General features: G+C 70.5%; 57 protein-coding genes and 1 pseudogene (2 of these 58 only partly in view). 28 read left to right on the top strand and 30 right to left on the bottom strand.

What is annotated here, in order from left to right:
• Positions 1-890 carry the 3' portion of an alpha/beta hydrolase gene (locus AB0P41_RS22635; protein ID WP_365933773.1) on the top strand. It extends 310 nt beyond the left edge of the window, so 890 of the gene's 1,200 nt are visible here — the last part of the coding sequence; the start codon falls outside the window, past its left edge; its stop codon occupies positions 888-890.
• Between the two features lie 61 nt (positions 891-951).
• Here AB0P41_RS22635 and AB0P41_RS22640 read toward each other — a convergent pair whose 3' ends face one another.
• The 5 genes from AB0P41_RS22640 to AB0P41_RS22660 form a co-directional block, all read right to left on the bottom strand.
• The gene (locus AB0P41_RS22640; protein ID WP_356709904.1) at positions 952-2,307 is read right to left on the bottom strand and encodes a dicarboxylate/amino acid:cation symporter; all 1,356 of its coding nucleotides are present in this window, start codon (positions 2,305-2,307) and stop codon (positions 952-954) included.
• Positions 2,308-2,705: 398 nt separating this feature from the next.
• Entirely contained in the window at positions 2,706-3,002 is a 297-nt protein-coding gene (locus tag AB0P41_RS22645; protein WP_356709906.1) for a DUF4229 domain-containing protein, read from the bottom strand.
• 119 nt (positions 3,003-3,121) lie between these two features.
• Entirely contained in the window at positions 3,122-3,649 is a 528-nt protein-coding gene (locus tag AB0P41_RS22650; RefSeq protein WP_365933775.1) for a GNAT family N-acetyltransferase, read from the bottom strand.
• 151 nt (positions 3,650-3,800) lie between these two features.
• On the bottom strand, positions 3,801-4,964 hold the full coding sequence (mqnE, locus tag AB0P41_RS22655) for an aminofutalosine synthase MqnE (protein WP_267075106.1): 1,164 nt from the start codon (positions 4,962-4,964) through the stop codon (positions 3,801-3,803).
• A gap of 86 nt (positions 4,965-5,050) precedes the next feature.
• Positions 5,051-5,506, bottom strand: coding sequence for an Lrp/AsnC family transcriptional regulator (locus tag AB0P41_RS22660; RefSeq protein ID WP_104786757.1), 456 nt, complete (start codon positions 5,504-5,506; stop codon positions 5,051-5,053).
• A gap of 121 nt (positions 5,507-5,627) precedes the next feature.
• Between AB0P41_RS22660 and AB0P41_RS22665 the strand changes: the two genes are divergently transcribed.
• Entirely contained in the window at positions 5,628-5,777 is a 150-nt protein-coding gene (locus tag AB0P41_RS22665; RefSeq protein WP_356710105.1) for a hypothetical protein, read from the top strand.
• 31 nt (positions 5,778-5,808) lie between these two features.
• Here AB0P41_RS22665 and AB0P41_RS22670 read toward each other — a convergent pair whose 3' ends face one another.
• A complete protein-coding gene (locus tag AB0P41_RS22670) occupies positions 5,809-6,474 on the bottom strand; it encodes a UbiX family flavin prenyltransferase (RefSeq protein WP_356710101.1) in 666 nt (221 codons plus the stop codon).
• A 113-nt stretch (positions 6,475-6,587) separates the two neighbouring features.
• Here AB0P41_RS22670 and AB0P41_RS22675 point away from each other — a divergent pair, with 113 nt between their 5' ends.
• On the top strand, positions 6,588-7,193 hold the full coding sequence (locus tag AB0P41_RS22675; protein ID WP_356709910.1) for a rhomboid family intramembrane serine protease: 606 nt from the start codon (positions 6,588-6,590) through the stop codon (positions 7,191-7,193).
• Between the two features lie 25 nt (positions 7,194-7,218).
• On the opposite strand, the gene mqnP is transcribed toward AB0P41_RS22675, so the two are convergent.
• Together mqnP and AB0P41_RS22685 are read right to left on the bottom strand one after the other, a co-directional pair.
• The gene (gene mqnP, locus AB0P41_RS22680; protein ID WP_356709912.1) at positions 7,219-8,124 is read right to left on the bottom strand and encodes a menaquinone biosynthesis prenyltransferase MqnP; all 906 of its coding nucleotides are present in this window, start codon (positions 8,122-8,124) and stop codon (positions 7,219-7,221) included.
• Complete coding sequence (locus tag AB0P41_RS22685) at positions 8,121-9,578, bottom strand: menaquinone biosynthesis decarboxylase (protein ID WP_356709914.1); 1,458 nt, start codon at positions 9,576-9,578, stop codon at positions 8,121-8,123. Before AB0P41_RS22685 ends, mqnP begins: the two co-directional genes overlap by 4 nt.
• Before the next feature lie 88 nt (positions 9,579-9,666).
• Here AB0P41_RS22685 and AB0P41_RS22690 point away from each other — a divergent pair, with 88 nt between their 5' ends.
• Complete coding sequence (locus tag AB0P41_RS22690) at positions 9,667-10,077, top strand: PLD nuclease N-terminal domain-containing protein (RefSeq protein WP_365933779.1); 411 nt, start codon at positions 9,667-9,669, stop codon at positions 10,075-10,077.
• 28 nt (positions 10,078-10,105) lie between these two features.
• Here the strand turns inward: AB0P41_RS22690 and AB0P41_RS22695 are convergent, their stop codons facing one another.
• Positions 10,106-10,546 (bottom strand): MarR family transcriptional regulator, encoded by a 441-nt coding sequence (locus AB0P41_RS22695; protein WP_356709918.1) that lies wholly within the window; start codon positions 10,544-10,546, stop codon positions 10,106-10,108.
• Positions 10,547-10,713: 167 nt separating this feature from the next.
• Between AB0P41_RS22695 and AB0P41_RS22700 the strand changes: the two genes are divergently transcribed.
• Both AB0P41_RS22700 and AB0P41_RS22705 read left to right on the top strand, forming a co-directional pair.
• Entirely contained in the window at positions 10,714-11,409 is a 696-nt protein-coding gene (locus AB0P41_RS22700) for a type 1 glutamine amidotransferase domain-containing protein (RefSeq protein WP_365933781.1), read from the top strand.
• On the top strand, positions 11,406-12,731 hold the full coding sequence (locus tag AB0P41_RS22705) for an aldehyde dehydrogenase family protein (protein WP_365933783.1): 1,326 nt from the start codon (positions 11,406-11,408) through the stop codon (positions 12,729-12,731). Before AB0P41_RS22700 ends, AB0P41_RS22705 begins: the two co-directional genes overlap by 4 nt.
• Positions 12,732-12,795: 64 nt before the next feature.
• Here AB0P41_RS22705 and ccsB read toward each other — a convergent pair whose 3' ends face one another.
• The 7 genes from ccsB to hemL all read right to left on the bottom strand — a co-directional run bounded on the left by ccsB (position 12,796) and on the right by hemL (position 20,441).
• Positions 12,796-13,878 (bottom strand): c-type cytochrome biogenesis protein CcsB, encoded by a 1,083-nt coding sequence (gene ccsB, locus AB0P41_RS22710; RefSeq protein WP_356709925.1) that lies wholly within the window; start codon positions 13,876-13,878, stop codon positions 12,796-12,798.
• Positions 13,875-15,563 (bottom strand): cytochrome c biogenesis protein ResB, encoded by a 1,689-nt coding sequence (locus tag AB0P41_RS22715; protein ID WP_365933785.1) that lies wholly within the window; start codon positions 15,561-15,563, stop codon positions 13,875-13,877. Before AB0P41_RS22715 ends, ccsB begins: the two co-directional genes overlap by 4 nt.
• Before the next feature lie 4 nt (positions 15,564-15,567).
• Positions 15,568-16,341: a cytochrome c biogenesis protein CcdA gene (locus tag AB0P41_RS22720; protein WP_356709929.1), complete on the bottom strand. Its 774-nt coding sequence runs from the start codon at positions 16,339-16,341 to the stop codon at positions 15,568-15,570.
• Positions 16,338-16,943 (bottom strand): TlpA disulfide reductase family protein, encoded by a 606-nt coding sequence (locus tag AB0P41_RS22725; protein WP_356709931.1) that lies wholly within the window; start codon positions 16,941-16,943, stop codon positions 16,338-16,340. Before AB0P41_RS22725 ends, AB0P41_RS22720 begins: the two co-directional genes overlap by 4 nt.
• A gap of 67 nt (positions 16,944-17,010) precedes the next feature.
• Positions 17,011-18,264 carry a hypothetical protein gene (locus AB0P41_RS22730; protein ID WP_365933787.1) on the bottom strand — a complete coding sequence of 418 codons (1,254 nt, stop codon included), beginning with the start codon at positions 18,262-18,264 and terminating at the stop codon, positions 17,011-17,013.
• A gap of 186 nt (positions 18,265-18,450) precedes the next feature.
• Entirely contained in the window at positions 18,451-19,137 is a 687-nt protein-coding gene (locus AB0P41_RS22735; RefSeq protein WP_356709936.1) for a histidine phosphatase family protein, read from the bottom strand.
• Positions 19,134-20,441: a glutamate-1-semialdehyde 2,1-aminomutase gene (gene hemL / locus AB0P41_RS22740; protein WP_356709938.1), complete on the bottom strand. Its 1,308-nt coding sequence runs from the start codon at positions 20,439-20,441 to the stop codon at positions 19,134-19,136. The genes AB0P41_RS22735 and hemL overlap by 4 nt, the downstream gene beginning before the upstream one ends.
• Before the next feature lie 292 nt (positions 20,442-20,733).
• Between hemL and AB0P41_RS22745 the strand changes: the two genes are divergently transcribed.
• The 4 genes from AB0P41_RS22745 to AB0P41_RS22760 all read left to right on the top strand — a co-directional run bounded on the left by AB0P41_RS22745 (position 20,734) and on the right by AB0P41_RS22760 (position 22,731).
• Positions 20,734-21,330, top strand: coding sequence for a hypothetical protein (locus AB0P41_RS22745; RefSeq protein ID WP_356709940.1), 597 nt, complete (start codon positions 20,734-20,736; stop codon positions 21,328-21,330).
• Positions 21,331-21,368: 38 nt separating this feature from the next.
• On the top strand, positions 21,369-21,722 hold the full coding sequence (locus tag AB0P41_RS22750) for an STAS domain-containing protein (protein ID WP_356709942.1): 354 nt from the start codon (positions 21,369-21,371) through the stop codon (positions 21,720-21,722).
• A gap of 70 nt (positions 21,723-21,792) precedes the next feature.
• On the top strand, positions 21,793-22,278 hold the full coding sequence (locus AB0P41_RS22755; protein ID WP_356709944.1) for an ATP-binding protein: 486 nt from the start codon (positions 21,793-21,795) through the stop codon (positions 22,276-22,278).
• Between the two features lie 81 nt (positions 22,279-22,359).
• A complete protein-coding gene (locus AB0P41_RS22760) occupies positions 22,360-22,731 on the top strand; it encodes an STAS domain-containing protein (RefSeq protein ID WP_365933790.1) in 372 nt (123 codons plus the stop codon).
• A 24-nt stretch (positions 22,732-22,755) separates the two neighbouring features.
• Here the strand turns inward: AB0P41_RS22760 and AB0P41_RS22765 are convergent, their stop codons facing one another.
• Genes AB0P41_RS22765 through AB0P41_RS22775 form a run of 3 tightly spaced genes read right to left on the bottom strand, consistent with a single transcriptional unit; the run spans position 22,756 to position 25,915 of the window.
• Entirely contained in the window at positions 22,756-23,142 is a 387-nt protein-coding gene (locus AB0P41_RS22765; protein ID WP_356709948.1) for an STAS domain-containing protein, read from the bottom strand.
• The gene (locus AB0P41_RS22770) at positions 23,139-24,227 is read right to left on the bottom strand and encodes a cobalamin-dependent protein (RefSeq protein ID WP_365933792.1); all 1,089 of its coding nucleotides are present in this window, start codon (positions 24,225-24,227) and stop codon (positions 23,139-23,141) included. The genes AB0P41_RS22765 and AB0P41_RS22770 overlap by 4 nt, the downstream gene beginning before the upstream one ends.
• Positions 24,224-25,915, bottom strand: coding sequence for a SpoIIE family protein phosphatase (locus AB0P41_RS22775; protein WP_365933794.1), 1,692 nt, complete (start codon positions 25,913-25,915; stop codon positions 24,224-24,226). Before AB0P41_RS22775 ends, AB0P41_RS22770 begins: the two co-directional genes overlap by 4 nt.
• 461 nt (positions 25,916-26,376) lie before the next feature.
• Between AB0P41_RS22775 and AB0P41_RS22780 the strand changes: the two genes are divergently transcribed.
• The gene (locus tag AB0P41_RS22780) at positions 26,377-26,688 is read left to right on the top strand and encodes a hypothetical protein (RefSeq protein ID WP_365933797.1); all 312 of its coding nucleotides are present in this window, start codon (positions 26,377-26,379) and stop codon (positions 26,686-26,688) included.
• On the opposite strand, the gene AB0P41_RS22785 is transcribed toward AB0P41_RS22780, so the two are convergent.
• Positions 26,621-27,193 (bottom strand): TIGR03086 family metal-binding protein, encoded by a 573-nt coding sequence (locus tag AB0P41_RS22785; RefSeq protein WP_356709955.1) that lies wholly within the window; start codon positions 27,191-27,193, stop codon positions 26,621-26,623. The two genes, AB0P41_RS22780 and AB0P41_RS22785, sit on opposite strands and share 68 nt — an antisense overlap.
• A 73-nt stretch (positions 27,194-27,266) precedes the next feature.
• On the opposite strand from AB0P41_RS22785, the gene AB0P41_RS22790 reads away from it, so the two are divergent.
• Positions 27,267-28,085: a helix-turn-helix domain-containing protein gene (locus AB0P41_RS22790; RefSeq protein ID WP_356709956.1), complete on the top strand. Its 819-nt coding sequence runs from the start codon at positions 27,267-27,269 to the stop codon at positions 28,083-28,085.
• Positions 28,086-28,148: 63 nt separating this feature from the next.
• Positions 28,149-28,898: a Mut7-C RNAse domain-containing protein gene (locus tag AB0P41_RS22795; protein ID WP_365933798.1), complete on the top strand. Its 750-nt coding sequence runs from the start codon at positions 28,149-28,151 to the stop codon at positions 28,896-28,898.
• Between the two features lie 19 nt (positions 28,899-28,917).
• Here AB0P41_RS22795 and AB0P41_RS22800 read toward each other — a convergent pair whose 3' ends face one another.
• Complete coding sequence (locus tag AB0P41_RS22800; protein ID WP_356709960.1) at positions 28,918-29,490, bottom strand: TetR family transcriptional regulator; 573 nt, start codon at positions 29,488-29,490, stop codon at positions 28,918-28,920.
• A 107-nt stretch (positions 29,491-29,597) separates the two neighbouring features.
• Here AB0P41_RS22800 and AB0P41_RS22805 point away from each other — a divergent pair, with 107 nt between their 5' ends.
• From AB0P41_RS22805 to AB0P41_RS22815, 3 genes are all read left to right on the top strand, one after another.
• Positions 29,598-31,073 carry an FAD-dependent oxidoreductase gene (locus AB0P41_RS22805; RefSeq protein ID WP_365933799.1) on the top strand — a complete coding sequence of 492 codons (1,476 nt, stop codon included), beginning with the start codon at positions 29,598-29,600 and terminating at the stop codon, positions 31,071-31,073.
• A 357-nt stretch (positions 31,074-31,430) separates the two neighbouring features.
• Positions 31,431-31,766 (top strand): YnfA family protein, encoded by a 336-nt coding sequence (locus tag AB0P41_RS22810; RefSeq protein WP_103760135.1) that lies wholly within the window; start codon positions 31,431-31,433, stop codon positions 31,764-31,766.
• Positions 31,767-31,828: 62 nt separating this feature from the next.
• Positions 31,829-32,587: an SDR family oxidoreductase gene (locus tag AB0P41_RS22815; protein ID WP_365933800.1), complete on the top strand. Its 759-nt coding sequence runs from the start codon at positions 31,829-31,831 to the stop codon at positions 32,585-32,587.
• 42 nt (positions 32,588-32,629) lie between these two features.
• Here AB0P41_RS22815 and AB0P41_RS22820 read toward each other — a convergent pair whose 3' ends face one another.
• Positions 32,630-33,823 (bottom strand): RtcB family protein, encoded by a 1,194-nt coding sequence (locus tag AB0P41_RS22820; protein WP_356709966.1) that lies wholly within the window; start codon positions 33,821-33,823, stop codon positions 32,630-32,632.
• A 171-nt stretch (positions 33,824-33,994) separates the two neighbouring features.
• Between AB0P41_RS22820 and AB0P41_RS22825 the strand changes: the two genes are divergently transcribed.
• The 3 genes from AB0P41_RS22825 (at position 33,995) to AB0P41_RS22835 (ending at position 37,353) form a co-directional block, all read left to right on the top strand.
• Positions 33,995-34,816 (top strand): DUF3558 domain-containing protein, encoded by an 822-nt coding sequence (locus AB0P41_RS22825; protein ID WP_365933802.1) that lies wholly within the window; start codon positions 33,995-33,997, stop codon positions 34,814-34,816.
• Positions 34,817-34,987: 171 nt separating this feature from the next.
• Positions 34,988-35,839 (top strand): DUF3558 domain-containing protein, encoded by an 852-nt coding sequence (locus AB0P41_RS22830; protein WP_356709969.1) that lies wholly within the window; start codon positions 34,988-34,990, stop codon positions 35,837-35,839.
• Positions 35,840-36,021: 182 nt separating this feature from the next.
• The gene (locus tag AB0P41_RS22835; protein WP_365933804.1) at positions 36,022-37,353 is read left to right on the top strand and encodes a DUF2637 domain-containing protein; all 1,332 of its coding nucleotides are present in this window, start codon (positions 36,022-36,024) and stop codon (positions 37,351-37,353) included.
• Positions 37,354-37,419: 66 nt separating this feature from the next.
• Here the strand turns inward: AB0P41_RS22835 and lysS are convergent, their stop codons facing one another.
• Positions 37,420-39,177 carry a lysine--tRNA ligase gene (gene lysS, locus AB0P41_RS22840; RefSeq protein WP_356709973.1) on the bottom strand — a complete coding sequence of 586 codons (1,758 nt, stop codon included), beginning with the start codon at positions 39,175-39,177 and terminating at the stop codon, positions 37,420-37,422.
• Positions 39,178-39,324: 147 nt separating this feature from the next.
• Between lysS and argS the strand changes: the two genes are divergently transcribed.
• Positions 39,325-41,094: an arginine--tRNA ligase gene (gene argS / locus AB0P41_RS22845; protein WP_365933806.1), complete on the top strand. Its 1,770-nt coding sequence runs from the start codon at positions 39,325-39,327 to the stop codon at positions 41,092-41,094.
• Positions 41,095-41,165: 71 nt separating this feature from the next.
• Here argS and AB0P41_RS22850 read toward each other — a convergent pair whose 3' ends face one another.
• Positions 41,166-41,651 (bottom strand): carboxymuconolactone decarboxylase family protein, encoded by a 486-nt coding sequence (locus AB0P41_RS22850; protein ID WP_356709977.1) that lies wholly within the window; start codon positions 41,649-41,651, stop codon positions 41,166-41,168.
• Between the two features lie 175 nt (positions 41,652-41,826).
• On the opposite strand from AB0P41_RS22850, the gene AB0P41_RS22855 reads away from it, so the two are divergent.
• The gene (locus AB0P41_RS22855) at positions 41,827-42,762 is read left to right on the top strand and encodes an RNA polymerase sigma-70 factor (RefSeq protein WP_365933807.1); all 936 of its coding nucleotides are present in this window, start codon (positions 41,827-41,829) and stop codon (positions 42,760-42,762) included.
• A gap of 45 nt (positions 42,763-42,807) precedes the next feature.
• On the opposite strand, the gene AB0P41_RS22860 is transcribed toward AB0P41_RS22855, so the two are convergent.
• Entirely contained in the window at positions 42,808-44,271 is a 1,464-nt protein-coding gene (locus AB0P41_RS22860) for a helix-turn-helix domain-containing protein (RefSeq protein ID WP_365933809.1), read from the bottom strand.
• A gap of 393 nt (positions 44,272-44,664) precedes the next feature.
• Here AB0P41_RS22860 and AB0P41_RS22865 point away from each other — a divergent pair, with 393 nt between their 5' ends.
• On the top strand, positions 44,665-45,396 hold the full coding sequence (locus tag AB0P41_RS22865; protein WP_365933812.1) for a DUF4232 domain-containing protein: 732 nt from the start codon (positions 44,665-44,667) through the stop codon (positions 45,394-45,396).
• Positions 45,397-45,526: 130 nt separating this feature from the next.
• The gene (locus tag AB0P41_RS22870; protein WP_365933814.1) at positions 45,527-46,183 is read left to right on the top strand and encodes a Type 1 glutamine amidotransferase-like domain-containing protein; all 657 of its coding nucleotides are present in this window, start codon (positions 45,527-45,529) and stop codon (positions 46,181-46,183) included.
• Here AB0P41_RS22870 and AB0P41_RS22875 read toward each other — a convergent pair.
• The gene (locus AB0P41_RS22875) at positions 46,177-46,902 is read right to left on the bottom strand and encodes a helix-turn-helix domain-containing protein (protein WP_356709988.1); all 726 of its coding nucleotides are present in this window, start codon (positions 46,900-46,902) and stop codon (positions 46,177-46,179) included. The two genes, AB0P41_RS22870 and AB0P41_RS22875, sit on opposite strands and share 7 nt — an antisense overlap.
• Before the next feature lie 223 nt (positions 46,903-47,125).
• On the opposite strand from AB0P41_RS22875, the gene AB0P41_RS22880 reads away from it, so the two are divergent.
• Genes AB0P41_RS22880 through AB0P41_RS22890 form a run of 3 tightly spaced genes read left to right on the top strand, consistent with a single transcriptional unit; the run spans position 47,126 to position 49,592 of the window.
• Positions 47,126-47,797 carry a DUF4097 family beta strand repeat-containing protein gene (locus AB0P41_RS22880; RefSeq protein ID WP_365933816.1) on the top strand — a complete coding sequence of 224 codons (672 nt, stop codon included), beginning with the start codon at positions 47,126-47,128 and terminating at the stop codon, positions 47,795-47,797.
• 11 nt (positions 47,798-47,808) lie between these two features.
• Complete coding sequence (locus AB0P41_RS22885) at positions 47,809-48,810, top strand: ATP-binding cassette domain-containing protein (RefSeq protein WP_356709992.1); 1,002 nt, start codon at positions 47,809-47,811, stop codon at positions 48,808-48,810.
• Entirely contained in the window at positions 48,807-49,592 is a 786-nt protein-coding gene (locus tag AB0P41_RS22890; protein ID WP_356709994.1) for an ABC transporter permease, read from the top strand. The genes AB0P41_RS22885 and AB0P41_RS22890 overlap by 4 nt, the downstream gene beginning before the upstream one ends.
• 92 nt (positions 49,593-49,684) lie before the next feature.
• Here AB0P41_RS22890 and AB0P41_RS22895 read toward each other — a convergent pair whose 3' ends face one another.
• From AB0P41_RS22895 to AB0P41_RS22905, 3 genes and pseudogenes are all read right to left on the bottom strand, one after another.
• Complete coding sequence (locus AB0P41_RS22895; protein ID WP_365933818.1) at positions 49,685-50,125, bottom strand: glutaredoxin domain-containing protein; 441 nt, start codon at positions 50,123-50,125, stop codon at positions 49,685-49,687.
• Between the two features lie 45 nt (positions 50,126-50,170).
• Positions 50,171-50,610, bottom strand: a pseudogene (locus AB0P41_RS22900) (crosslink repair DNA glycosylase YcaQ family protein); the annotation flags it as partial.
• A 106-nt stretch (positions 50,611-50,716) separates the two neighbouring features.
• The gene (locus tag AB0P41_RS22905) at positions 50,717-52,000 is read right to left on the bottom strand and encodes a lipase (RefSeq protein WP_365933820.1); all 1,284 of its coding nucleotides are present in this window, start codon (positions 51,998-52,000) and stop codon (positions 50,717-50,719) included.
• A gap of 170 nt (positions 52,001-52,170) precedes the next feature.
• Here AB0P41_RS22905 and AB0P41_RS22910 point away from each other — a divergent pair, with 170 nt between their 5' ends.
• A complete protein-coding gene (locus AB0P41_RS22910; RefSeq protein ID WP_356710002.1) occupies positions 52,171-52,521 on the top strand; it encodes a hypothetical protein in 351 nt (116 codons plus the stop codon).
• A 92-nt stretch (positions 52,522-52,613) separates the two neighbouring features.
• Here the strand turns inward: AB0P41_RS22910 and AB0P41_RS22915 are convergent, their stop codons facing one another.
• A complete protein-coding gene (locus AB0P41_RS22915; RefSeq protein WP_356710004.1) occupies positions 52,614-53,318 on the bottom strand; it encodes a hypothetical protein in 705 nt (234 codons plus the stop codon).
• Positions 53,319-53,599: 281 nt separating this feature from the next.
• On the opposite strand from AB0P41_RS22915, the gene AB0P41_RS22920 reads away from it, so the two are divergent.
• Positions 53,600-54,405: the 5' portion of a type II CAAX endopeptidase family protein gene (locus tag AB0P41_RS22920; RefSeq protein ID WP_365933823.1), read on the top strand. 28 nt of this gene lie beyond the right edge of the window; only the first 806 of its 834 coding nucleotides appear in the window; it begins with the start codon at positions 53,600-53,602; the stop codon falls past the right edge of the window.

Raw genomic sequence — 54,405 nt, forward strand, 5'->3', positions numbered from 1 at the left:
AGGCCGAGGCCGCGCTCGCGGGCATCGGGCTGGACGAGGACGCTCCGGCCCTGGTGAGCTCGCTCGGCACCCACGCCCGCACGGCTGCGGTCACCGCCAGGGGCCGATTCCCCCTGGTGCTGCTCTCCCCCGGCTTCGGCAACCCCCGGGCGACGGTGACCTCGCTCGCGGAGGACCTGGCGAGCCGCGGTTACGTGGTGGCGAGCGTCGACCACGCCTACGAGTCCGCCGGCACCGAACTTCCCGACGGCCGGCTTCTGACCTGCGTGGCCTGCGACAAGATGGAGTCCGCGCCCAGCGAGGAAGCGCGGAAGGAGCTGGGCAGGCTCGTCTCCACCGGGCGCGCCGCGGACCTCTCCTTCGTACTGGACCGGCTGACCGGCCACCGTCCCGCCTGGAAGAGCTCCCGCGTGATCGACCCTGCGCGGGTCGCCGTGGCCGGACACTCCATCGGGGGCAGTGCGGCCGCCTCCGCGATGCTGGCCGACCCGCGCTTCGACGCGGGGATCAACATGGACGGCACGTTCCAGGAACGCGTTCCCGCGTCCGGTATCGGCGAGCGCCCCTTCATGATGCTGGGCACCGCGTCCTTCCACTCCCCCGGCGGCGAGGACGAGTCCTGGGACGAGGGCTATCAGCGCCTGGACGGCTGGAAGCGCTGGATCGGCGTCGAGGGATCCGGCCACTCCAGCTTCACGGACATACCCGTCCTGGAGGACCGGATGGGCGTGACGCTCGACCCCACGGTCACCCTTTCCACCGACCGTCAGGTCCGGATCACCCGCGACTACGTCGGCGCCTTCCTCGACCAGCACCTTCGCGGAAGGCACCAGCGCCTGCTGGACGGCCCCACACCCGGTAACCCCGAGGTCGTCTTCCAGCGCCCCTGACGCCCCCCGCCGCACACAGGAGCGCCCCCGGACACGAGTCCGGGGGCGCTCGATCTGCGGGTCACACCGTGACGGGAACGCCCTTCGTCTCCACGTCGTGCACCTCGGGCTCCTCGACCGGGGAGGCCGACGCCGAGTTGTACGCGTCGTGGTCGAGGATCTTCTCGCGGGCCGCGACGATCACCGGGACCAGAGCCTGCCCCGCGACGTTCGTGGCCGTGCGCATCATGTCCAGGATCGGGTCGATCGCGAGGAGCAGGCCCACGCCCTCCAGCGGGAGGCCCAGCGTCGACAGGGTGAGCGTCAGCATGACCGTGGCGCCGGTGAGGCCGGCGGTGGCCGCCGAGCCGATGACCGAGACGAACGCGATCAGGATGTAGTCACCGATGCCCAGCTGCACGTCGAAGATCTGCGCGATGAAGATCGCCGCCAGCGCCGGGTAGATCGCGGCGCAGCCGTCCATCTTGGTCGTGGCACCGAACGGCACGGCGAAGGAGGCGTACTCCTTCGGGACGCCGAGGCGCTCCGTGACCTGCTGGGTGACCGGCATGGTGCCGACCGAGGAGCGGGAGACGAAGGCCAGCTGGATAGCGGGCCATGCACCCTTGAAGAACTGCAGCGGGCTGACCTTGGCGACCGTGGCGAGGAGCAGCGGGTAGACGCCGAACATCACCAGGGCGCAGCCGATGTAGACGTCCGCGGTGAAGGTGGCGTACTTGCCGATCAGGTCCCAGCCGTAGTCGGCGATGGCGTAGCCGATGAGGCCGACGGTGCCGATCGGGGCGAGGCGGATGACCCACCACAGGGCCTTCTGGAGGAGCTCCAGGACCGACTCGCTGAGGGAGAGGATCGGCTTGGCCTTCTCGCCGAGCTGGAGCGCGGCGATACCGGCGACGGCGGCCATGAAGACGATCTGGAGGACGTTCAGCTCGGTGAACGGAGTGATGACGTCCGTGGGGATGATGCCGGTGAGGAAGTCCAGCCAGGAGCCGGCGTTCTCGGGCTTGGCGCCGTCCTTCGGGGTGAGGCCGGTGCCGGAGCCCGGGTTGGTGATCAGACCGATCGCGAGGCCGATGGCGACCGCGATCAGCGACGTGATCATGAACCAGAGCAGGGTGCGGGTGGCCAGCCTGGCGGCGTTGTTGACCTTGCGCAGGTTGGTGATCGACACCAGGATCGCGAAGAAGACGAGGGGCGCGACGGCCAGCTTCAGCAGCTGGACGAAGATGTGGCCGACCTGGTCGAGCGTGGTGTAGAGCCAGCTGACCTCGTAGCTGCGGGTGATCCAGCCGAGCAGGACACCGAGGACGAGGCCGGCGACTATCTGTATCCAGAACGGGATTCTGGGCAGGCGGAAGCCGGAACCGGACGGCTTGCCGGCTTCGGTCTCTGCGGTGGGCGCGGGGTTCGCGGACACGGACACACTCCAGATGTGACGCATCGGGACGTACGAGGGACAGACGTACGGTCGTGCGATCGAGCAGGGGGACGGGGGTGCGGCGCCCGCGTCAGGGGCGGCGCCGCTGCATGATGCCGGTTCAGACGTTGCGGCAACAGACCGCGGACATACAGCGGCAGAGGTCGACATGCAGGCGCGCCACGAGCGGAACGCTCGGAGCGTGGCGGAGGCGCACTGCGGTGGTCATGTCGAATACGTTAACACTGCAACTTTGAGAACCTCAAAGGTACGCTTCTTGATCATCTCGGCCGGTGCTCGCCCCCGGGCACGCGAAAGCCCCGGTACGGGAGCGGATGCTCCGGTCCGGGGCTTCGCCTGTACGGCGTGCGGTGTGAGGAACCTTACGCGGCGCCTACCTACTGGGCGACGCTGTCCTCGCGGGTGCGGTTCGCCTCGAGCCTCGCCTTGGTGCGGTCGACCGTCGAGACGAGCTGCTCGGACATCTCGTCGCGCTGCTTGCGCAGCAGGATGAAGCTCAGGGGGGCGGAGAGCAGCAGGCCGAGAAGGAGGACCCAGACGGCGTTGGAGCCTCCGACGCCGGAGGGGAGCACACCGAAGTGGACCGCGACACCGGCGACGAAGAAGCAGCCCACGAAAATCAGCAGGCGCATGGCGGTGTACCGGATCGTTGCGCTCGGCTTGGCAGCGGACACGGCTGGCCTTCTCTCTACGTCCGACGTTCCTGCGGTCGTGCAGTCTCTGCCCGACCAGTGAAGCATGCCCCGAATTCGATCAGTTCGCAGGGTTGCCCCGGCGCGGCTGCCGACCGCCCTCAGCGGAAGAGCGGGAGCAGCATGATGACGTCGTCGCGGTAGTCGTCCTCGGTGACCCGGATGGCGTTCGGGACCCGGCCCACCTCCTTGTATCCGCAGGAGGCGTAGAAGCGGTCGGCACCGGTCCCGCCTCGGCAGGTGAGCCGGATGGCGTCGATCCCGTCGAGCTCCAGGGCGGCGTCGGCCGTGGCGGTCATCAGCGCGCGCCCGAAGCCCTTGCCCTGGTGGCGGGGGTGGACCATCACGGTGTAGGCGCCGATCCAGTGCCGCATGAGCCGGTGGGTGTTGTGGGTGAGGAAGGCGGTGGCGGCCACCGTGCCGTCCTCGTCCCGCCCGACGATCAGGTGGGTCCGCCCCTCCGCCATCCCGGCGAGGTGCTTGACGAGCTCCGGCCGGACCTCCTCGTGGGTGACGGGCGGCACGAAGCCGACGGCCCCGCCCGCGTTGCTGACATCCGCCCAGAGCGCGGTGATGCCGTCCCGCAGGGTCCGGTCGAATGCGGGATCCACTTCGAATGTAAGCGCCATGTACGCAGATTAACCATTACGGCGCGGTGTCCTCAACCCGCGTCCACCACGCGGGAAAGCCCCGGCCGGGGGACGGCAGGCCGGGGCTTTCGTACAGCGGGACGCCTGGGGCACCCGCTACGGGCGCGGGGCGTCGGGCGGGCGTGGGACCTCAGACGCGCATCGGCTGGGGCGTCTCGCGCCGGTCGGCGTCCGGGCCCGGGTACTCGCGCAGGATCTCGTACCGGGTATTGCGCTCCACGGGCCGGAAGCCCGCGTCCCGGATGAGGTCGAGCAGGTCCTCGCGGCCGAGCTTGTTCGGCGTGCCGTAGTCGTCGGCGTCGTGCGTGATCTTGTACTCGACGACGGAGCCGTCCATGTCGTCCGCACCGTGCTGGAGGGCGAGCTGCGCGGTCTGCACGCCGTGCATGACCCAGAAGACCTTGACGTGCGGGACGTTGTCGAAGAGCAGCCGCGAGACCGCGAAGGTCTTGAGCGCCTCCGCGCCGGTCGCCATCGACGTCCGCGCCTGGAGGGTGTTGCGGACCTTGCCGTCCTTCATGTCCACGAAGTCGTGCTGGTAGCGCAGCGGGATGAAGACCTGGAAGCCGCCGGTCTCGTCCTGCATCTCCCGCAGCCGCAGCACGTGGTCGACGCGGTGACGGGGCTCCTCGATGTGCCCGTACAGCATCGTCGCCGGGGTCTTGAGCCCCTTCTCGTGCGCGAGACGGTGGATGCGCGACCAGTCCTCCCAGTGGGTGTTGTGGTCGACGATGTGCTGGCGGACCTCCCAGTCGAAGATCTCCGCGCCGCCGCCGGTCAGTGACTCCAGACCGGCCTCGATCAGCTCGTCGAGGATCTCGGAGGCCGAGAGCCCGGAGATCGTCTCGAAGTGGTGGATCTCCGTCGCGGTGAACGCCTTGAGCGCCACCTCCGGCAGGGCTTCCTTGAGCGCGCTGAGCGAGCGCGGGTAGTAGCGCCACGGCAGGGTGGGGTGCAGCCCGTTGACGATGTGCAGCTCGGTGAGGTTCTCGCCCTGCATCGCCTTGGCGAGACGGACGGCCTCCTCGATGCGCATCGTGTACGCGTCCTTCTCGCCCGGCTTGCGCTGGAACGAGCAGTACGCGCAGGACGCGGTGCACACGTTGGTCATGTTGAGGTGGCGGTTGACGTTGAAGTGGACGACGTCGCCGTTCTTCCTCGTACGGACCTCGTGAGCCAGCCCGCCGAGCCATGCCAGGTCGTCGGACTCGTAGAGCGCGATCCCGTCCTCGCGGGTCAGCCGCTCGCCGGCCCGGACCTTCTCCTCCAGCTCGCGCTTGAGTCCCGCGTCCACCAGTGCCCCTCTCGATTCCCAGCTGTTCCGGCAGCCCACGGTACTCCCCCGCCCTCCGGGCGGAGGCACCCCCACCACCGCTCGCGTCACTCCTCCTCGGGGAGCTCTCCGACCCGGTTCTCCCACTTGGTGGAGAGCACGACCGTCGTACGGGTCCGTGAGACCCCCCTGGTGCCGCTGAGCCGCCGGATGGTCTTCTCCAGTCCGTCCACGTCACCGACCCGCACCTTGAGCATGAACGAGTCGTCGCCCGCGATGAACCAGCAGTCCTCGATCTCGGCGAGGTCCTTCAGCCGGTGCGCGACGTCCTCGTGGTCGGCGGCGTCGGAGAGCGAGATGCCGATCAGCGCGGTGACGCCGAGACCGAGCGACGCGGCGTCGACGGTCGCGCGGTACCCGGTGATGACACCGGCGGTTTCCAGCCGGTTGATGCGGTCGGTGACGCTGGGCCCGGAGAGCCCGACGAGCCGTCCCAGCTCGGCATACGAGGCCCTGCCGTTCTCTCTGAGGGCCTGGATGAGCTGCCTGTCCACCGCGTCCATGTGACTGAAACCTTCCATTGTTCAGCAGTACCGCGAGCTTACGTGTAGAATCTAAGGCACAACAGGGTCACACCCTGCAAATCTTTCTCAGTATCCAAGAAACGCTTTCGAATCTTCAGGAGTGAACTTCACCGTGTACTCGATCGAGATGGCCTACGCCCGGATGCGCGAGCTGCAGGACCTGGCCAACCGCTCGCGTGCCCACCAGCCCGCCGCCGCCCACCGCGTCGACCGCGCCCGCGCCCCGCGCATGAGCAGGAAGAAGCGCTGACCCCAGCGGTCCGAGACCTCCCGGCCGCCCCTCAGCCACGGGAGGCGCCACCGAGCTCCCCCTCCCAACGGCGGTACAGCTGATGCGGCACGCCCGCCGCGTCCAGCACCCGCCCGGCGACGAAGTCCACCAGGTCCTGGATGTGTGTCGCCCCCGCGTAGAACGCCGGGGAGGCGGGCAGCACCACGGCGCCCGCCTCGTCGAGCGCGACCATCTGCTTGAGTGTCTGACCGCTGAGCGGCGTCTCGCGCACCGCCACGACCAGCTTCCGCCGCTCCTTGAGCGTCACGCTCGCGGCCCGCTGGAGCAGATCCTTCGAGAGCCCGAGCGCCACCCCGGCCACACACGCCGTCGACGCCGGGACGATCAGCATCCCCTTGGCCGGGTACGACCCCGAGGACGGCCCCGCCGCCAGATCGCCGGCCGCCCAGTGGCGTACGCCGTCGATGTCAGGCCGGAAGGTGTCCGGCTTCCCGTCCGCGCCCCGCGCCAGCCAGCTCCGCAGGTCCTCCTGCCAGTGGGCGTCACGGAAGGCGATCCCCGTCTCGTCCAGGAGGGTCAGCCGCGAGGCGCGGCTGACCACCAGATCGACGCTCTCCCCGGCCGCCAGCAGTCCGCGCAGCACCGAGGCCGCGAACGGCGTGCCCGATGCGCCCGACACCCCGACAATCCAAGGCGTGCGCTCCTGCTGACTCATCGAAGTCCCGGCTGTCACACCACCGAGCCTATCCGGCACCCCGCCCCAGGAACTGAGCCAGGGGCTCCGGACGTTGCAACGGATGAGGGAACAGCCATGGACAGGGGGTGACCATGACGGGAACACGCACCACCGCCACCGCACGGGCCGTCACGGCCGGCGCGGTCATGGTCGTCTGGGTCGCGCTGCTGTGGCTGCTGGAAGGCATCGACATGGCGACGGGCAATTCACTCGACAGCTACGGCGTCAGCCCGCGCGAACCCGCCGAGCTCGCCGACGTCGTCCCCTCCGCGTTCCTGCACAGCGGCTGGGAGCACGTGGCGTCCAACAGCGTTCCGCTGCTGGTCCTCGGCTTCATCGCCGCGCTCGGCGGGATACGCAGGTTCGCCGCCGTGGTGCTCGTCGTGATCGTGACGGCCGGCGTCGGAGTCTGGCTCACCGCGCCGCCGGACACGGTGACGCTCGGCGCCTCCGGCGTGGTCTTCGGCCTCTTCGGCTATCTGCTGGTCCGCGGTTTCGTTGACCGGCGCCCGCTGGACATCGTCGTCGGCGTGATCATCGCCGCGGTCTACGGCTCCCTGCTGTGGGGCGTGCTGCCGACGGACTCCGGCATCAGCTGGCAGGGCCACCTCTTCGGCCTCATGGGCGGGGTGGCGTCGGCGTTCCTCTTCCGCCGCCCCCGCCGCCCGCAGGAGCCGAAGGGCTACATCACGGTGTGAGGTCGTGAAGGCCGGGGTGCGGGGGTCAGGGCGTGAGGCCCCGCACCAGCAGATCGAGCAGCGCACAGGCGAAGAGCGCGATCCCGATGAAGCCGTTGACCGAGAAGAAGGCCCGGTTCAGCCGGGACAGGTCGTGCGGCCGCACGACCCGGTGCTCGTACACGAAGGCCACGGCGACGACCACCATGCCGATCCAGTAGAAGATCTCCGCGTCCGTCGCCAGGCCGAACCACACCAGCAGCCCGGTCGTCACCACATGGCAGACCCGTGCGCCCCAGAGGGCGGCGGGGATCCCGAAGCGTGCGGGGAAGGAGAGGACGCCGTGGGCCCGGTCCGCCTGCACGTCCTGGCAGGCGAAGATCAGGTCGAAGCCGCCGATCCAGATGCCGACGGCGAGCCCCAGGATCACCGCGTCCCACGACCAGCTCCCGGTCACCGCCAGCCAGGCGCCGATCGGCCCCATGGCCTGCGCGATCCCCAGGATCGCGTGCGGGAAGTTCGTGAACCGCTTGCCGTACGGATAGACGACCATCGGCACGACGGCGACCGGGGCCAGCACCAGACAGAGGGGGTTCAGCAGGGCGGCGGCGCCCAGGAAGACGACGAGGGCCACGAGCGCGCCGGTCCACGCGGACTTCACCGTGACGGCGCCGGTCACCAGCTCCCGGCCCTCCGTGCGCGGATTACGGGCGTCGATCTCGCGGTCGATGATCCGGTTGGCGGCCATCGCGAACGTACGCAGCCCGACCATCGCGACGGTCACGAGCAGCAGCGTGCCCCAGTGGAACTGGCCGTCCAGCTGGAACATCGCGGTCAGCGCGGCGATGTAGGCGAAGGGCAGGGCGAAGACCGAGTGCTCGATCATCACCAGCCGCAGGAACGCACGGGGCTTGCTGCGGGGCTGCGGCACGGCGGCGGCGGAGGCGCTCACAGGCCGTACTCCTTCCATCGGCGGTCGACCTTCGCCGCCGTATCCGGGTCGGACTCGACCATGGCCGGCCAGCCGCCGTCCCGGGTGTACCCCTCCTCGGGCAGCTTGCGCGTCGCGTCGATGCCCGCCTTGCCTCCCCAGAACTGCTGGTAGGAGGCGTGGTCCAGATGGTCGACCGGGCCTTCGGTGAGCAGCAGGTCACGGGCGTAGTCGGTGTTGCCGAGCGCTCGCCAGGCCACCTCGTGGAGGTCGTGGACATCACAGTCGGCGTCCACGACGACGATCAGCTTGGTCAGCGACATCATGTGCGCGCCCCAGACGGCACTCATCACCTTCTGGGCGTGCTTGGGGTACTTCTTGTCGATCGAGACGATCGCGCAGTTGTGGAAGCCGCCCGCCTCCGGCAGGTGGTAGTCCACGATGTCCGGGACGATGATCTTGAGCAGGGGCAGGAAGAACCGCTCGGTGGCCCGGCCCAGCGGACCGTCCTCGGTGGGCGGCCGGCCGACGACGATCGACTGCAGCAGCGGGCGCTTCCGCATCGTCACGCAGTCGATCTTCAGCGCGGGGAAGGGCTCCTGGGGGGTGTAGAAGCCCGTGTGGTCGCCGAAGGGCCCCTCGGGCAGCATCTCGCCCGGCTCCAGCCATCCCTCGATGACGACCTCGGCCTGCGCCGGGACCTGGAGCGGGACGGTCCTGCAGTCGACCATCTCGATCCGCTTGCCCTGGAGGAAGCCGGCGAAGAGGTACTCGTCGATGTCCCCGGGCAGCGGTGCGGTGGAGGCGTACGTGACCGCGGGGGGCGCACCGAACGCGATGGCGACGGGCAGCTTCTCACCGCGCCTGGCGGCGACCTGGTAGTGGTTGCGGCTGTCCTTGTGGATCTGCCAGTGCATTCCGATGGTGCGCTTGTCGTGGCGCTGCAGCCGGTAGAGCCCGAGGTTGCGGATCCCCGTCTCGGGGTCCTTGGTGTGGGTGAGGCCCAGGTTGAAGAAGGAGCCGCCGTCCTCGGGCCAGGTGAAGAGCGCGGGCAGCTGCTCCAGGTCCACGTCGTCGCCGGTGAGGACGACCTCCTGGACGGGGGCGCTGTCGGACTTCACCTTCTTCGGCGGCAGGTGGGTCACCGCGCCGAGCTTCCCGAAGGCCTCGCGGATCCCGACGAAGCCCTGCGGCAGTTCCGGCTTGAGGAGTCCGCCGATCTTGTCGCTGATCTCGGCGTAGGACTTCAGCCCGAGTGCTTTGAGCAGCCGCCGGTCGGTCCCGAAGACGTTCATGGCCAGGGGCATGGACGCCCCCTTGACGTTCTCGAACAGCAGCGCGGGCCCGCCCGCCTTGTTCACCCGGTCGACGATCTCGCCGACCTCCAGGTACGGGTCGACCTCGGCCTTGATGCGCTTGAGATCGCCCTCGCGCTCCAGAGCCCGGAGCAGGGAGCGAAGATCGTCGTAAGCCATAAGGACAAGTATCGGACACCCGCTACCCTGGGCCCGTCACCGGGGGCGGTCCGTGCGCCTCCCCACCTCACCTCGGGGGACCTCCACCATGCTCAGGGCCTTGATCTATCTCCTGCCGCTGGCACTGACGATCTTCGCGTTCATCGACTGCCTGAACACCCCGGAGGACGAGGCGAAGCACCTGCCGAAGGTCGCCTGGGTCTTCATCATCCTGCTGTTCTGGGTCGTCGGGCCGATCGTCTGGCTGGCCGCGGGCAGGACGCGCGCACCCGCCGGGGGCCGCGCGTACTCCCGGGGCCGCCGCTCGACGTGGGTGGCGCCCGACGACAACCCGGACTTCCTCAAGTCGCTGAAGGACGAGAAGCCGCTGAAGGACGGGGCCGGGAGCGACGAGGCGCGCCTCGACGAGCGGGAGGCCGACCTGCGCCGCCGCGAGGAGGAGCTGAAGCGCCGGGAGAGCGGTGCCGGTCCCGACGACTCGGCTCCGCCCGCCACCTGAGGGACCCCGTCCTCGTGGGTCCGTGAGGTCATGAGGACAGCAGTCGCCCCAGGCGTTCGAGCAGGGGCAGCAGCGCCGTGCGCTCCTGCGGGGTGAGGGCATCGAGCGCGCCGTGCACCACGCGCATCTCGGCGCGGATGCGGTGCGCCAGCTCGGTGCCCTCCGCCGTGCGGGAGGCCACCTTGGAGCGACGGTCGCCCGGTGCCGGGGTACGCGTCACCAGACCGCGGGTCTCCATACGGCCGATGAGACCGGTCGCGTTGGACGCGTCGCACACCAGATGACTGGCCAGCGCGCTCATGGGCATGGGCTCGTTGAGGGCGATGAGCGCCCGGGCCTGCGAGGTGCTGAGACCGTGGCGGCCGGCGACGGCGGTGAGGTCGTCGTGGTGGCCACGGACGACGACTGCGAGGGGTTCGAGCAGTTCGTCCGGAGTAGGGACGGCGCGGGGTGCGGGTTCCGTCGTCATGGTCGGTCATCCTTCGATCGGTGCGCGTGGTCCGGAGGCCCGGACGCTGTCCGCCACGCACCCACATTCATTTGACATGCTCAACTTTGACCCGTTACATGAAGGGTATTGCTTGAGCATATCAAGCTTCATCTTTCACGCGTCTCGCGTCTCGTAGGGAGCACCCCATGTCCTCCGTACTCTTCGTCCTCACCGGTGCCGACCACTGGACACTCAACGACGGCACCGCCCACCCCACCGGCTTCTGGGCGGAGGAACTCGCCGCCCCCCACCGCGTCTTCTCCCAGGCCGGCTTCGACATCACCATCGCCACCCCCGGCGGGGTCGCCCCCACGGTGGACAGCGTCAGCCTCACCGCCGAGTCCAACGGGGACCAGGACCAGGCCGACGCCGTGGCCTCGTACCTCGCCGCCATCGACGAGACGCTCCGCATCCCCGCCCGGCTCGAGGACGTCGTACCCACGTCGTACGACGTGGTCTTCTACCCCGGTGGCCACGGCCCCATGGAGGACCTGGCCGTCGACGAGACGTCCGGCCGGCTGCTGACCTCGGCGCTGGACTCCGGTACCCAGGTCGCCGTCCTGTGCCACGCCCCCGCCGCCCTGCTGCCCGCGCGCCGCGAGGACGGCAGCTGGCCCTTCGCCGGCTACCGCATGACCGGCTTCAGCAACGCCGAGGAGACCCAGGCGGGTCTGGCCGACAAGGCGCCCTGGCTGCTGGAGGACCGCCTCGTCGAGCTCGGCGCCGACTACACCGCCGCCGAGGCGTGGTCGGTGCACACCGTGCACGACCGCAACCTGCACACCGGCCAGAACCCGGCCTCCTCCGAACAGCTGGCCCGCGAAATCCTGGAGACCCTGTGAGCGCCGCCGGGACCGTCCGGGAGACGCCGGCCGATGTCGTGGCCCGGCTCCGCGGAGCCTTCCGTACCGGCCGCACCAGGGACCTCAGCTGGCGCACGGACCGGCTGACGCGACTGCGCGCCATGCTCACCGAGCGCGGTGACGACCTGGCCGACGCGCTCCGGGCCGACCTCGGCAAGAGCCGCAAGGAGGCCTACCGGACCGAGATCGACTTCACGGTCCGCGAGATCGACCACACCCTGGAGCGCCTCGCCGGCTGGCTGGAGCCCGAGCCCGCCCCCGTGCCGGCCGTCCTAGCCGGGGCCACCGCCCACACCGTGCAGGACCCGCTCGGCGTCGTCCTCGTCATCGCGCCCTGGAACTACCCGGTCCAGCTCCTGCTCGCACCGGTCGCCGGCGCGCTGGCCGCGGGCAACACCGTCGTGGCGAAGCCCAGCGAGCTGGCTCCCGCCACCTCCGCCGCGCTGGCCCGGCTGCTGCCGGAGTATCTGGACGCCGACACGCTCACCGTGGTGGAGGGCGGGGTCCCGGAGACCACCGCGCTGCTCGCCGAGCGCTTCGACCACATCTTCTACACGGGCAACGGCACGGTCGGCCGCATCGTGATGGCCGCCGCGGCCGAGCACCTCACGCCGGTGACGCTCGAACTCGGCGGCAAGTCCCCCGCGTTCGTCGACCGCGGCACGGACCTGAGGACGGTGGCCACCCGGCTGGTCTCCGGAAAGTTCCTCAACACGGGTCAGACGTGCGTCGCCCCCGACTACGTCCTGACGGACCCGGAGACCGCGCCCGCCCTCACGGACGCGCTCGCGGCGGCGGTCGAGGAACGGTTCGGTCCGGACGCCTCGGCCTCCCCGGAGTACGGCAGGATCGTCAACGAGCGCCACTTCGACCGGCTGGTGGGCCTCCTGGACTCCGGCCGCACGGTGACGGGCGGCGCCCACGACCGGGACACGAAGTACATCGCCCCGACCGTGCTGGCCGATGTCGCCCCGGACTCCCCGGTGATGCGGGAGGAGATCTTCGGCCCGGTGCTGCCGGTCCTCACCGTGGACGGCCTCGACGAGGCCATCGCGTTCATCAACGACCGGGACAAGCCCCTGGCGCTGTACGCGTTCACGGAGTCCCCGGCCGTACGGGAGCGGCTGCTGGCCGAGACCTCGTCCGGCGGGGTCGGGATGGGCCTGCCGCTGGCCCATCTGACGGTGTCGGACCTGCCGTTCGGCGGGGTCGGCGAGAGCGGGATGGGCAACTACCACGGCCGGTACTCCCTGGAGACGTTCAGCCACCGCAAGGCGGTCCTGGACACCCCGCTCGGCTGACGCCCGTACATGCCGCGAGGGCGCGACCGCACCGAAGCGGTCGCGCCCTCGCGGCTGTGCCCGGTCAGACTCCGGCGTAGGAGTGCTTGCCGGTGACGAAGATGTTCACGCCGTAGTAGTTGAAGAGCCAGCAGCCGAAGGCGACGAGCGCCAGGTAGGCGGCCTTGCGGCCCTTCCAGCCGGCTGTCGCGCGGGCGTGCAGATAGGCGGCGTACGCGACCCAGGTGATGAAGGACCAGACCTCCTTGGGGTCCCAGCCCCAGTAGCGACCCCAGGCGTCGCCCGCCCAGATCGCGCCCGCGATGATCGTGAACGTCCACAGCGGGAAGACGGCGGCGTTGATGCGGTACGAGAAGGTGTCCAGGGTCTTGGCGGCGGGGAGCCGCTCCATGACGGAGGTCGCGAACGTCCCGGGCGTGCCGCCGTTGGCGACCTTGTTCTCGTAGCTGTCGCGGAACAGGTAGAGCAGGGTGCCGACGGCGCCGAGGTAGAAGACGGCTCCGCAGATGATGGCGGTGGAGACGTGGATCCACAGCCAGTAGGAGTGCAGCGCGGGGACCAGCTGGTCGCTGTCGGTGTACAGCGTGGTGGTCGCGATCCCGAGGTCCAGCAGGACCGTGGTGACCAGCAGCAAGCCGATCCAGCGGACGTTCTTCCGCAGCGCGAGCAGGATCAGGTACGCGCCGACCGCCACGGTGGAGAAGGTGATCGAGAACTCGTACATGTTGCCCCAGGGGGCCCGCTGCACCGACAGGGCGCGCGCGACGACGCCGCCCGCCTCGACGGCGAAGGCGACGACGGTCAGGGAGACCGCGATCCGCCCCCACAGGTCGCCCTTGAAGGTGCCGCCCGCTGCCCCGGGCCCGTCCGGGACGTCACGGGTCCCCGCGGCCGAGCGTGTGACCACCTTGGGCCGTTCCAGTACGGCGGTGGAGCTGCCCTTCTGCGCGACCTGCACCTTCACCGTGGAATCGGCGGTGGCCGGTGCGCTCAGCGCGGCGGCCGTGCGGCCCACCTTGCTGCGGCTGCCGAACACCCACTCCGCGATGTGCGCGAAGAAGGCCAGGGTGTAGACGGCCATCGAGGAGTAGATCAGCGTGTTGCTGATGTTGGCCAGATTCTCGTTGGTTGCGGCGGCGAGATTCACTTCTCAGCCCCTTCGGCAGGTTCTTCGGAAGGTTGTTCGGTCTCGGCTTCGGGCGCGGTGGGCGCCACGGTGTTGAGCGCGACCGCGAGATCGGCCAGCTCCTCGGGCAGTTTCGCGGACTCGCTGCGGCCCAGGCCCGCCATCTCGACGACGGTGACACCGTCCGGTCCCTTCACGGCCCGCACCCACACGCGGCGGCGCTGGATGAAGAGCGAACCGGCGAGCCCGAGGATGGCGGCGACGGCGCCGGTGAGCGCCCAGCCGCTGGCGGGCTGGCGTGAGATCTGGAAGCTGGCCCACTCCTCGACGCTCTCGAAGGTGACCGAGCCCGCGCCGTCGGGGAGCTTCATGGTCTCGCCCGGACGCAGTCGCTTCTTGAGCTTGTCCCCGTTGCTGTCCTTGAATTCCTTCATCTTGGACGTGTCGAGCTGGTAGACGTTCTGCGGCAGCCCGGAGTCGACGCCGAGGCTGCCGTAGTAGCCGTTGAGCGCGAGGACCGGGTAGTCGAGTCCGGGGTACTGCGAGAACATCGTGCCCTGTCCGTCGCCCGCGAACGTCGGCACGAAGAATGCCTGGAAGCCCAGCTGGGTCTTCTTGCCGTCGGTTCCCTTGTAGCCGTCCATCACCTTGACCGCGCCGGTCGAGGTGACGTTGTTGTCGATGGGCAGCAGGGGCACGGCGGACCGGTAGACCTCCTTGCCCTTGCCGTCCTTGACGGAGATGACCGGCGCGTAGCCGTGGGCGTTCAGGTAGACCTTCGTACCGTCGACCTCAAGCGGTTTGTTGACCTCGATGACCTTCTTCTGCGGCTCGCCGTCGGCGCCCTCGGCGTACGTCACGCGGGCCTCGTAGGTCCTGGGCGTGCCGCGCTGCGGGCCGCTCCGCTCGTACGTGCCGACGAAGTCCTCCAGGTCGAAGCTGAAGGGGGCGAGGTCGTCCATGTCGAAGAGCGAGCCGGACTTGAAGTCGTCGTACTGGGTGATGGTGTTGGCGAAGCCGTCACCCTCGACGATCAGCTTGCCGCCCTCGGACTTGAAGAGCTGCCCGCCGGCGAACGCGACGAGCATGACGATCAGCGCGATGTGGAAGAGCAGGTTCCCGGTCTCGCGGAGGTAGCCCTTCTCCGCGGCCACCGCGTCGCCCACCGCGTGCGAGCGGAAGCGCCGCTTGCGCAGGATGCCGAGGGCGGCCTCGCGGACCTGCTCGGGTTCGGCGTCGGTGCGCCAGGTGGTGTACGCGGGCAGCCGGGTCAGCTTCTTCGGGGCGCCGGGCGGGCGGCCGCGCAGCTGGCCGACGAACTGGGCGGTGCGCGGGACGATGCAGCCGATCAGGGAGACGAACAGCAGGATGTAGATCGCGGAGAACCACACCGAGCTGTAGACGTCGAAGAACTGCAGCTTCTCGTAGACCGGCGTGACGGTGGTGTGGGCTTCCTTGAAGGTCTGCACCTTCAGTTCGTCCACGCTGTTCTGCGGGATCAGTGAGCCGGGGATCGCGCCGAGCGACAGCAGGAAGAGCAGGATCAGCGCGACCCGCATCGAGGTGAGCTGGCGCCAGAACCATCGGGCCCAGCCGATGACGCCCATCGCGGGCACGGAGGAGGCGGACTCTTCGCGCGGGGCGGTGGAGAGCTGTTCCCCGGCCGTACCGAGGTCGCGCTCGTCCGTGGTGTTCGTGTTGCTCATGGACTCAGATCCCCACAGTGAAGCCGTTGGACCAGACCTGCATCTCCTGGATGAGCGCGTCCCACGCGCCCGTCAGCAGGAGCACTCCGGTCACGATCATCATGCCGCCGCCGATCCGCATGACCCACGCGTAGTGGCGCTTGACCCAGCCGAACGCCCCGAGCGCCCGGCGGAAGGCGACCGCGGCCAGGACGAAGGGAATGCCGAGTCCGAGACAGTACGCCACGGACAGCACCGCCCCCCGGCCGGCCGTCGCCTGCGTGAAGGCGAGCGCGTTGACGGAGGCGAGTGTCGGGCCGAGGCACGGCGTCCAGCCGATCCCGAAGAGTGCGCCGAGCAGCGGTGCTCCGACCAGGCCGGTCACCGGCCGCTTGTGGATGCGGAACTCGCGCTGCGTCATCCAGGGCATGAGGCCCATGAAGAAGACGCCCATCAGGATCATCAGCACGCCGAGGACCTTGGAGAGCGTCCCGCTGTACTCCTGGAGCGTCTGGCCGAAGAAGCCGAAGAGCGCGCCGCCGGACACGAACACGACGGTGAAGCCGAGCACGAAGAGCGAGGCCCCGGCGACGGTCCTGCCGCGCCGCCGCTCGGCCAGGTCGGCGCCGCTGACCCCGGTGACGTAGCTGAGGTAGCCGGGCACCAGCGGCAGGACGCACGGCGAGAAGAACGAGACGAGACCGCCGAGCAGCGCGATGGGCAGTGCCACCACGAGGGCTCCGCTGAAGACCGTCTCGTTTCCGCCGGTGACCGCGGCCAGTCCGAGCACCGGAGTCACTTCTCCGCGACCAGCGGGTCGATCATCTCGCGCAGCTTCTCCGCGTCGAGCGCGGCGAGCGAGCGGGCCGCGAGCTTCCCGTCCCGGTCGATGACCACGGTCGACGGGATGGCCTGCGGGTTCAGCGTGCCCTTCGGGAAGCGCAGGAGCAGCTTCCCGGTCGGGTCGTAGATGCTCGGGTAGGTGACTCCGAAGTCCTTCTCGAAGCTGACCGCGAGGGACTTCTGCGGGTCCCTGGTGTTGACGCCGACGAACTGGACGCCCTGGTCCGCGGTCGCCTCCGCCACCTTCTGGAAGTGCTTGGCCTCGGCCCGGCAGGGGCCGCACCAGGATCCCCAGAAGTTCAGGACGACGACCTTGCCCTTGTAGTCGGCGACGGCGAGGTCCTTGCCGTCCAGGGTCGTGCCGTCCAGCTTCGGCGCGTCGGTGCGTTCGCCCCTGGCGACGGTGGAGATCCCTCCGCTGCCGGTGACGAAGTTCGTGTTGCCGCCGCCGCCCGCCTTGGCGCCGTCACCACTGCATGCGGACAGGGTCAGGGCACCGGCCACCGCGGTTGCGGCGAGCAGGGTGAAGCGGCGTCGGGGTACGCGGCCAGAGCTCATGTGAAAAGTTTCGCATGGCAGTTCCGGGGATCTCGGGCACCCCCCTGGATGACCGTAAAGCCCCTTGTCAAGCCTGTTTAAAGAAGGTGTTCCAGCCGCCTTCGGGGGCCTGTCCCACCTGGAGCGTACGGAGCTTCGCGAGCACCGCCGGGTCCTGTGCGTCGAGCCAGTCGACGTACTGCCGGAAGGAGACGAGGCGCACATCCGGCTTGCCCGCGATGTGTTTGAGCGCGTCCTCCACGGCGTCCATGTAGATGCCGCCGTTCCACTCCTCGAAGTGGTTTCCGATGTAGAAGGGCGCGCGGTTCGTCTCGTAGGCGCGGTCGAATCCGGCGATATACGCGTCGGTGGCCTGGGTGCGCCATCCCGGATAGCGGGAGGGCATGCCATTGGTCGAATTCTTCGACTGGTTGGCGAGGATGTTGTAGTCCATGGAGAGGACTTCGAAAGTGTGGCCGGGGAAGGGAATGCCCTGAAGCGGAAGGTCCCAGACACCCTGGCGCTTCTCGGGCCACGTCTGGGTGCCGCCCGGCGAGCTCGCGTCGTACCGCCAGCCGAGCTGCTTCGCGGTGGGGAGCAGATTGTCCTGGCCGAGCAGACAGGGGGTACGGCCCCCGACCAGTTCCTTCCGGTAGTCGAACGGCAGGGGTTCGACATCTTCCCACCCGGTGTTGGTCCGCCATTCGGTGACGAACGACACCGCCTGGTCGATCTCGCTCTGCCATTGCGCGGGCGTCCAGTTGCCCACCGATCCGGAACCGCCGCAGAAATGCCCGTTGAAATGGGTGCCGATCTCGTGTCCGTCGAGCCATGCCTGGCGGACGTACTTCAGGGTCTGCTTGACGTGGTCATCGGTGAGATAGCCGATGTCCGAGGCGCCCCGGGGGTTGTTGGGCGGGCGGTAGAGGGACTTCTTCGACTCGGGCAGCACATAGAGCCCGGAGAGGAAGAAGGTCATCGCCGCGTCGTGTTCCTTGGCGAGTTCGAGAAAGCGCGGGAAGAGTCCGTTGCCGACCTCGCCGGCTCCGTCCCAGGAGAAGATCACGAACTGCGGCGGCTTCTGGCCCGGTTCGAGCGGGACGGGGGCGGCGGGCTGATTCGGCTGCTTTCCGGTGTCCGACGTGGAGCCGTCACCGATCAGTCTCACCTGTTTTCCGGGGGCGCCTCCGCCATTCCCGTGCGTCCCTTTACCGCCGTTGGGACTCTTCTCGGGATCCGCCCGGCTGTCCGGTGATCCGGAGGAGCCGCAGCCGGCCATCGACAGTGCGGCTGCGGCTCCGAGGCCTGCCCCGAGCAGGCCCCTTCGGTTGATTTCACGCATAGCGTCCCCATCTGCGGTCGTATTACCTCAAGGCCATACAAACTGGCGATGGCTTAGATGAGGAAACCAACACGACGGTTCCACCGATAATCACAAAAGTTGTTACGTGCACAGACCCTTACAGGCACTGCACACGGCATACAGAACAGCGGGGAACGCGAGCGGCGACGCGCGCGATGCGGGCGGCTACGCCCCGAACGCCTTGGACTTCCCCTTGACCGGCTTCGCACCCGCGAGGAGGTGTGCCGGCACCAGGTCCCGGGCGGGCTCGGTGTATCCGACCGACACGATCTCGTCACCCCGGTAGGTGAAGGTCGTCAGCGAGGCCAGGGTGCACTGCCGCTTGCGCGGGTCGTGCCACAGCCTGCGCCGCTCCACGAAACTCCGCACGATCCAGATCGGCAGCTGGTGGCTCACGCAGACCGCCTCGCGCCCCCGGGCGGCGTCGCGCGCCGCGTCCAGGGCACCCATCATCCGTACGACCTGCTCGATGTACGGCTCACCCCAGGACGGCTTGAAGGGGTTCGTCAGGTGCTTCCAGTTCTCGGGCCTGCGCAGCGCACCGTCACCGACCCCGAAGGTCTTGCCCTCGAAGACGTTGGCGGCCTCGATGAGACGCCCGTCGGTCGCCAGTTCCACACCGTGCGACGTGGCGATCGGCGTGGCCGTCTCCTGGGCGCGCTCCAGCGGGGAGGCCACGACGTACGTGATGTCGCGCTTCTCCAGGTGCTCGGCCACCCGGTCGGCCATCTCGCGGCCGAGCTCGGACAGGCTGTAGCCGGCGCGGCGCCCGTAGAGAACGCCGTCCGGGTTGTGCACCTCACCGTGGCGCATCAGGTGGACGACGGTGATGTCCTTCTCGCTGCCGCTCATGCGGTGGCCTCCGATGCGGCACGGGCGGCGGCGGGCAGCGCCGCGGCGATCCGCTCGATCGCCCGCGCGTCGTGGGCGGTGGAGACGAACCAGGACTCGAAGGCGGACGGCGGCAGATAGACGCCCTGCTCCAGCATGGAGTGGAAGAACGCGGTGAAGCGGAAGGCTTCCTGCTTCTTCGCGTCCTCGTAGTCACGGACGGGCTCGTCGGTGAAGAAGACGGAGAACATGTTGCTCGCCGACGACACCGTGTGCGCGACACCCTCCTTGGTGAACGCCTCGCCGACCAGGGAGCGCAGCTCCGCCGAGACCGCGTCGACCTTCGCGTACGCCGCGTCGTCCAGCAGCCGCAGCTGGGCGAGGCCGGCGGCGGTGGCGACCGGGTTACCGGAGAGGGTGCCCGCCTGGTAGACGGGACCGGCGGGCGCCAGGTGGGCCATCACGTCGGCACGCCCGCCGAAGGCCGCGGCGGGGAAGCCGCCGCCCATGACCTTGCCGAAGGTCATCAGGTCGGGCCGCACACCGTCGATGCCGTACCACCCGGCCTTGGACGTACGGAAGCCGGTCATCACCTCGTCGGAGATGTACAGCGCGCCGTTGGCCGCGCAGATCTCCTTCAGCCCGGCGTTGAAGCCGTCGAGCGGCGGGACGACGCCCATGTTGCCCGGCGACGCCTCGGTGATCACACAGGCGATCTCACCCGGCTGCGCGGCGAACGCGGCGCGCACGGCCTCCAGGTCGTTGTACGGCAGCACGATCGTGTCGCCCGCCTGGGCGCCGGTCACGCCGGGCGTGTCGGGAAGACCGAAGGTGGCGACCCCCGAGCCGGCCGACGCCAGCAGCGCGTCGACGTGCCCGTGGTAGCACCCGGCGAACTTCACGACCTTGGCGCGCCCGGTGAATCCACGGGCGAGCCGGATCGCGGACATGGTCGCCTCGGTGCCGGACGACACCAGCCGCACCTGCTCCACGGGCTCGATCCGGGCCACGATCTCCTCGGCGAGCGCGACCTCGCCCTCCCCCGGCGTACCGAAGGAGGTACCCCGGGCCACCGCGTCCTGGACGGCCGCGATGACCTCCGGGTGCGCGTGGCCGAGGATCATCGGCCCCCATGAACACACGAGGTCGACATACTCACGGCCGTCGGCGTCGGTGAGGTACGGACCCGTACCGGACACCATGAACCGGGGCGTACCGCCCACGGCCCGGAAGGCACGCACGGGGGAGTTCACGCCGCCGGGCGTCACGAGGGACGCACGGTCGAAAAGCGTCTGTGAAACTGGGGCTTCGTATGAATACGCCACTTTGGTCCTGATCTGCGATTCGGGTTTCGGGGGGCCTGGCCGGAATTCCCGGCCGCCGGTGAGCAGGGAGCGCGCTCTCCCCGTATGAGGCTCGTACAACGAAAGGGCGTCAGTCTCCTCGCGTCTGCGAAACTGGGGCGTCATAGGGAAAGCTCACACATGCCATGGTGTCAGAGGCGTCGACGGTCTTGCGGACAGGTGTTTCACCGCACGCCCGTGGGGGAGGTCACTGACGATGATCGGGTTGCGCGGCGGGGCTGTGTCTCCTAAGAAGTAGTCGGGTGGATGAGATATGCATCGCGGTGGCGGAGTGGGCGAAGGGACCGGCGGCCTGGGGCCCGAGCCTGCCCGGCGAGGGCGGCACCGGCGTAAGGCCGAGCGCGAGGCCGAGCGCGTACGGGACGTCCAGGCGGGCGGCGTCGACGGTTCGGGGAGCAGGAGCAGTGGACGGGTGGGGGTGACCTACAAGTACTTCGGTGCCCCTGACGGGGCCACCGCCGCACGCGTGCCCATCTCCATGCGCCCCGAGGAGCTCGGCGGCGACGAGCTGGGCATGGGCGGCATGTTCAGCAAGATCAAGCCCGAGACGGTGGCGGCCATGGTCCTCACCGGCATACAGGGCATACCCCTGAACAAGGTGCCCCCGCTGGAGCTGGTCGTGCTCCACCCCGACTACGCCGTCGTCAAGCTGCCGATGACCGTGGTCGACCCGCTCCGGGACGTCGGTGAGGAGTCGGTCGGCGCGGCGGCCTTCATCTGGTCCACGGTCCCGGACCGCGGCGGCCCGCGCGACGCGTTCAACGTCTACCAGCTGCTCCACGAGTGGCAGGACTTCTCCCACCGGCTGCACGACGCGGGCCACCAGGCGTACTGCCTGGTGTGGCCCTGACGCGGCAGCCGCTTCCCCGGTGCGGGAAAATGTGACCCATGACGGCGGATGAACTGCGTGTGGTCGTGGAAGCCACGGACGACGGTGTCGTGCTGATCCGTGTCCGGGGAAAGCTGGACGGGTGGTCGGGACCTTCGGGACTGGTCGAGGCGCTGGACGAGGCGGCCGGGAGCGGAGGGCGGCTGACCGTGGCCGACCTGTCCGGGCTGGAGTTCGCGGACTCGGCGGCGCTGCACGCCTTGCTCAACGCACAGCACCGCCACTCCGCGGCCGGGGTACCGCTGGTCCTGGCCGGGCCGCTCGGGACGGGCGTACGCAGGCTCTTCGAGGTCTCGGGTACCGGCGGAGCCTTCACGTTCGCCGACACGGTGGACGCGGCGCTGACATGCTGAGCGCCTGCGGGAGGCACCGTCCCCCTGCCGGGAGTGTGACCGGAGGCCGTTCGGGCAGGCGCAGAAGGTAATGAACGGGGAACGAGAAGTGCTGGAGGACGGCGGACGCCGGGCTGAAGGGCCGGGTGAGGCCGTCGGCTCGGCTGCTCCGGAAAAGCCGGTGGCCACGGGCCGCACGTCCGGCGTGCCGCGTAACGCGGCCGCCGCCCGCGACGCCGTAGTCCGGCTCCTGCAGGAGCGGTTCTGCGGGATGGGCGGGGAAGGGCCTGTCGATGTCGTGGTGGCCGACGCGCTGCTGGTGACGTCGGAGCTGGTCACCAATGCCGTCAGGCACGGTGGCGGACTCACCGGATTCACGACGGAGATCACCGACGAAGGCCTCCTCCTCACCGTCAGCGACGCCAGCACCCGGCCGCCGGTCACGGCGGAACGCGATCCGTCCGCCGCCTCGGTCGGGGGCTACGGATGGCTCCTGGTGTGCCGTCTGGCGAAGCGGGTGTCCGTCACGTATCTCCCCGAGGGCAAGCACATCGTGGCGCTGATCGCCCTTACCTGAGCGGGCGTCACAGCGCGCACCGAACGGCGGGGCAGGGACTCCGCACACAGGGCGGTCACCGGCGGTTGGCATAATTCCCGCATGGCCCGCGAGCACCTCGGCAACTCCGCGTCGACCGGCCTTCCCGTGGTGGTGGCGGAAGGCGAGATCGACGGTCACTGGGTCGTCCGGGCTCAGGGCGATCTCGACTCCGACAGCGTCGATCCGCTGTTCATCGCCATGTGGCAGGCCGTGGCCGGGCACGACACCGTCGTACTGGAAGCGTCCGCGATCACCTTCGCGGACTCCTCGTTCCTCAGTCTCCTCATCGAGGTGCACCGGCGAACGGATCTGCGCATCGCCGCGCCGGGCGCGGCCCTGAAGCGGCTCCTGCGGACCGCGGGGGTGGACCGGGTGCTCCGGAGCTACCCGACGCTCGACGCGGCCCTCGGAGCACCGCCGACCGCTCGGTGACCGCCGCCGGCTTCGCGTGGGCCGTCAGCCGGACGGGGCGGGCGGCGTGCCTTCCTCCTGCTCGGTCTGCCGGCCGGCTCCGTCGAGGACGAAGAGCCGCGCCGTCCCGGTGACGTCCAGGATCCTGCGGAGGAAGGCGGGCGGGCTCTCCAGGTGCAGCGCCACACCGCGGGACGAGGTGCGGCGGTGGATCAGCAGGAGAGTGGAGACACCCATCGAGTCGCAGAGCCGCAGCCCGGAGCAGTCGAGGAACAGATCCTGCGGGCCTGGCTCGGCGGCGAGGCAGGCCTGCGCCTGTTCCATGAGCAGGTCGCTCGTGTCGAAGTCCAGGTCACCGACGAGACGCAGCCGTACGGCTCCCGGGCCGGCCTCGGCCCCCACGGTGAACGGCGGACAGGGAAGTTCGGTCATCCGAAGGCTCCGGGGTTGTGGACGGCGGTCGCCAGGAAGTCGTCCAGGACGCTGCGCGCCCGGCCGAGCAGCCGGGTGGACCGGGGAAAGTCCTTGAGCTCCGCCCCCAGGACGTCGAGGACCGGCTCCAAGGACACCGCCGGGACCTGCCGTGCCTCCAGAATGCCCGCGGTCCACGCCAGGAAATCGGTGAAGAGCTCGTCGTCGTCCATGTAGAGGGCGACGCCCAGGTAGTCGACGATGTGGGCGATGTCCTGCGCCGTGTGCTCGCGCTGCTGCTCCGTGTAGGCGGCCGCCGCCGGGAAGCGGGTCTCCAGCTGGGCCAGCACCTCCCGCACGAGCTGCGGCCTGCTGCGCACGACGAGCGTGTACTCCTGGTCCCCGAGGTGCGGCAGATCGTCGATCTGCTGCCTGCCGGCGGACGGCACCGCGATGCCGTCCGTGATACGCCGTGCCGCGGAGCGCGCGTCCGGCTCCCAGGCGTCGGCGCCCAGCCGGCGCGCGTGTCGTCCGTCGGGGCCGAATGCCGCCCCGCCCGCCAGCACGGGTATTCCTACGGCCTGGCAGGCGGTGATCGCCGCGTGCGCGGTGGGCAGCCGGGTGGGGATCGAGGAGGAAAGCGCGACCACGTCCGCACCGTTGGTGTGCAGGTGACCGATGAGATGGGGCGTGGGCACCTGGGCCCCGAGGAAGTCGACCCGCCATCCGCGCAGCGTGAGGACCTCGGCCAGCAGACGAGCCGGCAGCACATGCCACTCCTGGTCCACGCAGGCCACGGTGACCCGGCCCAGCCGCGGCGCGGTGCGCACGGCCGGGTGGTGGGCGAGCGCGGCGATGACCCGTTCGGCGATGGCGCTCGCCGCGTGTTCCTGCGCCACGCTGATGCGGTTGGCGGCCCATTCGGTGCCGACCCTCGCCTGTACGGGGGCGACGACGTCCAGCAGCGCCGTCTCCGCGTCCAGCCCGTCGTCCAGGGCGGTGAGGATCACCGAGGCGGCGGCGTGTTCGTCCCGGTCGGTCACCGCGGCCCACAACCGGTCCTGAAGGCCGCGCAACCGGGGAGCGGCAAGCGTGTGTGTGCTCATGCCGTGTACCTGCCCCGGGTGTGGCCGTCCACCGCGCTGAGATGGGTGGTCAGCGGGGCGGTGATCGCGACGAGGGCCATGTCGTCGTGCCGGCCGTCGTGCAGCCACTGGGACGCGAGCACCTGGACACGCTCCACCACGGCCGCGCCCGGCATGCCCCCGCACTCCGCCAGGGCCCGCATCAGCCGCTCCTCACCGAAGAGCTCGTCGCCGAGGGGCCCGCCGCGCGCCTCTGTCACACCGTCGGTGTAGAGCAGACACGTCTCGCCCGGCAGGAGATCGGTCTCCACCGTGCCGGCCTCGATATGGGGCAGCGCCCCGATCAGGGTCCCCCGGGTCTCGATCTCCTCGACGCGGCCGTCGTTGCGGATCACGAGAGGGGCGGGGTGACCCGCCGACGTGAGGCGCAGCCGCACCCGGTTCTCCTCGCGCCGGACCGAGGCCAGCACCAGGGTCGCGAAGCGGGTGTGGTGCGAGTTGAGGAGCGCCCCGTTGAGGAGCCGCAGCATCTGCTCGTGGTCACCGGCCATCGGCGTGAGCGCCTGGAGCGTATTGCGGATCTTGCCGGTGAGCACGGCCGCGTCCAGACCCTTTCCGCACACGTCACCGAGGACCGCCAGTGACGCGTCGTCGGGCGTGCGGCCGGGGTGTACGTCGTAGAAGTCACCGCCCACCCGGTCCCGGTCGGCGGAGGGCCGGTAGCCGCCGGCGAACTCGACCCCGTTCACCCGGTTCAGCTCGGGAGGCAGCAGATCCCGCATCAGGGTCCGTGTGATGTCGCTCTGTTCCGCGTACAGCCGGGCGGCGGACAGGGCGGCGCCGGCCCGCGAGGCGAAGAGCCGGGCGAAGACCTCTTCGGTCTCGTCGAACTCGCCGGCCCCCGTACCGCGCAGCAGGACCATGACCCCTGCCGGGACCCCGTGGCCCGGCAGAGGCGTGACCGCGGCCGATCCGACGGTTCCGGTGAAGTTCTCCGGGACAAGCCACGCGGGCAGTGAGGCCGGGTCGATCCACCGGGAGGGTACGGGCGGGAAGCCCTGCAGCGCCTCGCTCAGGCCGGGCACCTGTGCCGGGTCCGCCGTCACTGTGCCGCACACCGCTGCCTCGCCCCCGACCGCGTACGCCATGGGCAGCTTCCGCGCCGTGGCGGGCCCGATGACGACGGCTGCGTCGGCGAGGTGCCGGGAGGCGAGCTGAGCGGTGACCCGCATGCAGCGGTCGGTGTTCAAGGAGGCCAGGAGCACGTTCGACGCCTCCGCCAGGAAGGTGGTGCGTGCGCGCTCCGCGGCCAGTTCCTCCTCGGCGAGCTGCCGGCCGGTGGTGTCGGCCAGCCACCACACCAGGCCGCCGTCGCGGTTCGGGACCGGGTGCGCCTCGAAGCTCCGCTCGCCGATCCGCCCGTGGAAGGTGGTGCCGCGCGGGCCGGGGACCGGGTCGTCACCGGCCGTGCGAGAGGCGGGGCCGGTCACCTTCCGGTGGGCACGTGCCAGCCAGGCCGGGACCGCCTCCGTCAGTGCGGTGCCCCGGGGCGCGCCCCCGAGGAGCGCCTCGGCGGCCGGGTTGAGGTCGACGACCGTCCCGGTCGTGTCGACGACGACCACGGCGTACGGGGCCTGGCCCCACAGGTCGGTCTCGGACGCTGGGTGCTGCTGAGTTCTCGTGGCGATGGGTTCCTTCAGAGGTGCCATGAGGGGGGACCCGCCTGCGGCGGATCGCACCACCTTCCGAGTGGATGACAATCACTTTCCCCACGGCAACCATTGCCCAGTGGAGGAGGGGATGGCAACCCACCCCCTCCAGGGGTGTGCCCCCAGGGCCGCGCACACACCACGCGCACCGAGGAACTTCACAACAAGCACACAAACCGGGCCCGCTCAGGGCCCGCCTGTGTGAAAACTGCCACACCGCACTCCGAGGGCGGCCCCCCGATCAGCCGAGCGAACAACGCTGCGGGTCGCTACACCTGGGCGCGTCACCGCGCGTCCGGCGGCGCGACCGCCGAGGCGTCCCGGACACGGTGCTCCCGGACGGTCGCCCCTCGGGCACGGAGATGACTCTTCGGCCATTCATTGGCCGAAGAGTCATCTTCAGCGGCACCGCAGGGACTACCGATGATGCAAGGAGCACATACCCCCGAGGAGGCCCCCGCATGGATGACCTGCTGCTGACCCTGACCGTCCCGGCTGTGGTCATCGCGAGCGGGGTGTACGCCGTCTGCGACTGCCGGAGGCAGCGCCGACGGCCTCCGCCGCCGTACAGCCGCCGGGCGGCGCGACTCGCGGCACGCGACGTGCTGGTCCGGGCCGAGTCCGTCGTCGACAGCGCGTACGCCGGCCTCGGCGGGCTCTACGCCGACCCGGACGGCCCCCGTCCGGCCGGGAACGCCCAGGCCGTCAGCGGCCGGCCGGACGCCAGCCGGGATCGCGGCCCGTCACGGCCAGCACCCGCTCGAAAGCCGTAGCTCCCGGCGCCACGGGGAACGGCTCACCGAACACCTTCATCTCCCGCGCCTGCGGGGCCATCGCCGCCAGCCCCGGCTCCAGCTCCGTCACCACGTCCGGGTCCGGCTCGAAGACCTGGCCCGTGGCCCGGGCCAGGTCCCAGGCGTGCACGGTCAGATCACCCAGCACCATGAGACCCACCGTCCTGGCCGGCATCGCCATGCCTCCGGTCTCCCCCTCCTCCGCACCCGGCTCCGCCCATGCCTTCACCAGCTGCGCCGTCCCGTCGTCGAACCGGCCGCGCCAGTCCCCCGTGACGACGTCGTCGCCGCCGCTGAAGTCGGGGGTCCCCTTGGCCGCCAGGACCCGGAAGTTGTCGATCACCAGGAAGAGATGGTTCAGCAGGGCGCGTACGTCGTACTCGCTGCACGGCGTGCCGTCGGCCAGCCTGTCGTCGTCGATGCCCCGCACGACGGGTACCGCCCGCGCGGCTGCCTTCTCCAGGAGTTCACTGATCGTCTTCATGTCTCCGACGATGCACCCGGCAGGCCACGGAGTCTTGAAGAAACACGACAGCGACACCCCTTAGGATCCGGCCATGGCCGGACCCGGACGTGAGACGCGGGGCATCGTCGACGCCCCTGACCTGTTCACCCGCGTGCGTTTCCGCCGACGCGACCCCGCACCCGCGCTGCGCCCTCATCTGGAGCACTACTGGCTGATCGACTGGGACCTCCCGGAGCCGTACACCTCGCACGTCGTGCCGCACCCGAGCGTCCACCTGGTCTTCCAGCGGACCGAGCCGGGCAGCGGGGCGGAGCGGACGGACTCCGCCGAGGTCTACGGCATCGTGCAGGGCCTGTTCAGCCGGCGGCTGGAGGGCAGGGGGCGGGTGTGCGGCGTGAAGTTCCGGCCCGGTGCCTTCCGGCCGTTCGCCCCGGACCGGCCCGTGTCGGAGTGGACCGGCCGCCGGGTCCCCGCCGACGAGGCGCTGGGCACGGGGCCACCGCAGGCGCCCGCGGTGCTCGGACCGGCCGACGAGGACGCCCGGGTCGCGGCACTGGACTCGTTTCTGCTGCCCCTCCTGCCCCCGCCCGATCCCCAGGCGGAACTCGCCACGGAGCTCGCCGAGCTCGTACGAACGGACCGCTCGCTGCTGCGCGTCGACGCCCTCGCCCGCGCGGGCGGCCTGTCCGTCCGCTCGCTCCAGCGGCTGTTCTCCGCCTATGTGGGGGTCGGGCCCAAGTGGGTCATCCTCCGCCACCGCATCCACGAGGCGCTGCAGCGCGCCGAAACGGACCCGGAGCCCGACTGGGCGGAGCTGGCCGCCGATCTCGGCTACAGCGACCAGGCCCACCTGGCCAGGGACTTCACGGCCACGGTCGGCGTCCCCCCGACGGCCTTCGCCCAGCGCTGAGCACGAACGGACAGGCCGGGGAAAGCTCTCGCCGCCGCCCCCGCGCAATGGCATCCTGACCAGGTGAACGGACCTGAGATCGCCCTCGAAGTAGCCCCGGAACTGCGGCTCTTCGTCGCCCACGACCGCCGCCGCGGACGCACGGCCGTCACCACGGACGGTGTGTCGACCCTCGGCCATGTCGTGGAGTCCCTCGGCGTCCCGCTCACCGAGGCCGGGCAGATCCTCGTCGACGGCCGCCCCGTGCCCGTCTCCCACATCCCCGGAGCCGGCGAACTGGTCGAGGTGCGGGCGGTACGACGCCCCCAGCAGGTCCCCGGCGCACCGCTGCGCTTCCTGCTCGACGTCCATCTCGGCACGCTGGCACGGCGGTTGCGGCTCCTGGGCGTGGACGCCGCGTACGAGAGCGAGGACATCGGCGACCCGGCGCTCGCCACCCTCTCGGCGGAGCAGCGACGCGTCATGCTCTCCCGCGACCGCGGGCTGCTCCGGCGCAGGGAGATCTGGGCGGGGGCGTACGTCTACAGCGACCGGCCGGAGGAGCAGCTCCGCGACGTCCTGGGCCGCTTCGCCCCCGTACTGGCGCCGTGGACCCGCTGCACCGCCTGCAACGGGCAGCTCACGGCGGCCGACAAGGACTCCGTCAGCTCCCGGCTGGAGAAGGGCACGCAGGCGGGTTACGACGTGTTCGCGGAGTGCGCCGCCTGCGGCCGGGTGTACTGGCGGGGCGCCCACCACGCCCGCCTCGAAGCCATCGTGACGGATGCCGTGCGCGAATTCGGCGGGGCGGGGAGCCAGGCACCGACGGCCTGAGGGGCCGCGGACGCCGCCCTCAGGGCTGCTCGGCCGTCAGATAGCGCTGGACCGTGGGCGCGAGCCACGCGACGACCTCCTCCCGGGACATCGCGACGGCCGGCTCGAACCGCAGGACGTACCGGGCGAGCGCCATGCCCAGGATCTGCGAGGCCACGAGCGCCGCGCGCCGAGGGGCGTCGGCGGCGTCGGGGCAGACGCCCTCGGTGACCGGCCCGAGCTGCTCGGTGAAGACCGCCCGCATCCGCTCGGCCGCCGCTTCGTTGGTGACACCGACCCTGAGCAGGCCCGTCAGCACGTCGTCCTGCTCCCAGCGGTCCAGGAAATGCCCGACGAGCACCGCGCCGACGTGCTTGCCGGGCAGCGCGCCCAGAGCGGGCAGCCGCAGGTCGAAGGCGGAGGCTGCGGCGAACAGCCCCTCCTTGGAGCCGAAGTAGCGCATCACCATCGACGGGTCGATGCGCGCGTCACGGGCGATGGCCCTGATGGTGGCGCGCTCGTACCCGTCGGCGGCGAACCGCTCACGGGCGGCTTCGATGATCGCCGCCTTGGTGGCGTCCGAGCGGCGGGGGGAGGGGGCGCGCACTGTCATGCCAACAACTGTAGGCCAACATCCGTTGACAATCCATCGGCGCCCACTCTACCGTTGCCAACAAGCGTTGACCAACAAGCGTTGGCATTTGCCATACGGAGGCCGCCATGACCGGCACGTCCAGCACGTCCAGCACGGGATCCAGCCGCTCCGGCACCACCGATGTCGTCGTCGTGGGCGCGGGCCCGACCGGCCTGCTCCTGGCGGGCGACCTCGCCGCCCAGGGCCTGTCGGTCACCCTCGTCGAGCGCCGCCCGCAGGAGACGGGCAATCTGACCCGCGCCTTCGCCGTGCACGCCCGCACGCTGGAGTTGCTCGACACGCGAGGTCTCGCCGACGCGCTGGTCGCGACCGGCACGTGCCTCAGCCGGATGCGGCTCTTCGGCCGGCTCTCGCTCGACCTCACCCGCCTCCGTTCACGCTTCCCCTTCCTCCTGATCACCCCGCAGTACGAGGTGGAACGCCTGCTGAGGGAGCGCGCGCTCAAGACCGGCGTGGACTTCCGGTTCGGGACGGAGCTGCTCGGCCTGAGCCGCCCCGCCGCCGGAGACACGGTCACCGCCGAGATACGCGACGCCGACGGCACTCGCTCCACCATCGAGTCCCGGTATCTCGTGGGCACCGACGGGGTGCGCAGCTCTGTTCGCCGGGCACTCGGGCTGCCCTTCCCCGGCGAGGCCGTGATCAGGTCCATCGTCCTGGCCGATGTCCGGCTCGGCGAGGAACCCGCCGGGGTGCTCACGGTCAACGGCGCGGGCGACGCCTTCGCCTTCATCGCCCCTTTCGGCGACGGCTGGTACCGCGTCATGGGCTGGAACCGCGCCCACCAGGCCGACGACAGCGACCCCGTGGACCTCGACGAACTGCGCGAGATCACGCGCACAGCGCTCGGCACCGACCACGGGATGCACGACGCCCGCTGGGTCTCACGGTTCCACAGCGACGAACGCCAGGTGCCCGCCTACCGCACCGGCCGGGTCTTCCTCGCCGGCGACGCCGCCCACGTCCATTCCCCGGCAGGGGGCCAGGGCATGAACACCGGCCTCCAGGACGCGGCGAACCTCTCCTGGAAGCTCGCGGCCGTCCTGCGCGGACACGCCACCGACCCGGAAGCACTGCTCGACAGCTACCACGCCGAGAGGCACCCGGTCGGCTCCCAGGTCCTGCGTGCCAGCGGTGCGATCATCCGTCTGGCCATGGCCAGGACCCCGTTGCAGCGGCTCCTGCGGACCGCCCTGACCAGCGCCCTCTCCGTCACCCGCCCGGCCACGGACAAGGTCATCGGAAGGATCTCCGGAGTCGGGATCTCCTACCGCGCCCCGAAGGGCAGCCACCGTCTCGCAGGCACCCGCGCGCCCGACCTGCGGCTCGCCGAAGGCCGTCTTCTGGAGCTTCTGCGCGACGGCTCCTTCGTCCTTGTCACACCGCACGACGCCCCCGCCCCTCCGAGCGGACCGGCCGCGCTCCTCCACGCCCACTGGGCGGACGACCGCACGACCACACTGCTCATCCGCCCCGACGGATACATCGCCTGGGCGGGCGGGCGCCCCGATGCCGACGTCCTGCGACGGGCCCTGGGCTGATGGCCGGCCTCCGGCAGTCCGGCCCGGCCCCGCCCCGCCTCGCATCCGCGGCCACGCCCAGCGGACCGGTTCCGTACAGCACCGTCCGGCCGGCGCTGCGCAGACAGTTCCGGGACAGCCTCTGCCAGGGCACGAGCGGCACGCGTCGCGGGTGACACGTTCAGCACTGCCCTACGCGTCACTCGCATCCGCCGAACACACCGACAGGACGCTGATCACCCCTACGTACCGACTCGTCCGGCTCGCCTGCCCACCCGCACGGCCCCACTCTCACTCCCCGCTCAGCCGCTCACCCGCCGACACCTCCGGCCGGGCCTCCCCACACCCGGCCTCGCCCCCGCGTGTCACCCTGGGCCCATGCTCGTCGCCCGTTCCGTCGCCCTCTTCGTCGTAGCCGCGCTCTTCGAGATCGGGGGCGCCTGGCTCGTCTGGCAGGGGGTGCGTGAGCACCGCGGCTGGATCTGGATCGGCGCGGGTGTCATCGCCCTCGGCGCGTACGGCTTCGTGGCCACCCTCCAGCCGGACGGTGACTTCGGCCGGATCCTCGCGGCCTACGGCGGGGTGTTCGTCGCCGGTTCCATCGCCTGGGGCATGGTCGCCGACGGCTACCGGCCGGACCGCTGGGACGTGACCGGCGCGCTGATCTGCCTGGCCGGCATGGCGTTGATCATGTACGCCCCCCGCGACCACTGAACCCGCGCCGGGAGCCCCCGCCTATCCTGGCCCCGTACCGATCAGCTGTCCGAGGAGTCCGCATGGCCGCCACCCCCATCGCCGTCATCACCGGTGCGAGCAGCGGCATCGGCGCCGCGACCGCCAGGCAGCTGGCCGCCGCCGGATACCGCGTGGTGCTCACCGCCCGCCGCAAGGACCGCATCGAGGCGCTGGCCGCCGAGCTCACCGACGCGGGCCACCAGGCGACGGCCTACGCCCTGGACGTCACCGACCGTGCGGCGGTCGACGAGTTCGCCACCGCGTTCCGGTCCCTGGCCGTCCTGGTCAACAACGCCGGCGGCGCACTGGGGGCCGACCCCGTCGCCACGGGCGACCCCGCGGACTGGCGCCAGATGTACGAGACCAACGTCATCGGCACGCTCAACCTCACCCAGGCCCTGCTCCCCGCCCTCACCGCGAGCGGGGACGGCACGATCGTCATCCTCTCCTCGACGGCCGGTCTCTCCACGTACGAGGGCGGTGGCGGTTACGTCGCGGCCAAGCACGGCGAGCACGTGCTGGCGGAGACCCTCCGGCTGGAGATCGTCGGCACGCCGGTGAGGGTGATCGAGATCGCGCCCGGCATGGTCAAGACAGAGGAGTTCGCCACCACCCGCTTCCGCGGCGACACCGAGAGGGCCGCCAAGGTCTACGCGGGCGTGGACGCCCCGCTCTCCGCCGACGACGTGGCCGACACGATCACCTGGGCCGTCACCCGGCCCAGCCACGTCAACATCGACCTGCTGGTGGTCCGCCCCCGCGCCCAGGCGTCGAACTCCAAGGTCCACCGGTCCCTGTGATGCGCCCGGCGGGACGGGGCCGGCATCGCCGCCGGCCCCGTCTCAGCCCTTCACGCACACGAGCTGCTTGAGCTTCGCGACGACCTCCACCAGATCCCGCTGCTGGTCGATGACCTGCTCGATCGGCTTGTACGCCGCCGGGATCTCGTCCACCACACCGGAGTCCTTCCGGCACTCCACGCCCCGCGTCTGGTCCTCGAGGTCCTGCGTGGAGAACCTCCGCTTGGCGGCGTTCCTGCTCATCCGCCGTCCCGCACCGTGCGAGGCGGAGTTGAACGACTTCGCGTTCCCGAGCCCCTTCACGATGTACGAGCCGGTCCCCATGGAGCCGGGGATGATGCCGAACTCCCCCGAGCCCGCGCGGATCGCACCCTTCCGGGTGACCAGCAGGTCCATGCCTTCGTACCGCTCCTCCGCCACGTAGTTGTGGTGGCAGGAGATGACCGGCTCGAACGTGACCCCGGCCTTCTTGAATTCCTTCCGGACCACGTCCTGGAAGAGGCCCATCATGATCGAGCGGTTGTACTTCGCGTACTCCTGTGCCCAGAACAGATCGTTGCGGTACGCCGCCATCTGCGGGGTGTCGGCAATGAAGACCGCCAGGTCACGGTCGACGAGGCCCTGGTTGTGCGGCAGCTTCTGGGCCTGCCCGATGTGGAAGTCGGCGAGCTCCTTACCGATGTTCCGAGAACCGGAGTGCAGCATCAGCCACACCGATCCGGCCTCATCGAGACAGAACTCGATGAAGTGGTTTCCCGATCCGAGCGTTCCCATCTGCTTTGTGGCACGTTCCTGACGGAATTTGACCGCTTCGGCGATCCCATCGAACCGCGACCAGAAGTCGTCCCAGCCGCTCGCCGGGAAACCGGGGAGCCCGCCCGGGTCGACCGCGTCGTCGTGCATCCCCCGGCCGACCGGGATCGCCTGCTCGATCTTCGACCGCAGTCGCGAGAGGTCTCCCGGCAGGTCGTTGGCCGTGAGCGACGTCTTCACTGCCGACATCCCGCAGCCGATGTCCACACCCACCGCGGCCGGGCAGACCGCGCCGTGCATCGCGATCACCGAGCCGACGGTCGCCCCCTTGCCGAAGTGGACGTCCGGCATGACCGCGAGCCCCTTGATCCAGGGCAGTGTGGACACGTTCCGCAGCTGCTGCATCGCGACGTCCTCGACCGACGCCGGGTCCGCCCACATCCGGATCGGGACCTGCGCACCCGGCACCTCTACATACGACATAACCCCTCGATTCCCCCGAAAATACTGAAAGCGCAAAACCGGTGCCGAGGTCGGCATAAAGGTCGGCCGACCGGCATTCACAGCGGCGCGTGCGATAGACATTGTGTCCATCGGCCGCTATCGAGCGGCAACCTGTTTTCGTACCGAAGGGAGCCTGGGACCGTGCGACACATGGCGTACGTACCCGGCGTCGCGCTTCTCGCAGCGCTCGTCGCCGGCTGCAGCGCCGGCTCCGACGCCGACGACCCCGCCGCCGACAGCAAGCCCGGCAGCCCGACGGTCTCGGCCGCGCCTCCCGGGAAGTACCGGACGCTGCCCGAATCCTGCCGCGCCGTACCGCTCTCCACGCTCAAGGACCTGCTGCCGGGCGCCGCCGGGCTGTCCGAGGAGCAGCAGGAGAAGGTGTACGAGGGCACGGCCGACGTCACCTACGACACCGACCGCAAGGTCGGCTGCCGCTGGAAGTCGGACGCCCCGGACGCCTCCCGGAATCTGTCCATCGACTTCGAGCGCGTCGTCTCGTACGACCCCGCGGTGAGCGACGACGACCGTGCCCGGGACGTGTACGCGAAGAAGCAGGACGCCGCCGCCCTCCCCACCACCCCGGCGGGCGCCACCCCCAGCGAGACGCCGAGCGGGTCGGCGTCCACGCCGGCCGGCGGCACACCGTCCGGCTCCCCGGGCGGTTCCTCGTCCGCCTCGCCCTCCGCGGACCCGTCCGGCAGCACCACCGACGCCGACCCCGACGAGGACCTCCGGCCGCGGCTGCTCGACGAACTCGGGGACGCCGCGTTCCTGGACGACGCGCTCACCCGGGCCGGTTCCACCGCGCAGCACCGCACCGTGAGCGTGGTATTCCGCACATCGAACGTCATCGTGACCGTCCACTACACCGAGCAGCCGGCCCGCGTCACCGAGGTTCCCGACAGCAGAGAACTGCAGGAGAAGGCCCAGGCCCTGGCCCGGCAACTGGACGAGGCACTCAGCGACTGACCGGCTTCCGGTGGTCTCCGGCCGCGCCCCAGGGCCTCCGGCCGGAGGCGGCATCCGGCCGCCGTCCGTCGTACCGTGGCCCCCGACCGACGTACCGACCGATGTACCGCCCGACGCACCGACCGACCACCCGCACGACCGAGACCGCCGTGCCGTCCGAGTGAAGGAACCATGCACCGATCAGCCCCGCGACTCTCCCGCATACTCGCCTGCGCCGCCGTCCCGGTGATGCTCGTCGTCGCCGGCTGCTCGTCGGACTCCGACGACGCGAAGGGCTCCGCCTCCTCGGCCTCCCCGAGCGCGAAGAAGTCCGAGCCCACCGTCGAGCCGGCGAAGTACTCCACGCTGCCCGACGCCTGCGACTCGATCGGGAAGAAGACGATCGAGGACCTGGTTCCGAAGGCCAAGACCAAGGGCGGCACCCCGGGCAAGTCCAGCGACACCGCGAGCCGTGGCAGCTGCTCCTGGAACGGCCTGGACGACAACGGCGTCAAGGGCTCGCAGTACCGCTGGCTCGACATCGGCTTCACCCGCTTCGACTCGGACCAGTCCCTGGGCAGCGGTGCCGAGCGCGCCACGGACGAGTACACGAAGCAGGTCTCCAAGGCGCAGGCGACGGAGGGCGCCGAGAAGGCCGCGGCCAAGCCCGCCACCGGTCTCGGCGAGCAGGCCACGTCCGTCACGTACGGCCTCAGCAAGTCCAAGGAGGACTTCGAGTACGCCACGATCGTCGCCCGCACGGGGAACGTCGTCGTCAGCGTCACCTATAACGGCGCCGGGTTCGCGGGCGCCAAGACGCCCTCCGGGGCCGACATCCTCAAGGGCGCCCAGAAGGCCGCCAAGGAGGCCGTCGCCGCGGTCGGCGCCGACGCCGGAGCGGGGAAGTCCTCGGCCTCCCCCTCCGCCAAGGCGTCGTCCTCCCCGTCGGCCGGGTCGTCGGAGAAGGCGTCCGCGAAGTCGCCCTCCAAGTCGCCCTCCAAGTCCCCGTCGAAGTCGTCCTCCAAGGCCGTCGACAAGTCGTGACCCGAGCCCGGCAGGAGCGACGGACCCCCTGCCCGGAGGCGACTTGACGTAGCCCGGTACTCCCGCGAGTACCGGGCTACGGCCCCTCCCCACGCAACACGCCCGGCGGGCATGTGCCAGGCTGTGCGCGCGCCGGGTGCCGAAGTGGAGCCGGTTCATCGAAGTCGGGAGGGGATTCGCGGGTGGCCGCCATGCAGCTGACACGCACACACCGCGTGCTCATCGGGGTCGTCGTCGCCGGGGCCGTGCTCATCGCCGCTATCGGTTTCGCGGGCTCGTACGCCGCCGTGCGCGAACTCGCGGAGGAGAAGGGCTTCGGCGAGTTCTCCGTCGTCTTCCCGATCGGCATCGACGCGGGCATCTGCGTCCTGCTCGCGCTGGACCTGCTGCTGACGTGGATGCGCATCCCCTTCCCGCTGCTGCGTCAGACCGCCTGGCTGCTGACCGCGGCGACGATCGCCTTCAACGGCGCCGCCGCCTGGCCCGACCCGCTCGGCACCGGCATGCACGCGGTGATCCCCATCCTGTTCGTCGTCGCCGTCGAGGCCGCACGGCACGCGGTCGGCCGGATCGCGGACATCACGGCCGACAAGCACATGGAGGGCGTCCGCCTCACCCGCTGGCTCCTCTCCCCCGTCCCCACGTTCAAGCTGTGGCGCCGGATGAAGCTGTGGGAGCTGCGCAGTTACGAGCAGGTCATCAAGCTCGAACAGGACCGGCTGATCTACCAGGCCCGCCTCCAGGCCCGCTTCGGCCGCAACTGGCGGCGCAAGGCTCCCGTCGAGTCGATGATGCCGCTGCGCCTGGCGAAGTACGGCGTCCCGCTCGCCGAGACCGCCCCGGCCGGCCTCGCCGCCGCGGGCATCGAGCCGGCCCTGCTGCCGCCCGCCCCGGCAGCCGTGGCGGCGGTGGAGGCCGTGGAGGCCGAGCAGCAGCACCCCCAACTCCCGTACGCCCCGCAGCCGCAGGAACAGCGGCAGCAGCCGTATCCGCAGCAGGACCGGTACGACCCGGCCGACCAGCAGCAGTACCCCCACGAGGACCCCGGCGCGCACGACAGCCCCTGGTTCGCGACCTCCAGGGTCCTGGACGAGACGTACGAGGGCGCGTACGACCCGGAGTACGACGAGGGCATGGACCCCGCTCCGGTGATGGTCCCCTCGGGTGCCGGGAACCGGACCCGCCCGCTCGGCGACGTGGGCACGATCGGCGCGTTCCCGCACCCCCGCCCGGCCGGACCGGAACCCGCGGAGCAGCCGGAGCAGGAGGCCGCCCAGGAGGCGGACCCGGCCGAGTGGGCCGAGGACGAGGCCCAGTTCAGCAAGCTCGCGTACGAGGCGTACGCCGAGTACACCCACCAGTACCAGACCCACCCGAGCGCGGAGGCGCTCGACATAACCCTGTCGGACGTCCACAACGTCCACCACCCGCGCAGCGCCGCGCTCCTCCGCCGGCTGCTGCCCGGCTTCAAGCAGCGTTTCGACAACGAGATGGCCGCCGACCACATCGCGTAGGGGCGGAAGCGGACAGAGGAAACGGGCGGCCTGCTGAGCGGGCCGCCCGTTCTCCTGTCCGTGGTGCTACGCGCCGAGCAGCGTCCGCACCCGGTCCGCTCCGACCGCCAGGAGGAGCGTGGGCAGGCGCGGCCCGGTGTCGCGGCCGACGAGCAGCCGGTACAGCAGGGCGAAGAAGGAGCGCTGGGCGACCTTCAGCTCGGGTGTCGGCTTCGCGTCGGGCTCCAGGCCCTCCAGCACCTTCGGCACGCCGTAGACGAGCGTGGTCAGGCCGTCCAGCGACCAGTGCGAGTCGAGCCCTTCCAGCAGCAGCCGCAGCGACTCACGGCCCTGCTCGTCCAGGGAGCCCAGCAGCTCCTTGTCCGGCTCGTCGCGGACGATGGTGCGGGCCTCGGCCGGCACCTGGGTGGTGATCCAGTTCTCGGCGCGGTCGAGCCGGGGCCGTGCCTCGTCGAGCGAGGTCAGCGGGTTGTCCGGGTCGAGCTCGCTGAGGATGCGCAGCGTCTGGTCCTCCGCGCCGGCGGTGATGTCGGCGACCGAGGCGAGCGTGCGGTACGGCAGCGGGCGGGGGGTGCTGGGCAGCTCCCCGGCGGCCGTGCCGATGGCCCGGGCGTAGGCGGCGGCGTCGGCGGGCAGCACCGTGCCGTCGGCCACCTTGCGGGCCAGCGAGTCCCACTCGTCGTACAGCCGCTGGATCTCCTGGTCGAAGGCGATCTTGAAGGACTGGTTCGGCCTGCGGCGTGCGTACAGCCAGCGCAGCAGCGGCGCCTCCATGATCTTCAGGGCGTCGGCCGGGGTCGGCACGCCGCCCTTGCTGGAGGACATCTTCGCCATGCCGGAGATCCCGACGAACGCGTACATCGGTCCGATCGGCTGGACGCCGTCGAAGACCTCGCGGACGATCTGGCCGCCGACGACGAAGGAGGAGCCGGGCGAGGAGTGGTCGACGCCGCTGGGCTCGAAGATCACGCCCTCGTAGGCCCAGCGCATCGGCCAGTCGACCTTCCAGACCAGCTTGCCGCGGTTGAACTCGTTGAGCCGGACCGTCTCGGCGAAGCCGCAGGCCGAGCAGGTGTAGTTCAGCTCGGTCGTGTCGTCGTCGTAGGACGTGACGACGGTGAGGTCCTTCTCGCAGTTGCCGCAGTAGGGCTTGTACGGGAAGTATCCGGCGGCGTTCGAGCTGCCGTCGTCCTCGTCCGCCGCGCCGGAGCCCTCGGCGGCCTCCAGCTCGGCCTCGTCGACCTTCTTCTGCTGCGGCTTCTTGCCCTTCGCGCCCGCCGTACCGTCCTTCTTGGTGCGGTAGCGGTCCAGGACGGCGTCGATGTCGGCCCGGTGCCTCATCGCGTGCAGGACCTGCTCGCGATAGGTGCCCGCCGTGTACTGCTCGGTCTGGCTGATGCCGTCGTACTCGACGCCGAGCTCGTCCAGGGCCTGGGTCATCGCGGCCTTGAAGTGCTCCGCCCAGTTCGGGTACGCGGATCCGGCCGGGGCGGGCACCGAGGTCAGCGGCTTGCCGATGTGGGCCTGCCAGGAGTCGTCGACCCCTTCCACGCCGTTCGGCACCTTGCGGTAGCGGTCGTAGTCGTCCCAGGAGATCAGGTGGCGCACGGTGTGGCCGCGGCGGCGGATCTCGTCGGCGACCAGGTGCGGGGTCATGACCTCGCGGAGGTTGCCCAGGTGGATCGGGCCCGACGGGGAGAGCCCGGACGCGACGACGACCGGTTTGCCAGGCGCACGTCGCTCCGATTCGGCGATGACATCGTCCGCGAAGCGGGAGACCCAGTCGGTCTCGGTGCTGCTCTGACTCGAAGCCACGGTCGGCACGTCCTTCTCTCGTGTAGGACTCGTAGGGGCGATCCCCATCAGGGGCACTGCCATTCTCCCAGGTACGGCCCGCAGCGCGAAAACGGCTTTACACCCCGTGGGATACTGGAGTGATCCTTTGTCTCCTACGGAAACGGCAGCCGGCTCATGGCTTCGGTCCCTTCCCTCGCTTCCACGCTCCAGCAGCAGCTGGCGGACGCCCTGACGGCAGCTCTGCCGGATGCCGGCACCGCGGACCCGCTGCTGCGCCGAAGCGACCGGGCCGACTTCCAGGCCAACGGGATCCTCGCGCTCGCCAAGAAGCTCAAGGGCAACCCGCGCGAGCTCGCCTCCCAGGTCACCGCGGCCCTTCCGGCGGGTGAGCTGGTCAAGGACATCGAGGTGTCGGGCCCCGGCTTCCTCAACGTCACGCTCACCGACCGGGCGATCATCAGCACGCTCGCCGCGCGGGCCGCCGACGGCGACCGGCTCGGCGTCCCGGTCAAGGCTGACGCGGGCACCACCGTCGTCGACTACGCCCAGCCGAACGTGGCGAAGGAGATGCACGTCGGCCACCTGCGGTCGGCGGTCATCGGTGACGCGATGGTCCAGATCCTCGAGTTCACCGGCGAGCACGTCGTCCGGCGCCACCACATCGGCGACTGGGGCACCCAGTTCGGCATGCTCATCCAGTACCTCTTCGAGCACCCGGACGAGCTGAAGCACGAGGGTGGCCAGGCGGACGGCGAGGCGGCGATGTCGTCGCTGAACCGTGTCTACAAGGCGTCGCGGGTCCTGTTCGACTCCGACGAGGAGTTCAAGGCGCGCTCCCGTGACCGGGTGGTGGCCCTCCAGGCCGGCGACCCGGAGACGCTGGCGCACTGGCAGCGCTTCGTCGACGAGTCGAAGATCTACTTCTACTCCGTCTTCGACAAGCTCGACATGGAGATCGACGACCCCGACATCGTCGGCGAGTCCGGTTACAACGACATGCTCGAGGAGACCTGCCGGATCCTGGAGGAGACGGGCGTCGCCGTCCGCTCCGAGGGCGCCCTGTGCGTGTTCTTCGACGATGTGAAGGGCCCGGACGGCAACCCGGTCCCGCTGATCGTCAAGAAGACCAACGGCGGCTACGGCTACGCGGCGACCGACCTCTCCGCGATCCGCAACCGGGTGCAGGACCTCAAGGCCGACACCCTGCTCTACGTCGTGGACGCCCGGCAGTCCCTGCACTTCAAGATGGTCTTCGAGACGGCCCGCCGCGCCGGCTGGCTGAACGAGGGCGTCAAGGCGCACCAGCTCGCCTTCGGCACGGTCCTGGGCAAGGACGGCAAGCCGTTCAAGACCCGTGAGGGCACCACCGTCCGGCTGGAGGACCTTCTCGACGAGGCCGTCGAGCGGGCCACCGCGGTGGTCCGGGAGAAGGCCGACAAGGTGGGCCTGACCGAGGACGAGATCGTCGAGAACGGCCGGTACGTCGGAGTCGGCGCCGTGAAGTACGCGGACCTGTCGACCTCCGCCGTACGGGACTACAAGTTCGACCTGGACCAGATGGTGTCGCTCAACGGCGACACCTCGGTCTACCTCCAGTACGCCTACGCCCGGATCCGCTCCATCCTGCGCAAGGCGGGTGACGCCAAGCCCGCCGCGCACCCGGAGCTGGCCCTGGCTCCGGCCGAGCGCGCGCTGGGTCTGCATCTGGACCTGTTCGGCGAGGTCCTGGCCGAGGTCGCCGAGGGGTACGAGCCGCACAAGCTGGCCGCGTACCTCTACCAGCTGGCCTCGCACCTGACCACGTTCTACGACCAGTGCCAGGTCCTCAGCGACGAGAACACCCCGGAGGTCGTCGAGAACCGGCTGTTCCTCGTGGAGCTCACCGCCCGCACCCTGCACCAGGGCATGAAGCTGCTCGGCATCAGGACGCCCGAGCGCCTCTGACCCTCCGGCTGCCGCACGGGCCCGGCCGGGATCACTCGATCCCGGCCGGGCCCGTGCGCGTTCCCACCCGGTCAGTCGAACGCCGCGGCGAAGGCGCCGGGCTCGTAGGAGCCCCCCTTCAGGTGCGTGATCACGGCGAGCCGGTTGGCCGCGTTCATCAGGGCGACGAGGGAGACCAGCGCGGCGACCTGGTCGTCGTCGTAGTGCTTGCGCACCTGGGCCCAGGTCTCGTCGGAAACCCCGGGCTGGGCGTCGGCGAGCCGCGTGCCCTCCTCGGCGAGCGCCAGCGCCGCCTGCTCGGCCTCGGTGAACACGGTGGACTCGGCCCAGGCGGCGACCAGGTGCAGCCGGGCCGCGGTCTCGCCGGCGGCCGCCGCCTCCTTGACGTGCATGTCGATGCAGTGCCCGCAGCCGTTGATCTGGCTGACGCGAAGCGACACCAGCTCCTGCGTGGCCTTCGGCAGCGTCGACTGCTGGACCACCAGGCCCGTGCCGGCGAACCGCTTGGCGAACTTCATACCGGTCTCGTTCTCGAACAGGTTGAACCGTGCGTCCATGACGTCGTCCTCACTCGTGGTTGCTGCACCGGGACGAACACGAGATGCCGCCGGCGCGCCCCCTGTGACGGGACGCCCCTGTGACTTGAATCACCGTCGGCCGATGTCACGGAGCGGCGTTCGCCGGCGTCTTGTGCGCGTGGCACCGTCGACAGCGAACAGGCAGGAGCAGCCGGTGGAGAGCGAGCGAGCGCACACCAGGGACACGGCCGGGCAGCCCGCCGGTGAGGGCCGCGCCGACCCCGCGACCGAGGCGTTCGTCGCCCACCGCAATCTGCTGTTCACCGTCGCCTACGAGATGCTCGGCTCGGCCGCCGACGCGGAGGACGCCCTCCAGGAGACCTGGCTGCGGTGGGCGGACGTCGACCTCGGCACGGTGCGCGACCCCCGGGCGTACCTCGTCCGGATCGCCACGCGGCAGGCGCTGGGCCGGCTGCGCACGCTCGGCCGCCGCAAGGAGTCCTACGTCGGCACCTGGCTGCCCGAGCCGCTGCTCACCACGCCCGACGTGGCGGACGACGTCGAGCTGGCCGACAGCGTCTCGACGGCGATGCTGCTGGTGATGGAGACGCTCACACCGGCCGAGCGTGCGGTGTTCGTGCTGCGCGAGGTGTTCGCCCTCGATTACGGGGAGATCGCCGAAGCCGTGGGCAAGAGCCCCGCCGCGGTCCGCCAGACCGCCCACCGGGCGCGGTCCCACGTCGCGGCGCGCCGCCCGCGCGGGACCGTCTCCCCCGCCGAGACCCGGGGCGCGCTCGACGCGTTCAGGCGCGCCGTGGAGACGGGCGATCTGCAGGGCCTGCTCGACGTCCTCGCCCCCGACGCCGTTCTCCTCGGGGACGGCGGAGGGGTCAGGCAGGCCGTCCTCCGGCCCGTCGTGGGGGCCGACAAGGTGGCCCGCCTGCTGATCGGCGGGCTGGGCAAGGCCACCGCCGTGTCGCTGCGGCCGGCACACGTCAATGCCTGCCCGGCGCTGGTCGTCAGGCTCGGCGGTGCGCTCGACACCGTGGTGACCGTACGCGTCGACGACGGCCTCATCACCGGGCTCTACGCCGTCCGCAATCCCGAGAAGCTGACGCGCATGGAGCAGGAGACCGTCCTGAGCCGCTGAGACCGCGGCCGGGCCACCCCGTGCCCGGCCGTCACCGCCCGGCCGTCACTGATCTTCCGGGCCCCACTCCTCCGGGACCCACTGTGCCGTGTCGGAACGGTAGTAGTACGACGGCCGGGCCGTGAGGCTGCTCGTACGGAAGGGCTTGCCCCCGTCGTCGATGCGCAGCATCCCGCTCCTGCCGCCGCTGGTCCACTCCAGCTCCAGGTACCAGGTGACGTCGTGCCCCTCCACGTGCGCGTCGAGGTGGAAGACCTCGACATCGGTGGAGCTCACCCGGTACGGGAAGTCCTTCGCGGGGACGGTGACACCGGCGTCCTCGCCCGCGACGGGCTTCGTCCGGGGCCGGCTGTCGTCCAGGTCGATGTCGAAGGTCTGCGGTGTGATGCCTCCCCCACAGCCGCTCCCCATCGAGTACGCGCCCCAGGCGAGCGGCGCGTTGCGCCCCAGCACCCGTACGTGCAGCCCGTTCAGCACGACCGCCTCGCCGGACGTCCCCTGGAGGGTGAGTGCGAGCTTCATGTCACCCCCGTCCACACCGTCGAGGACCCGCGCCCACCCACGGGCGTCCTGAGGCGCGGGCACCGGAGGCAGGTCGTCGGGAGCCTGGTCGAACAAGTAGTACTGCCCGCAGGGCGACTCCCAGTTGTACGAACTGATGGTCGCGTGCACGGGTACGCCACCACCGCTCTCCTGACGGCGCGAGGACGGCGAAGGCTTGACGCTCTTCCCGGCGGCCGTCGGCGAGGAGGCGGTCCGGCTGGGCTCGGTGGACGGGCCGGCGCTCTTGCTGGGCTTCGCGCTGCCGCTCCCCTTGCCGGTGGGCACGACCGGCGAGAGGCTGAGTCCCGCATCCGCCCGTTTGTCGTCCGAGGGCTCGTCGTTCCCGAGGCCGCGGACCGCGACGGCGGCGGAAACGGTGAGTGCCACGACCGCCACCGCGGTGAACAGGACGCGCAGCTTCCTGCTGGTGCGGCGACGCGGAGCGGGTACGTCGCCGGTGCCCGGCCCCTGGGGTGTCACATCCTCCGGAACGGATTCCGTTCCGGGTCGCGACGGAGGTTCCGCTTCTCCCTGGGGAGTGGCGCCGTCGACGCGTGCGGGCCCGGGGACCGCCGGCTCGGACGCGGTGGGCTCGGGGTCCGTGTGGGCGGGAGCGGGTGCCGGAGCGGGTGTGATTGACGCGTCGGGCCCGCCGGACGCGTCCGGCTGGTCGGGTGACCCGTCGGCAGTGCCCGCCGCCTGCGGCTTCCGGGGCGCCCGCCGCCTCGCCTCGTCGGCCAGGATCCACTTCCGGTGAAGGGTCATCAACTCCTCGGAGGAGGCCCGGCACACCCGCGCGAACCGCTCGACGGGCGCGTAGTCATGGGGAACGGCGTCACCGTTGCAGTACCTGTGCACGGTCGAGGTGCTCATGTGCAGCTTCTGGGCGAGCGCCCCGTAGCTGAGCCCGGACCTCGCCTTCAGCTCCCTGAGCAGTGCCGCGAAGTCCTGGATCTCTGTGCCCACCTCGACCGTTCCCCTTCCATGCGTTCCCGGAGCGCGTTCCAGGGACGTGGTATCCGCGCAGGTCAGAGTACGTGCAGACGTTCCAGCGTCCCGCATGCCCGGCCAGCCGTTGCACCGGGAATCCGGGCCTGGACAAGATGTGGACACACCGCGGCGTTCCCCGCGATCCGTACATCCCACCCTCGTCAGTCCCGGGAGCCGCCATGCGTACTCGACCCGCGCTCAGCCTGACCGACGCAGTCGCCGCAGCAGTACTGATCGCCTGCATCACAGTCGTCATCGCACTCCTGCAAAACCTCTGATCACGCGTCACCGACCAGTAGACCCGCCCGCACATCAGGGTGCCAAACGGCGCCCCGGGCACGTACCGCCTTCGAACGGGGAGAACCTCTCATGCGTAACCTTCACTTCCGCCGCGCCGCCCGCACGTCCGTCCTGGGCACCGCCGCGCTGATCGCCGCCCTGTCCCTGACGGCCTGCCAGGGAGGCGACCCCGCAGCGGCGGACAGCTCCGACGGCTCGGTGTCCCAGAAGCCCGGCGCCGGCACCTCGGCGGTCCCGGCATCGGACACGGACGCCAAGCCGGACGCGAAGACGGCTGGAAACTCCGGCACTTCCGGCTCCGGTTCGGATGCCGCCAAGGATTCCGGTTCCGCGGCCCCGAAGCAGCAGGGCAGCGACGCGGACGGCGACAACGGCGCGACCCGGACCACCTGCACCGGTGAGAACACCAAGCTGACGATCACCGACGTCCAGCGCCCCGTCAATCACATGCTGCTCACCGTGACCAACACCGGCTCGAAGGCGTGCAACGCCTTCTACTACCCGGTCCTGCGCTTCGGCGAGGCGCAGTCCGTGCCCCCGGTCGTCGAGGACAGCAAGCCGCAGGCCGTCGTCACCATCGCACCCGGTGAGTCCGCCTACGCCGGGATCATGACGTCGTCCGCCGACGGCAGCGGCACGGGCGGCTACTCCGCCGAGGACCTGGCCGTGGGCTTCCTGGACGCGGAGTCGGGGTCCGCCGGTGACATGGTGAACGTCCCGCTGTCCAAGGACGTGTACGTCGACAGCACGCTGACCGTGACGTACTGGCAGACCGAGATGGACGACGCCCTGATGTACTGACCCTCCAGGCACTGACGCGCCGTCATCGACGGCTCGTCCACGGAGCACCTTCGCGACGGGCGTGACACCGCAGACCGGTGTCACGCCCGTTCGCCCGTGTCAGGGCCTACCGCGCCGTTACGGTCCACGGATGCGTATGTATCTTTCGTCCTTCCGCACCGGGGACCACCCGGAGCAGTTGCTGGCACTGCTGCGCCGGCCGCCCGCCTCCGGCGTGGCGGTCGCGGTGATGGCCAACGCGGTCGACGCACTGCCGGCCGGCGAACGCGAAGCAGCGGTCGAGCGGGAGTTCGGGGCGCTTTCCGGGCTCGGGCTGCGGCCGGCCGAGCTCGACCTGCGCGCGTTCTTCGGGCGCCCCGCGGAGCAGGTCGCGGCCGCTCTCGCCCGGTACCCCCTGGTCTGGGTCCGCGGCGGCAACGTGTTCGTCCTGCGCCAGGCCATGGCCCGCAGCGGGGCCGACCGGGCCCTGGTCAGCCTCCTGCGGCAGGACGCTCTCGTCTACGGGGGCTACAGTGCCGGCGCATGCGTCCTGGCCCCCGGTCTCCGGGGCCTGGAGGCGTGCGACCCTCCGGAGGCGGTGGCCACCGCGTACGGGGACGTGGCCCGCTGGGACGGGCTGGCCCTCCTCGACCACGCGGTGGTGCCCCACATCGATTCGCCCGGGCACCCGGAGACGGAGATCCTCGGCACCGTGGCCGACCGGTACCGGGCCGAAGGCGTCCCCCACCTGACCCTGCGCGACGGCCAGGCCCTCGTGGTCGACGGAACCGCCACCCGCGTCTACTGACCGGACGAGTCCGGTCCGGTGTGGAGGACGTCACGGGCCTGGTCGGCGGCGCGCATGATCCCCTCGGTGACGAACGCCATGAAGCGGGCGATGTTCTCGAGGCGGGTGGCGGCCGGGGTCCCGGCGCCGAGGACGCCGACACCCTGCTCCGCGGTCTCGACTATCTGGGCGCTGGACCGGGCGCTGGCGGCCATCGACTGGTACCAGACGTCGTTGTCGACGACGTAGCGGTCACGGCGGCGTTCGTCCCGCTCCCGCCGGATGAAGGCCTGCTCCTCCAGGTACGCGACCGCCTTGGAGACGGACGCCGGGCTGACCTGGAGGCGCTGGGCGAGCTCCGACGCGGTGAGGGTGCCCGTGTCGGTGACGACGAGGCAGACGAGTACCCGGGACATCATCTTGGGCATGCCCGACTGCATGAGGACGGTGGTGAACACCTCCTCGAACGCGAGCACCGCCTCGGCGTCGCGCCCACCGGCCGCCCGGGGCTCCTGAGCCCCCCGGCGCGCGGCCTGACTCTGCCGGGTGGCCCGGTGCCCGGTGGCGCGGTGGGCGACATCGGCGCGGTAGGCGGTGGGCCCTCCGTTACGCATCACCTCGCGCGTGACCGTGGAGGTCGGACGGTCGAGGCCTCTGGCGATCTCCGCGTAGGCGAGGCCGTCGGCCAGTCCCAGAGCGATCTGCTGGCGTTCCTGCTGGGTGAGTCTGCCTCCGGGCATCGCGATGGCTCCTTCGTGGTCCGTGAGAACGCCAGCATAGCGTTCACCTCCACTCCATTGCAACGCAACGGGGGCCGTTCGTTGCATTAGGCTCAAGCCCATTGCAATGAAATCCCCTCATCTACCTGCAATAACAGGGTTGATGCGCAACAAACTCATTGCCCGTTCAGTGAATGCAACGTAGCGTTTCTCTCATCGGAAACACGAACCGAAGGAGCACACGATGCAGACGTTCACCACCCCCGCCCCCGTCGCGGCCATCCTCGACATCCCCGCGGGACGCATCCAGATCATCGCTGCGGACCGGCCCGACACCACGGTCGAGATCCTGCCCGCGAACGCCTCGAAGAGCCGCGACGTGAAGGCCGCGGAGCAGACCGAGGTCGCCTACAGCGACGGGGCCCTGCGCATCGAGGCACCGGCAGCGACGAACCGGGTCCTCGGCAGCTCCGGATTCGTCGAGATCACCGTCCAGCTGCCCGCCGGCTCCCGCGTCGAGGCGAGGTCGGCCAGCGCCGAGGTCCGGGGCGTCGGACGGCTCGGCGACGTCACCCTCGACAGCGCGCAGGGCTCGGTCAAGCTCGACGAGACCGAAGGTGCCCGCCTCACCCTCCAGGCAGGCGACATCACCGTCGGCCGTCTGGGCGGCCCCGCACAGATCAGCACCCTGAAGGGCGACCTCCGCATCACCGAGGCCGTACGCGGCTCGGTCACGTTGCGCACCGAGTACGGCGAGATCTCGGTCGGCGCCGCCCGTGGGGTCTCCGCCACCCTCGACGCGGGCACCAGCCTCGGCCGGATCCGCAACACGCTCAAGAACTCGGACGGCGCCGCCGCCGCCCTGAACATCCACGCGACCACCGCCCACGGCGACATCACCGCCCGCAGTCTCTGAGGAGCTTTCCCATGACCAACTCGGCCATCGCAGCACACGGACTGCGCAAGTCGTACGGTGACAAGACCGTCCTCGACGGTATCGATCTGGTCGTCCCGGCCGGGTCCGTGTTCGCGCTGCTCGGTCCGAACGGCGCGGGCAAGACCACCGCCGTGAAGATCCTCTCCACCCTCGTCTCCGCCGGCCCGGGCACCGGCGCCGTCCACATCGGCGGCCACGACCTGGCCACCGCACCCCAGGCCGTCCGCGCCGCGATCGGCGTCACCGGGCAGTTCTCCGCGGTCGACGGGCTGATCACCGGCGAGGAGAACATGCTCCTCATGGCGGACCTGCACCACCTCTCCCGCACCGAGGGCAAGCGGATCACCGCCGAACTCCTGGAACGCTTCGACCTGGTCGAAGCGGCGAAGAAGCCGGCCCAGAGCTACTCCGGCGGCATGAAGCGCCGCCTGGACATCGCCATGACCCTCGTCGGCAACCCGAGAATCATCTTCCTCGACGAACCCACCACCGGCCTGGACCCCCGCTCCCGCCACAACATGTGGAACATCATCCGCGAACTCGTCTCCGACGGCGTCACCGTCTTCCTCACCACCCAGTACCTGGAAGAAGCCGACGAACTCGCCGACCGCATCGCCGTACTCAACGACGGAAAGATCGCCGCCCAGGGAACCGCCGAAGAACTCAAGCGGATGATCCCCGGCGGACACGTCCGGCTCCGCTTCACCGACCCCGACGCCTACCGGACCGCCGCCGACGCCCTGGGCGAGGTCACCCTCCCCCACGCTCTCGGCTCCGCTCGAGCAGGGGGCGCCCCCACCGACGACGCACTCGCACTCCAGATCCCCAGCGACGGCAGCCAGCGCCAACTGCGCTCCATCCTCGACCTGCTCGACACGAAGGGTGTGGACGCCGACGAACTCACCGTCCACACCCCCGACCTCGACGACGTCTTCTTCGCCCTCACCGCCGGCACCACCATCCCCCACCAGCCCAAGGAGAACGCCCGATGAGCACCCTCTCCCTCGCCGTACGCGACTCGTCCACCATGCTGCGCCGCAACCTCCTGCACGCCCGGCGCTACCCCTCCCTCACCCTGAACCTGCTGCTCACCCCGGTCATGCTCCTGCTGCTCTTCGTCTACATCTTCGGGGACACGATGAGCGCCGGCATCGGCGGCGGCGACCGCTCCGCCTACATCGCCTACATCGTCCCCGGCATCCTGCTCATGACCATCGGCTCCACCGTGGTCGGCACCGCCGTATCGGTCTCCACCGACATGTCGGAAGGCATCATCGCCCGCTTCCGGACGATGGCCATCCACCGCGGCTCCGTCCTCTTCGGACACGTCGCCGGCAGCGTCCTGCAGGCCATCGCGAGCGTCGTCCTCGTCGGCGCCGTCGGCGTCGCCATGGGCTTCCGATCCACGGACGCCACCCTCCTGGAATGGCTCGCCGCCATCGGACTCCTCGCCCTGGTCTCCCTGGCCTTCACCTGGATCGCCGTCGGCATGGGCATGGGCAGCCCCAACGCGGAGGCAGCCAGCAACAACGCCATGCCGCTCATCCTCCTGCCCCTCATCTCCAGCGCCTTCACCCCGGTCGGATCCATGCCGGGCTGGTTCCAGCCGATCGCCGAGTACCAGCCCTTCACCCCGGCCATCGAGACCCTGCGAGGACTCCTCCTCGGCACCGAGATCGGCAACAACGGCTGGATCGCCGTCGCCTGGTGCCTGGGCCTCACCGTCCTCGGCTACCGCTGGTCCAAGGCCCAGTACGACCGCGACCCCAAGTAGCCGTCATGACAGCGCGGGCCATGACCCGCACCGCGACCCGCCCGAGGCGGCGTACACCGGCAACACGCCGGAGTGCGCCGCCTGTTCGTCTGTCAGCCCCCGGACGAGGGAAGCTGCTCGCGGACCCACACGTGGCCAGGGTTGACGTGCGGCCGGCCCGCCACGAAGACGGTCGGCACCGTCTCGTCGCCGCCGTTGGCCTCCCTCACCACTGCCGCACCGGCCGGGTCACGCCAGATGTCGACCCAGTGCAACTGACGAGCCCTGCGGCCCAGCCGGAAGCGCAGACGCATGCAGTACTTACAACCCGCCCGCCAGTAGACGACCGGCTTGCCGTCGACCGCGCTACGCCGCTGGGCCTCCAGCGCACCGACCGGCTTCGGGAAGAGCAGCGGCGAACTCGCCCCAGCAAGCAGTACGAACACCAGGAGGAACACCGCGGCTTGGACAGGACTCCCCTGAAGGATCTGGCCGATCGCGATGACCGAGCCACACAACACCAGCAGTATCGGCAGTTTCCACGCACGCATCATGAAGACGCAGGCTATCCGGAACCGGGAGCATCCAGCGGCCGGCCGTCAGCCCTTGACGATCACACGCTCGGCACCCGCTATCCCCTTGTCCCACCAGTGCCCGTAACGCCCGTAGACCGCCGGATCGCGGTCGGCGAGCAGCGCCGCCAGGCTCTCCGCCTCCTCGGTCAGGCCCTGCCGGGCCGCCCTGCCGAGCGCACGGAAGGCGGTCAGTTCGAGGCCGCCGCCCACCGCACGCCACACACCGACGACCTGACCGTCGACGAGCAGACAGGCAGCACGTCACCGTTGCGCCGCACGACCAGCGAGCGGTACTCCTCGGGCACGATGCGGCCGGCGCCGGCGTGGGACAGCAGCGTGCTGTCCCACATCGGCAGCAGCCTCGGCGGCGCCGGGGTGTCCTCCGCCGGCACGGTGGCGTCCGCCAGGTCGTACAGGACGGCGCGGCCGGGGAGGGCGCAGACCCGGCGCACCGCCTCCGCGACGTCGAGACGCCGTCGTTCGAGGAGGAGCTGTCTGTCCAGGGTGGCCAGCGCGAGCTGTCGCACGGTAAGGCTCATGGGCGGATTATGCCGTCGGCCCCGGCCGGCGTCAGCAGTTCCGCAGCTCCGCGAACCAGCGGACGATCTCCGGCACGGCCGCCACGTTGGACCCCAGGTGGCGGGACCCCTGGTGATCGACCGCGCCGAGGTCGACGACCGGGGCGTCCACGCCGTTCCGGTCCAGAGCCGCCCGGCAGTACTCCGTGTTGGCGGTGACGGCTTCCTTGTCCCCGGAGGCCATGTACAGCCGGACCGGGGCGTCCGGCACCCAGTCGGTGCACACGGCGTCCGTCGTACGGAACGCGTCCGCCAGTGCGCCTGTCGGATGCGCCAGGACCTCACGCCCCCGGGCGGTGAGCAGTTCGTCCACGCTCCCCGGGGTGCCACGCATCAGCTCCTCCCCCGTGTGCGTGCCGTCGAACAACTCCTCGATCCCGTCGGCGTAGTCCTCGTCGAAGACCTCGCGGGGACTGTCGTAGATGTGGTGGAGCCGGTCGAAGGCCACCAGCGTGTACGCCGCGTACACCGCGCCCGGCTTCCCCTCCACTTCGCCACTGAGCAGTGCGGGCAGCTCCGTACCTCCGAAGTCGTACGCCCCGCTGACCGGCGCCAGCGCGCCCAGTCTGAACCACCGGTCCTCGCCCGCCTCCAAAGCCCTGCCAAGGCCCAGAGCCGCCGAAGCGCCCTGCGAGAAGCCCGTGGCCAGGACGTCTCGCTCCAGCGCGTGGCCCGTGCGGGGAGCGAAGGCGCGGGCGGCGCGCAGCATGTCCAGGGACGCCGTGGTCTCCGAGCCGATGTCCATCCATGGGTGCAGACCGGGTCCCTTGCCCATGCCCAGGTAGTCGGGCGCGACCCCTGCCGCGCCCGCCGCCGCGTACGCGATGACCGGGGCGGACACGAACGCGGCGCGCTGCATGGACGGCGAGTCGTTCTTGTGGCTGCCTGTGCCGTGCGCGAAGGAGACCGCTGCCAGCCGCCGCTCGTCCGTGAGCGGCAGCACGAACAGCCCGCTGGCCGTCGTGGGGCGACCGTGCACGTCGACGGTCCGGTGGACGAGCCTGTACGCGACCACGCCGTGCCGGACGGTGTCACCCGCGAACCCGGCCTCTGCCAGTTCGGTGGCCACATCCTCCGGGGTGGCGAGCGTGTACAGCTTCTCGACGGACACCAGCGTGCCCCGCCCCTGGTGCTGGGCCTGCGCGTGCGCGGCCGGCGGTGCGGCTGCGGCCACCGCAGTTGCGGGCCCGCCAAGCAGGAGCACGGCGCAGATGGCGGCCAGGGGCGCCCTCAGGCGGGCCCGGGCCGACTTCGACGGTGTTGCCGGGACAGTCATGGAGTCTCCCAAGTCATCGCGACGTGTGACCCGTTCAGCCTCACAGCGGGCGCGCGGTTCCACACTGGAGCGGCCCACCGGACGCCCCGGGGGTTGTCCCCCACCGGTCGGACGCAGTCTGAGTACGAGCGCTCATGTGCGGTGCTGCTCCGCCGCGTTGACTCGTACGTATGTCGGAAGACCTTCATAACCCCCGCTCCCCGCACGCCTGGGCCGGGCCGCTGATCTCCACGCTCGTCACCCTGCCCGCAGCGGCCCTCGCCCTGCTCTTCGGCGGCCTGTCCCCCATGGCGTGCGACTCCTGCAACGGCGCACAGGCCGACCGCTTCACCGACTCGTGGAACGCGGGTTGGGCCGTGCTCTGCACCGGCCTGGTGCTGTCCCTGATCGTCCTCGTGGCGAGCTGGGCCCTGCCCTGGCGTCAACGGCAGGCCGCGGCCCGGGCACTCCTCTCCCTGGCCGCGCCCGCCGCCGTCCTCACGGCCTACGTGGCGTTCACGGCCCTGGTCGACTGGCCGTAGCGGACCCGTAACGCCCGTCGTTGGGAGAGCACGGACAGGAATCGGGCGGAAAGTGGCGGTTGAGCCGTCCGCAATCTCCCAATGACCCCTGGTCAGGGCACGCGGTTGGCGCACTTCGCAGGAGTCAGTACAGCGCCCGGCGGCAGTTCGTCGGGGTGCCGGCCGGGCACCCGCAGGCACGCCTCGGAGGAGCCTTCCGTCGGCGGGTACTCCAGAACGAGGCCACCCAGCACGGTGACGGCACCGGCACCATGCATCTCCGCCGCGTGCACACCTCCGGGGAAGTGGCCGGCCAGTAGGCCGAAGGCAGCCGAATCGCCCGTTTCAGCCACGCATTCACGGATCTCGAAGCGCCAGTGCGCGGACGCGTCGGCCAGCAGCCATTTCCCCCTCCTGCCCAGCCCCGGGAGGACATCGGCACGCTCTCGCAGGCGGTGGGCGAGAGCGCAGCAGAGGGGCATCTCCGTGCCGCCAGGAGCGTCCATCCGCGTGTACCCGGCCTGTGGACGGAAGGACAGTGCCTCATCGAGCAGTGCCAGCGCGGTGTCCCGGGCTGCCGGGTGCCCCCGCTCAGCGATGTCCAGAAGCAGCGGTGCCGCCACCACGGCCGCTGGGAACACCGCGCCGCTGTGGTCGTGCACGAGCCCGCCGCCCCCGAGTTGCGAGCCTGCCTCTGCCGCCTGCACCAGGTTCGTCGCCTCGGACAGGGCGCGGAGACCACGGGCTGCGCGATCGGGTTCGTACCAGTCGGGATGGCCCGGCACGGAGTCCCAGGCGACCGCGTCGACAGCGTCCATCACGGCAGCATCCTCGCACGCGGCCGCCCAACGCCGTGAGGAGCGCCGAGAAGAGCGTCGGACACGGGCGGTACGGGTGCGGGCAGGGGCCTTCAGCGTGTCCGGCGGACCGGCCACGTACGGGCGCACGTCCCGTTCGGCCGGCCGGGTCGTCCACGGCTCCTGTCCCCCGTGCGAGCTACGCGCAGGTGTCCACCGTGAGGTGACGATCGCGGAACGCCGGATCCGTAGCGTTCGAGGCACCGCGGCACTCCGGCCGCGGACCCGCAGAAGGAGCGTTCATGAGGTTCGTCTGGCAGCTGTTGGCCGTCGTGGTGGTCGCCATGATCGGCGGTCAGGTCGTCGCCGCCGTGGGGGACAATCCCTGGCTCCAGCTCGTCCTGGGACTCCTGACCTCCGTACTCGCCGTACTCGTCTACGGATGGGTGGTGCGGAAGACCGAGAACCGCCCGTCCACCGAGGTGGCCCGCAAGGGCGCCGAGGCCGCGATCGGCCGGGGGATGCTGATCGGCGTCGCGATGTTCGGTGCCGTCATCACGAACATCTACGTCAACGCGCACTACGAGATCAACGGCCTGGGCTCGGTCACCGGCGCCATAGGGCTGGTCGGCTTCATGGCGGCCGCCGCCGTGACGGAGGAACTGCTCTTCCGTGGCGTCCTGTTCCGCATCATCGAGGAGCGCACCGGCACCTGGATCGCGCTGACGCTGACCGCGCTGCTGTTCGGCGCCGTGCACCTGCTGAACCCCGACGCCAGCCTGTGGGGCGCCCTCGCCATCGCGATCGAGGCCGGTGGCATGCTCGCCGCCGCCTACGCCGCGACCCGCAACCTGTGGCTGCCGATCGGCCTGCACTTCGGCTGGAACTTCGCGGCGGCCGGCATCTTCAGCACCGCGGTCTCCGGCAACGGCACTTCGGAGGGACTGCTGGACACCATGACGTCGGGCCCGACCTGGGTCACCGGCGGCGACTTCGGACCGGAAGGCAGCGTGTACGCGGTGCTGTTCGGCGCGCTGGCGACGATCGGGTTCATGTGGCTGGCCCGCAAGCGCGGCAACCTGGTGCCCCGTCGGCGCGCCGACCGGGT

The sequence above is a fragment of the Streptomyces sp. NPDC079167 genome, assembly GCF_040686735.1.
Classification (GTDB): Bacteria; Actinomycetota; Actinomycetes; order Streptomycetales; family Streptomycetaceae; genus Streptomyces.

What these genes read in the sequence shown, in the direction of transcription:
- AB0P41_RS22650 (WP_365933775.1), bottom strand. Translation starts at nt 3,649, where the DNA reads ATGGCGCTTACATTCGAAGTGGATCCCGCATTCGACCGGACCCTGCGG.
- AB0P41_RS22660 (WP_104786757.1), bottom strand. Translation starts at nt 5,506, where the DNA reads ATGGACGCGGTGGACAGGCAGCTCATCCAGGCCCTCAGAGAGAACGGC.
- AB0P41_RS22670 (WP_356710101.1), bottom strand. Translation starts at nt 6,474, where the DNA reads ATGAGTCAGCAGGAGCGCACGCCTTGGATTGTCGGGGTGTCGGGCGCA.
- AB0P41_RS22675 (WP_356709910.1), top strand. Translation starts at nt 6,588, where the DNA reads ATGACGGGAACACGCACCACCGCCACCGCACGGGCCGTCACGGCCGGC.
- AB0P41_RS22685 (WP_356709914.1), bottom strand. Translation starts at nt 9,578, where the DNA reads ATGGCTTACGACGATCTTCGCTCCCTGCTCCGGGCTCTGGAGCGCGAG.
- AB0P41_RS22690 (WP_365933779.1), top strand. Translation starts at nt 9,667, where the DNA reads ATGCTCAGGGCCTTGATCTATCTCCTGCCGCTGGCACTGACGATCTTC.
- AB0P41_RS22695 (WP_356709918.1), bottom strand. Translation starts at nt 10,546, where the DNA reads ATGACGACGGAACCCGCACCCCGCGCCGTCCCTACTCCGGACGAACTG.
- AB0P41_RS22700 (WP_365933781.1), top strand. Translation starts at nt 10,714, where the DNA reads ATGTCCTCCGTACTCTTCGTCCTCACCGGTGCCGACCACTGGACACTC.
- AB0P41_RS22715 (WP_365933785.1), bottom strand. Translation starts at nt 15,563, where the DNA reads ATGAGCAACACGAACACCACGGACGAGCGCGACCTCGGTACGGCCGGG.
- AB0P41_RS22725 (WP_356709931.1), bottom strand. Translation starts at nt 16,943, where the DNA reads ATGAGCTCTGGCCGCGTACCCCGACGCCGCTTCACCCTGCTCGCCGCA.
- AB0P41_RS22730 (WP_365933787.1), bottom strand. Translation starts at nt 18,264, where the DNA reads ATGCGTGAAATCAACCGAAGGGGCCTGCTCGGGGCAGGCCTCGGAGCC.
- AB0P41_RS22735 (WP_356709936.1), bottom strand. Translation starts at nt 19,137, where the DNA reads ATGAGCGGCAGCGAGAAGGACATCACCGTCGTCCACCTGATGCGCCAC.
- AB0P41_RS22745 (WP_356709940.1), top strand. Translation starts at nt 20,734, where the DNA reads ATGCATCGCGGTGGCGGAGTGGGCGAAGGGACCGGCGGCCTGGGGCCC.
- AB0P41_RS22750 (WP_356709942.1), top strand. Translation starts at nt 21,369, where the DNA reads ATGACGGCGGATGAACTGCGTGTGGTCGTGGAAGCCACGGACGACGGT.
- AB0P41_RS22755 (WP_356709944.1), top strand. Translation starts at nt 21,793, where the DNA reads ATGAACGGGGAACGAGAAGTGCTGGAGGACGGCGGACGCCGGGCTGAA.
- AB0P41_RS22760 (WP_365933790.1), top strand. Translation starts at nt 22,360, where the DNA reads ATGGCCCGCGAGCACCTCGGCAACTCCGCGTCGACCGGCCTTCCCGTG.
- AB0P41_RS22765 (WP_356709948.1), bottom strand. Translation starts at nt 23,142, where the DNA reads ATGACCGAACTTCCCTGTCCGCCGTTCACCGTGGGGGCCGAGGCCGGC.
- AB0P41_RS22770 (WP_365933792.1), bottom strand. Translation starts at nt 24,227, where the DNA reads ATGAGCACACACACGCTTGCCGCTCCCCGGTTGCGCGGCCTTCAGGAC.
- AB0P41_RS22775 (WP_365933794.1), bottom strand. Translation starts at nt 25,915, where the DNA reads ATGGCACCTCTGAAGGAACCCATCGCCACGAGAACTCAGCAGCACCCA.
- AB0P41_RS22780 (WP_365933797.1), top strand. Translation starts at nt 26,377, where the DNA reads ATGGATGACCTGCTGCTGACCCTGACCGTCCCGGCTGTGGTCATCGCG.
- AB0P41_RS22785 (WP_356709955.1), bottom strand. Translation starts at nt 27,193, where the DNA reads ATGAAGACGATCAGTGAACTCCTGGAGAAGGCAGCCGCGCGGGCGGTA.
- AB0P41_RS22790 (WP_356709956.1), top strand. Translation starts at nt 27,267, where the DNA reads ATGGCCGGACCCGGACGTGAGACGCGGGGCATCGTCGACGCCCCTGAC.
- AB0P41_RS22800 (WP_356709960.1), bottom strand. Translation starts at nt 29,490, where the DNA reads ATGACAGTGCGCGCCCCCTCCCCCCGCCGCTCGGACGCCACCAAGGCG.
- AB0P41_RS22805 (WP_365933799.1), top strand. Translation starts at nt 29,598, where the DNA reads ATGACCGGCACGTCCAGCACGTCCAGCACGGGATCCAGCCGCTCCGGC.
- AB0P41_RS22810 (WP_103760135.1), top strand. Translation starts at nt 31,431, where the DNA reads ATGCTCGTCGCCCGTTCCGTCGCCCTCTTCGTCGTAGCCGCGCTCTTC.
- AB0P41_RS22815 (WP_365933800.1), top strand. Translation starts at nt 31,829, where the DNA reads ATGGCCGCCACCCCCATCGCCGTCATCACCGGTGCGAGCAGCGGCATC.
- AB0P41_RS22820 (WP_356709966.1), bottom strand. Translation starts at nt 33,823, where the DNA reads ATGTCGTATGTAGAGGTGCCGGGTGCGCAGGTCCCGATCCGGATGTGG.
- AB0P41_RS22825 (WP_365933802.1), top strand. Translation starts at nt 33,995, where the DNA reads ATGGCGTACGTACCCGGCGTCGCGCTTCTCGCAGCGCTCGTCGCCGGC.
- AB0P41_RS22830 (WP_356709969.1), top strand. Translation starts at nt 34,988, where the DNA reads ATGCACCGATCAGCCCCGCGACTCTCCCGCATACTCGCCTGCGCCGCC.
- argS (WP_365933806.1), top strand. Translation starts at nt 39,325, where the DNA reads ATGGCTTCGGTCCCTTCCCTCGCTTCCACGCTCCAGCAGCAGCTGGCG.
- AB0P41_RS22850 (WP_356709977.1), bottom strand. Translation starts at nt 41,651, where the DNA reads ATGGACGCACGGTTCAACCTGTTCGAGAACGAGACCGGTATGAAGTTC.
- AB0P41_RS22865 (WP_365933812.1), top strand. Translation starts at nt 44,665, where the DNA reads ATGCGTAACCTTCACTTCCGCCGCGCCGCCCGCACGTCCGTCCTGGGC.
- AB0P41_RS22870 (WP_365933814.1), top strand. Translation starts at nt 45,527, where the DNA reads ATGCGTATGTATCTTTCGTCCTTCCGCACCGGGGACCACCCGGAGCAG.
- AB0P41_RS22875 (WP_356709988.1), bottom strand. Translation starts at nt 46,902, where the DNA reads ATGCCCGGAGGCAGACTCACCCAGCAGGAACGCCAGCAGATCGCTCTG.
- AB0P41_RS22880 (WP_365933816.1), top strand. Translation starts at nt 47,126, where the DNA reads ATGCAGACGTTCACCACCCCCGCCCCCGTCGCGGCCATCCTCGACATC.
- AB0P41_RS22885 (WP_356709992.1), top strand. Translation starts at nt 47,809, where the DNA reads ATGACCAACTCGGCCATCGCAGCACACGGACTGCGCAAGTCGTACGGT.
- AB0P41_RS22890 (WP_356709994.1), top strand. Translation starts at nt 48,807, where the DNA reads ATGAGCACCCTCTCCCTCGCCGTACGCGACTCGTCCACCATGCTGCGC.
- AB0P41_RS22895 (WP_365933818.1), bottom strand. Translation starts at nt 50,125, where the DNA reads ATGATGCGTGCGTGGAAACTGCCGATACTGCTGGTGTTGTGTGGCTCG.
- AB0P41_RS22905 (WP_365933820.1), bottom strand. Translation starts at nt 52,000, where the DNA reads ATGACTGTCCCGGCAACACCGTCGAAGTCGGCCCGGGCCCGCCTGAGG.
- AB0P41_RS22910 (WP_356710002.1), top strand. Translation starts at nt 52,171, where the DNA reads ATGTCGGAAGACCTTCATAACCCCCGCTCCCCGCACGCCTGGGCCGGG.
- AB0P41_RS22915 (WP_356710004.1), bottom strand. Translation starts at nt 53,318, where the DNA reads ATGGACGCTGTCGACGCGGTCGCCTGGGACTCCGTGCCGGGCCATCCC.